General features: G+C 71.8%; 50 protein-coding genes and 1 tRNA gene (2 of these 51 cut by a window edge). 27 read left to right on the forward strand and 24 right to left on the reverse strand.

The features are described from left to right. Nucleotides 1-8,420: the 3' portion of a type I polyketide synthase gene (locus AQI95_RS04940; RefSeq protein WP_067117897.1), read on the forward strand. 2,086 nt of this gene lie to the left of the window's left edge; 8,420 of the gene's 10,506 nt are visible here — the last part of the coding sequence; its start codon lies off the left edge, out of view; the stop codon is at nucleotides 8,418-8,420. A 184-nt stretch (nucleotides 8,421-8,604) separates the two neighbouring features. Here AQI95_RS04940 and AQI95_RS04945 read toward each other — a convergent pair whose 3' ends face one another. Both AQI95_RS04945 and AQI95_RS04950 read right to left on the reverse strand, forming a co-directional pair. Then, nucleotides 8,605-11,391, reverse strand: coding sequence for an AAA family ATPase (locus AQI95_RS04945; RefSeq protein WP_079071053.1), 2,787 nt, complete (start codon nucleotides 11,389-11,391; stop codon nucleotides 8,605-8,607). 674 nt (nucleotides 11,392-12,065) lie between these two features. Then, nucleotides 12,066-12,503: a hydrolase CocE/NonD family protein gene (locus AQI95_RS04950; protein ID WP_067117900.1), complete on the reverse strand. Its 438-nt coding sequence runs from the start codon at nucleotides 12,501-12,503 to the stop codon at nucleotides 12,066-12,068. Between the two features lie 297 nt (nucleotides 12,504-12,800). Between AQI95_RS04950 and AQI95_RS04955 the strand changes: the two genes are divergently transcribed. Next, nucleotides 12,801-13,103: a hypothetical protein gene (locus tag AQI95_RS04955; protein ID WP_067117903.1), complete on the forward strand. Its 303-nt coding sequence runs from the start codon at nucleotides 12,801-12,803 to the stop codon at nucleotides 13,101-13,103. A 107-nt stretch (nucleotides 13,104-13,210) separates the two neighbouring features. Here AQI95_RS04955 and AQI95_RS04960 read toward each other — a convergent pair whose 3' ends face one another. Together AQI95_RS04960 and AQI95_RS04965 are read right to left on the reverse strand one after the other, a co-directional pair. Next, nucleotides 13,211-13,462 (reverse strand): hypothetical protein, encoded by a 252-nt coding sequence (locus tag AQI95_RS04960; protein ID WP_067117906.1) that lies wholly within the window; start codon nucleotides 13,460-13,462, stop codon nucleotides 13,211-13,213. Between the two features lie 361 nt (nucleotides 13,463-13,823). Then, nucleotides 13,824-14,285, reverse strand: a complete 462-nt coding sequence (locus AQI95_RS04965) for a pyridoxamine 5'-phosphate oxidase family protein (protein WP_067117909.1) — start codon at nucleotides 14,283-14,285, stop codon at nucleotides 13,824-13,826. A 222-nt stretch (nucleotides 14,286-14,507) separates the two neighbouring features. Between AQI95_RS04965 and AQI95_RS47885 the strand changes: the two genes are divergently transcribed. From AQI95_RS47885 to AQI95_RS47150, 3 genes are all read left to right on the forward strand, one after another. After that, nucleotides 14,508-14,651: a hypothetical protein gene (locus AQI95_RS47885; protein ID WP_167361924.1), complete on the forward strand. Its 144-nt coding sequence runs from the start codon at nucleotides 14,508-14,510 to the stop codon at nucleotides 14,649-14,651. Nucleotides 14,652-14,843: 192 nt separating this feature from the next. Continuing rightward, the gene (locus tag AQI95_RS04970; protein ID WP_067117912.1) at nucleotides 14,844-15,263 is read left to right on the forward strand and encodes a hypothetical protein; all 420 of its coding nucleotides are present in this window, start codon (nucleotides 14,844-14,846) and stop codon (nucleotides 15,261-15,263) included. Between the two features lie 139 nt (nucleotides 15,264-15,402). Further along, nucleotides 15,403-15,493 (forward strand) — tRNA-Tyr (locus tag AQI95_RS47150). 181 nt (nucleotides 15,494-15,674) lie between these two features. On the opposite strand, the gene AQI95_RS04975 is transcribed toward AQI95_RS47150, so the two are convergent. Further along, the gene (locus AQI95_RS04975; RefSeq protein ID WP_067117915.1) at nucleotides 15,675-17,372 is read right to left on the reverse strand and encodes a DUF885 domain-containing protein; all 1,698 of its coding nucleotides are present in this window, start codon (nucleotides 17,370-17,372) and stop codon (nucleotides 15,675-15,677) included. A 114-nt stretch (nucleotides 17,373-17,486) separates the two neighbouring features. Then, nucleotides 17,487-18,275 (reverse strand): SAM-dependent methyltransferase, encoded by a 789-nt coding sequence (locus AQI95_RS04980; RefSeq protein WP_067117918.1) that lies wholly within the window; start codon nucleotides 18,273-18,275, stop codon nucleotides 17,487-17,489. Between the two features lie 312 nt (nucleotides 18,276-18,587). Here AQI95_RS04980 and AQI95_RS04985 point away from each other — a divergent pair, with 312 nt between their 5' ends. Continuing rightward, the gene (locus tag AQI95_RS04985) at nucleotides 18,588-19,592 is read left to right on the forward strand and encodes a chitinase (RefSeq protein ID WP_067117921.1); all 1,005 of its coding nucleotides are present in this window, start codon (nucleotides 18,588-18,590) and stop codon (nucleotides 19,590-19,592) included. 209 nt (nucleotides 19,593-19,801) lie between these two features. Here AQI95_RS04985 and AQI95_RS47155 read toward each other — a convergent pair whose 3' ends face one another. Continuing rightward, nucleotides 19,802-20,245: a MarR family winged helix-turn-helix transcriptional regulator gene (locus AQI95_RS47155; protein WP_067117924.1), complete on the reverse strand. Its 444-nt coding sequence runs from the start codon at nucleotides 20,243-20,245 to the stop codon at nucleotides 19,802-19,804. Nucleotides 20,246-20,465: 220 nt separating this feature from the next. On the opposite strand from AQI95_RS47155, the gene AQI95_RS04995 reads away from it, so the two are divergent. Continuing rightward, a complete protein-coding gene (locus tag AQI95_RS04995) occupies nucleotides 20,466-21,995 on the forward strand; it encodes a CoA transferase (protein WP_067117927.1) in 1,530 nt (509 codons plus the stop codon). 102 nt (nucleotides 21,996-22,097) lie between these two features. Here AQI95_RS04995 and AQI95_RS05000 read toward each other — a convergent pair whose 3' ends face one another. Then, nucleotides 22,098-26,015, reverse strand: a complete 3,918-nt coding sequence (locus tag AQI95_RS05000; protein WP_244188626.1) for a Pls/PosA family non-ribosomal peptide synthetase — start codon at nucleotides 26,013-26,015, stop codon at nucleotides 22,098-22,100. Nucleotides 26,016-26,510: 495 nt separating this feature from the next. Here AQI95_RS05000 and AQI95_RS05005 point away from each other — a divergent pair, with 495 nt between their 5' ends. The 5 genes from AQI95_RS05005 (at nucleotide 26,511) to AQI95_RS05025 (ending at nucleotide 31,070) form a co-directional block, all read left to right on the forward strand. Continuing rightward, on the forward strand, nucleotides 26,511-27,842 hold the full coding sequence (locus tag AQI95_RS05005) for a cytochrome P450 (protein WP_067117930.1): 1,332 nt from the start codon (nucleotides 26,511-26,513) through the stop codon (nucleotides 27,840-27,842). 141 nt (nucleotides 27,843-27,983) lie between these two features. Next, nucleotides 27,984-28,427: a hypothetical protein gene (locus AQI95_RS05010; protein ID WP_067117931.1), complete on the forward strand. Its 444-nt coding sequence runs from the start codon at nucleotides 27,984-27,986 to the stop codon at nucleotides 28,425-28,427. 102 nt (nucleotides 28,428-28,529) lie between these two features. Continuing rightward, on the forward strand, nucleotides 28,530-29,456 hold the full coding sequence (locus tag AQI95_RS05015) for a hypothetical protein (RefSeq protein ID WP_067117934.1): 927 nt from the start codon (nucleotides 28,530-28,532) through the stop codon (nucleotides 29,454-29,456). A 101-nt stretch (nucleotides 29,457-29,557) separates the two neighbouring features. Next, on the forward strand, nucleotides 29,558-30,733 hold the full coding sequence (locus AQI95_RS05020) for a permease (RefSeq protein ID WP_067117937.1): 1,176 nt from the start codon (nucleotides 29,558-29,560) through the stop codon (nucleotides 30,731-30,733). 61 nt (nucleotides 30,734-30,794) lie between these two features. Further along, on the forward strand, nucleotides 30,795-31,070 hold the full coding sequence (locus AQI95_RS05025; protein WP_067117939.1) for a hypothetical protein: 276 nt from the start codon (nucleotides 30,795-30,797) through the stop codon (nucleotides 31,068-31,070). Between the two features lie 51 nt (nucleotides 31,071-31,121). On the opposite strand, the gene AQI95_RS05030 is transcribed toward AQI95_RS05025, so the two are convergent. Both AQI95_RS05030 and AQI95_RS05035 read right to left on the reverse strand, forming a co-directional pair. Beyond that, nucleotides 31,122-31,547, reverse strand: coding sequence for an SRPBCC family protein (locus AQI95_RS05030; protein ID WP_067117943.1), 426 nt, complete (start codon nucleotides 31,545-31,547; stop codon nucleotides 31,122-31,124). Between the two features lie 27 nt (nucleotides 31,548-31,574). After that, nucleotides 31,575-32,738 (reverse strand): MFS transporter, encoded by a 1,164-nt coding sequence (locus AQI95_RS05035; RefSeq protein WP_067118743.1) that lies wholly within the window; start codon nucleotides 32,736-32,738, stop codon nucleotides 31,575-31,577. Between the two features lie 187 nt (nucleotides 32,739-32,925). On the opposite strand from AQI95_RS05035, the gene AQI95_RS05040 reads away from it, so the two are divergent. Further along, complete coding sequence (locus AQI95_RS05040) at nucleotides 32,926-33,150, forward strand: hypothetical protein (RefSeq protein WP_067117946.1); 225 nt, start codon at nucleotides 32,926-32,928, stop codon at nucleotides 33,148-33,150. Between the two features lie 271 nt (nucleotides 33,151-33,421). Then, a complete protein-coding gene (locus tag AQI95_RS05045) occupies nucleotides 33,422-33,934 on the forward strand; it encodes a GNAT family N-acetyltransferase (RefSeq protein ID WP_067117949.1) in 513 nt (170 codons plus the stop codon). A gap of 93 nt (nucleotides 33,935-34,027) precedes the next feature. On the opposite strand, the gene AQI95_RS05050 is transcribed toward AQI95_RS05045, so the two are convergent. The 4 genes from AQI95_RS05050 to AQI95_RS05065 are packed head-to-tail and all read right to left on the reverse strand — an operon-like array spanning nucleotide 34,028 to nucleotide 37,388. Further along, nucleotides 34,028-34,900 (reverse strand): SAM-dependent methyltransferase, encoded by an 873-nt coding sequence (locus AQI95_RS05050; RefSeq protein WP_067117952.1) that lies wholly within the window; start codon nucleotides 34,898-34,900, stop codon nucleotides 34,028-34,030. Between the two features lie 48 nt (nucleotides 34,901-34,948). Then, entirely contained in the window at nucleotides 34,949-36,172 is a 1,224-nt protein-coding gene (locus AQI95_RS05055; protein ID WP_159056455.1) for an NAD(P)/FAD-dependent oxidoreductase, read from the reverse strand. Nucleotides 36,173-36,192: 20 nt separating this feature from the next. After that, on the reverse strand, nucleotides 36,193-36,390 hold the full coding sequence (locus AQI95_RS05060) for a hypothetical protein (protein ID WP_067117958.1): 198 nt from the start codon (nucleotides 36,388-36,390) through the stop codon (nucleotides 36,193-36,195). Further along, the gene (locus AQI95_RS05065; RefSeq protein ID WP_067117961.1) at nucleotides 36,387-37,388 is read right to left on the reverse strand and encodes a terpene synthase family protein; all 1,002 of its coding nucleotides are present in this window, start codon (nucleotides 37,386-37,388) and stop codon (nucleotides 36,387-36,389) included. Before AQI95_RS05065 ends, AQI95_RS05060 begins: the two co-directional genes overlap by 4 nt. 798 nt (nucleotides 37,389-38,186) lie before the next feature. Here AQI95_RS05065 and AQI95_RS05070 point away from each other — a divergent pair. The 7 genes from AQI95_RS05070 (at nucleotide 38,187) to AQI95_RS05100 (ending at nucleotide 43,359) form a co-directional block, all read left to right on the forward strand. After that, nucleotides 38,187-38,429, forward strand: coding sequence for a hypothetical protein (locus AQI95_RS05070; protein WP_067117964.1), 243 nt, complete (start codon nucleotides 38,187-38,189; stop codon nucleotides 38,427-38,429). Further along, the gene (locus AQI95_RS05075; protein ID WP_067117968.1) at nucleotides 38,422-39,516 is read left to right on the forward strand and encodes a response regulator; all 1,095 of its coding nucleotides are present in this window, start codon (nucleotides 38,422-38,424) and stop codon (nucleotides 39,514-39,516) included. The genes AQI95_RS05070 and AQI95_RS05075 overlap by 8 nt, the downstream gene beginning before the upstream one ends. A 44-nt stretch (nucleotides 39,517-39,560) precedes the next feature. Next, nucleotides 39,561-40,025, forward strand: coding sequence for a MarR family winged helix-turn-helix transcriptional regulator (locus AQI95_RS05080; RefSeq protein ID WP_159056456.1), 465 nt, complete (start codon nucleotides 39,561-39,563; stop codon nucleotides 40,023-40,025). Continuing rightward, entirely contained in the window at nucleotides 40,022-40,432 is a 411-nt protein-coding gene (locus AQI95_RS05085) for an SRPBCC family protein (RefSeq protein ID WP_067117974.1), read from the forward strand. Before AQI95_RS05080 ends, AQI95_RS05085 begins: the two co-directional genes overlap by 4 nt. Before the next feature lie 118 nt (nucleotides 40,433-40,550). Then, on the forward strand, nucleotides 40,551-41,666 hold the full coding sequence (locus AQI95_RS05090; protein WP_067117977.1) for a Gfo/Idh/MocA family protein: 1,116 nt from the start codon (nucleotides 40,551-40,553) through the stop codon (nucleotides 41,664-41,666). After that, entirely contained in the window at nucleotides 41,663-42,595 is a 933-nt protein-coding gene (locus AQI95_RS05095; RefSeq protein ID WP_067117980.1) for a DUF6807 domain-containing protein, read from the forward strand. Before AQI95_RS05090 ends, AQI95_RS05095 begins: the two co-directional genes overlap by 4 nt. Then, nucleotides 42,589-43,359, forward strand: a complete 771-nt coding sequence (locus AQI95_RS05100; RefSeq protein WP_067117983.1) for a cupin domain-containing protein — start codon at nucleotides 42,589-42,591, stop codon at nucleotides 43,357-43,359. The genes AQI95_RS05095 and AQI95_RS05100 overlap by 7 nt, the downstream gene beginning before the upstream one ends. Before the next feature lie 16 nt (nucleotides 43,360-43,375). On the opposite strand, the gene AQI95_RS05105 is transcribed toward AQI95_RS05100, so the two are convergent. From AQI95_RS05105 to AQI95_RS05115, 3 genes are read right to left on the reverse strand one after another with little or no spacing between them, the layout of a single operon-like run. Next, nucleotides 43,376-44,392, reverse strand: coding sequence for an MFS transporter (locus tag AQI95_RS05105; RefSeq protein ID WP_208614072.1), 1,017 nt, complete (start codon nucleotides 44,390-44,392; stop codon nucleotides 43,376-43,378). A 36-nt stretch (nucleotides 44,393-44,428) separates the two neighbouring features. Further along, nucleotides 44,429-44,650, reverse strand: a complete 222-nt coding sequence (locus AQI95_RS05110; protein ID WP_067117986.1) for a ferredoxin — start codon at nucleotides 44,648-44,650, stop codon at nucleotides 44,429-44,431. Between the two features lie 7 nt (nucleotides 44,651-44,657). Next, nucleotides 44,658-45,848, reverse strand: a complete 1,191-nt coding sequence (locus tag AQI95_RS05115; RefSeq protein WP_067117989.1) for a cytochrome P450 — start codon at nucleotides 45,846-45,848, stop codon at nucleotides 44,658-44,660. 135 nt (nucleotides 45,849-45,983) lie between these two features. Between AQI95_RS05115 and AQI95_RS05120 the strand changes: the two genes are divergently transcribed. Beyond that, a complete protein-coding gene (locus tag AQI95_RS05120) occupies nucleotides 45,984-46,613 on the forward strand; it encodes a TetR/AcrR family transcriptional regulator (protein ID WP_341849452.1) in 630 nt (209 codons plus the stop codon). A gap of 36 nt (nucleotides 46,614-46,649) precedes the next feature. Here AQI95_RS05120 and AQI95_RS05125 read toward each other — a convergent pair whose 3' ends face one another. Beyond that, nucleotides 46,650-46,925, reverse strand: a complete 276-nt coding sequence (locus tag AQI95_RS05125) for a Rossmann-fold NAD(P)-binding domain-containing protein (RefSeq protein ID WP_067117993.1) — start codon at nucleotides 46,923-46,925, stop codon at nucleotides 46,650-46,652. Nucleotides 46,926-46,975: 50 nt separating this feature from the next. Further along, nucleotides 46,976-48,109 carry an FAD-dependent oxidoreductase gene (locus AQI95_RS05130; protein WP_067117996.1) on the reverse strand — a complete coding sequence of 378 codons (1,134 nt, stop codon included), beginning with the start codon at nucleotides 48,107-48,109 and terminating at the stop codon, nucleotides 46,976-46,978. A gap of 143 nt (nucleotides 48,110-48,252) precedes the next feature. Between AQI95_RS05130 and AQI95_RS05135 the strand changes: the two genes are divergently transcribed. Continuing rightward, complete coding sequence (locus tag AQI95_RS05135; protein WP_067117999.1) at nucleotides 48,253-48,924, forward strand: TetR/AcrR family transcriptional regulator; 672 nt, start codon at nucleotides 48,253-48,255, stop codon at nucleotides 48,922-48,924. Nucleotides 48,925-48,989: 65 nt separating this feature from the next. On the opposite strand, the gene AQI95_RS05140 is transcribed toward AQI95_RS05135, so the two are convergent. The 3 genes from AQI95_RS05140 to AQI95_RS05150 all read right to left on the reverse strand — a co-directional run bounded on the left by AQI95_RS05140 (nucleotide 48,990) and on the right by AQI95_RS05150 (nucleotide 52,371). Then, on the reverse strand, nucleotides 48,990-50,228 hold the full coding sequence (locus AQI95_RS05140; protein ID WP_067118002.1) for an MFS transporter: 1,239 nt from the start codon (nucleotides 50,226-50,228) through the stop codon (nucleotides 48,990-48,992). A gap of 109 nt (nucleotides 50,229-50,337) precedes the next feature. Next, nucleotides 50,338-51,492 carry a hypothetical protein gene (locus AQI95_RS05145; RefSeq protein WP_067118005.1) on the reverse strand — a complete coding sequence of 385 codons (1,155 nt, stop codon included), beginning with the start codon at nucleotides 51,490-51,492 and terminating at the stop codon, nucleotides 50,338-50,340. A 288-nt stretch (nucleotides 51,493-51,780) separates the two neighbouring features. Next, nucleotides 51,781-52,371, reverse strand: coding sequence for a cysteine hydrolase family protein (locus AQI95_RS05150; RefSeq protein WP_067118008.1), 591 nt, complete (start codon nucleotides 52,369-52,371; stop codon nucleotides 51,781-51,783). 142 nt (nucleotides 52,372-52,513) lie between these two features. Between AQI95_RS05150 and AQI95_RS05155 the strand changes: the two genes are divergently transcribed. Beyond that, nucleotides 52,514-53,509 (forward strand): GlxA family transcriptional regulator, encoded by a 996-nt coding sequence (locus tag AQI95_RS05155; protein WP_067118011.1) that lies wholly within the window; start codon nucleotides 52,514-52,516, stop codon nucleotides 53,507-53,509. 198 nt (nucleotides 53,510-53,707) lie between these two features. Next, nucleotides 53,708-54,670, forward strand: a complete 963-nt coding sequence (locus AQI95_RS05160; RefSeq protein WP_067118014.1) for an SDR family NAD(P)-dependent oxidoreductase — start codon at nucleotides 53,708-53,710, stop codon at nucleotides 54,668-54,670. Between the two features lie 89 nt (nucleotides 54,671-54,759). Here the strand turns inward: AQI95_RS05160 and AQI95_RS05165 are convergent, their stop codons facing one another. Next, a complete protein-coding gene (locus AQI95_RS05165) occupies nucleotides 54,760-54,954 on the reverse strand; it encodes a hypothetical protein (RefSeq protein WP_067118019.1) in 195 nt (64 codons plus the stop codon). A gap of 256 nt (nucleotides 54,955-55,210) precedes the next feature. Here AQI95_RS05165 and AQI95_RS05170 point away from each other — a divergent pair, with 256 nt between their 5' ends. Then, complete coding sequence (locus AQI95_RS05170; RefSeq protein ID WP_067118022.1) at nucleotides 55,211-55,945, forward strand: hypothetical protein; 735 nt, start codon at nucleotides 55,211-55,213, stop codon at nucleotides 55,943-55,945. A 126-nt stretch (nucleotides 55,946-56,071) separates the two neighbouring features. Here AQI95_RS05170 and AQI95_RS05175 read toward each other — a convergent pair whose 3' ends face one another. Then, nucleotides 56,072-56,581, reverse strand: a complete 510-nt coding sequence (locus AQI95_RS05175; protein ID WP_279616993.1) for a MarR family winged helix-turn-helix transcriptional regulator — start codon at nucleotides 56,579-56,581, stop codon at nucleotides 56,072-56,074. A 177-nt stretch (nucleotides 56,582-56,758) separates the two neighbouring features. Here AQI95_RS05175 and AQI95_RS05180 point away from each other — a divergent pair, with 177 nt between their 5' ends. Then, nucleotides 56,759-56,959, forward strand: partial view of an isochorismatase family protein gene (locus AQI95_RS05180; RefSeq protein ID WP_067118751.1) — the start only. Its footprint extends 426 nt past the window's final position; only the first 201 of its 627 coding nucleotides appear in the window; the start codon lies at nucleotides 56,759-56,761; its stop codon lies off the right edge, out of view.

Genomic DNA, 56,959 nt, shown 5'->3' on the forward strand with positions numbered 1-56,959 from the left:
AGGCCCGGGTGCGTGAACTCGTCGCCCGCCACGACGGCCGCGTCTCGGTGGCCGCCGTGAACGGCGCCGCCTCCGTGGTGCTGTCCGGCGACGCCGACGCCCTGGACGAACTGCGCGAGACGATCGTGGCCGGCGGCGACCGCGCCAAGCGGCTCCCCGTGGACTACGCCTCGCACTCCGCGCACGTCGAGTCGATCCGGGAACAGCTGCTCGCCGATCTGGCGGGCGTTCAGGCCCGGCCCGCCGAGGTGCCGTTCTACTCCACCGTCACCGGCGCCCGGATCGACACCACCGGCCTGGACGCCGACTACTGGTACACCAACCTGCGGCAGAGCGTGCTGTTCGAGCCGACCACACGCACACTGCTCGACGCCGGGTACGGCGTGTTCGTCGAGTGCAGCCCGCACCCGGTGCTGCTGCACAGCATCGCGGAGACCGCCGACTCCACCGGCGCCGACATCACCGGCCTCGGCTCCCTGCAGCGCGACAACGGCGGCCCCGAGCGCGTCCTGGCCGCCCTCGGCGAAGCCTTCGTCGCCGGCGTGCCCGTCGACTGGTCTGCCGTGTTCGACGGCCTCCCGGTGCGCTCCGCCGACCTGCCCACGTACGCCTTCCAACGCGAGCGGTACTGGCTCGGCCGCTCCGCCGGCACCGGCGACGTCACCGCCGCCGGACTCCAGAGGACCGGCCACCCGCTGCTGGGCGCGGCCGTCCCGGTCGCCGAGGGCGGCACCCTGTTCACCGGCCGCCTCTCCACCGCCACCACCCCCTGGCTGGCCGACCACGCCGTGTCCGGCACCACCCTGCTGCCCGGCACCGCCCTCGTCGAGCTGGCGCTCGGCGCCGGTCACGACCTCGGCTGCGGACACCTCGCCGAACTCACCCTCCAGGCACCGCTGGTGCTGCCCGAGCGAGGCGCCCTCCAGCTGCAGCTGCACGTGACCGCCGCCGACGACACCGGGTACCGGACGCTGACCGTCCACTCCCGCCCCGAGGGCGCCGACGGCACCGCCTGGATCCAGCACGCCGGCGGCCTGCTCGCCCCGCAGACCGCCGCGCCCGCCTTCGACCTCACCGCCTGGCCGCCCCAGGGCGCCGAGCCGGTACCGGTCGACGACGCCTACGCCCGGCTCGCCGGCCTCGGCTACGACTACGGGCCGGCCTTCCAGGGACTGCGCGCGGCCTGGCGGCGCGGCGACGAGACCTTCGCCGAGGTCGAACTGCCCGGCGAGGCCGACGCCTTCGCCCTGCACCCGGCCCTGTTCGACGCCGCCCTGCACGCCGACGGCCTCGGCTCCGACGGCTCCGCCGGCCAGGACGGCGCCCGGCTGCCCTTCGCCTGGACCGGGGTCTCGCTGTACGCGGCCGGGGCCACCGCCCTGCGGGTCCGGCTGCACGGCACGGACACGCTCACCGTCCAGCTCGCCGACCCCACCGGCGCCCCGGTCGCCGAGGTCGAAGCCCTGGTCTCCCGACCGGTCGACCCGGCCGCGCTCACGTCGGCCGCCCCCGCGGACGACCTGTACCGCCTCGACTGGCCGGCGCTGCCCGTGCCCGAGGCCGCCGCGCCCGAGTACGGCGTCCTGGACGGGCAGCGCCCGACCGCGCTGGACACCGTGCCCGCGTGGACGGTGCTGACGGCCGGTGGCGACGACCCGGTCACCGGCGCCCGCCGCGCGACCGAGCACGTGCTCGCCGCCGTACAGGACTGGCTGGCCGACGAACGCACCCGAACGGCACGGCTGCTGGTGCTCACCCAGGGTGCCGTGGCCGTGGGGGAGGAGGACGTCACCGATCTGGCGGGCGCCGCCGTGTGGGGCCTGGTCCGGGCCGCACAGGGCGAGCACCCCGGGCGGTTCGTGCTCGTGGACTCCCGCGACGGCGACGTGCCCGGAGCCGTGGCCGCCGCCGCGGCGAGCGGCGAGCCCCAACTCGCCCTGCGCGACGGCACCGCGCATGTGCCCCGGCTGGCCCGCTCCGGCCCGCAGGGGCAGACGCCGACCCTCGACCCGGACGGCACCGTGCTGATCACCGGCGGCACCGGCGTCCTCGGCGCCCTGGTCGCCCGGCACCTCGTCGCCGAGCACGGAGTGCGCCGACTGGTGCTGGCCGGGCGCAGCGGCACCGCCGCCGACGACTTCGCCGACGTCGACGCGGAGATCGTCGTGGCCCGCTGCGACGCCGCCGACCGCGAGCAACTCGTCCGTCTCCTGGGCGAGATGCCGGCAGCGCACCCGCTGACGGCCGTCGTCCACCTCGCCGGCGTCCTCGACGACGGACTGGTGACCGACCAGACGCCCGAGCGCCTCGACGCCGTCCTGCGCCCGAAGGCCGACGCGGCCTGGCATCTGCACGAGCTGACGCGCGACCTCGGCCTCGCCGCGTTCGTCCTGTTCTCCTCCGCCGCCGGCACGGTCGACGGCGCCGGGCAGTCCGGCTACGCCGCCGCCAACGCCTTCCTCGACGCCCTCGCCGCCCACCGCAGGCACCACGGTCTGCCCGCGCACTCGCTGGCCTGGGGCTTCTGGGAGCAGCGCACGGGCCTGACCGCCCACCTCACCGACGCCGACGTGGAACGCATGGCGCGCGCCGGAGTGCGCCCCATACCCACCGAGGAGGGCCTGCGCCTGCTCGACGCCGCCCTGGCCACCGACGAGCCGCTGCTGCTCCCGGTCGGCCTGGACCTGGCCGTCCTGCGCCGCGCCGACGACGTCCCGGCCGTCCTGCGCGGCCTGGTGCCCGCGCGTGTCCGCCGCACGGCCGCATCCCGCGACGACTCGGCCTCCCTCGCCGACCGGCTGGCCGCGCTCGGCCCCGCCGAACGCGACGCCGCCCTCATGGAGTTGGTCCGCACGCACGTGGCCGCCGTGCTCGGGCACGGCAGCGACATGACCCTCGATCCGCGCCGCTCCTTCCGCGAGTCCGGCTTCGACTCGCTGACTGCCGTGGAACTGCGCAACCGCCTCGGCAACGCCGTCGGCCTGCGCCTGCCCGCCACCCTCGTCTTCGACTACCCCGACGCGGATGCGCTGGTGGGCCACCTGAGGAAGGAACTCGTCGGCGAACAAGCCGAGCCCACGGTCGAGGCCCCCGCACCGGGACCCGGCGAGGACGAGCCGGTCGCCATCGTCGCCATGGCCTGCCGCTACCCCGGCGGCGTCAGCACCCCCGAGGACCTGTGGCGGCTCCTCGCCGACGGCGGCGACGGCATGGGCGCCTTCCCCGCCGACCGCGGCTGGGACCTGGAGGGCCTGTACGACCCCGAGCCGGGCAAGGCCGGTCACTGCAGCACCCGGGAGGGCGGATTCCTTTACGACGCCGCCGACTTCGACCCCGACTTCTTCGGCATCGGCCCGCGCGAGGCCCTCGCCATGGACCCGCAGCAGCGGCTGCTGCTGGAGACGTCCTGGGAGGCGCTGGAGCGGGCCGGCATCGACCCGCACGCCGTGCGCGGCAGCCGTACCGGTGTCTTCGCGGGCATCATGTACCACGACTACGGCAGCCGGTTGCAGCACGTGCCCGAGTCCGTGCGCGACTACCTCGGCAACGGCAGCCTCGGCAGCGTGGCCTCCGGCCGGGTCGCCTACGCCCTCGGTCTGGAAGGCCCGACCCTCACCGTCGACACCGCCTGCTCGTCCTCCCTGGTGGCCCTGCACCTCGCCGCGCAGGCGCTGCGCCAGGGCGAGTGCGGACTGGCGCTCGCCGGCGGTGTGTCGGTGATGTCGACCGTCGACACGTTCGTGGACTTCAGCAGGCAGCGCAACCTCGCCGCCGACGGCCACGCCAAGTCGTTCGCCGACGGCGCGGACGGCACCGCCCTGTCCGAGGGCGCCGGCATGCTCGTCCTGGAGCGGCTGTCGGACGCGCGGGCCAACGGTCATCCGGTACTGGCGATCGTCCGCGGCTCCGCCGTCAACCAGGACGGTGCCTCCAACGGGCTGACGGCGCCGAACGGGCCCTCGCAGCAGCGGGTGATCCGGCAGGCGCTGGCGGCCGCACGCCTGGAGGCCGCCGACGTGGACGCGGTCGAGGCGCACGGCACGGGTACCACGCTGGGCGACCCGATCGAGGCGCAGGCGCTGCTGGCCACCTACGGCCAGGACCGCGCCGAGCCGCTGTGGCTGGGCTCGATCAAGTCCAACATCGGCCACACGCAGGCCGCCGCCGGTGTCGCGGGCGTCATCAAGATGGTGATGGCCATGCACCACGACGTGCTGCCGAGGACCCTCCACGTGGACGCGCCGTCCACGAAGGTCGACTGGGACGCCGGAAGCGTGCGCCTGCTGACCGAGGAGCGGACCTGGCCGGCGACGCACCGCCCGCGCCGCGCCGGTGTGTCGTCCTTCGGCATCAGCGGCACCAACGTGCACACGATCATCGAGGAGGCACCGGCGCAGGAGCCCGTGGCCGACGCGGAAGCGGCACCGGCCCCGCTGCTGCCGCTCGTGCTCTCCGGCGCCACCCCCGAGGCCCTGGCCGCCCAGGCCACCCGGTTGCGCGAGGTGGCCGACCAGCCGCTGCCCGACCTCGCCCGCGCCCTGGCCACGAGCCGCGCCGCCCTCACCCACCGGGGCGCAGTCGTCGCCCGCGACCGGGACGAACTCCTCACCGGACTCACGGCGCTGGCCGACGGCACCGCCACCGACACCGTCGTACGGGGCCGGCCCGCGGCGGGCAGGACCGCCTTCCTCTTCACCGGCCAGGGCGCCCAGCGCCTCGGCATGGGACGCGACCTGTACGCCGCCCACCTGGCCTTCCGGCAGGCGCTGGACGAGGTCTGCCAGGCGCTCGACGCCCACCTCGACCGCCCGCTGCGGCACGTGATGTGGGCCGAGCCCGGCACGGAGGAAGCCGAGCTGCTCGACCACACCCAGTACACGCAGAGCGCGCTGTTCGCCGTGGAAGTGGCCCTCCACCGGCTGCTGGAGTCCCACGGCGTCCGCCCGGACTGGCTGGCCGGCCACTCCATCGGCGAACTGACCGCCGCGCACGTCGCCGGGGTCTGGGACCTCGCGGACGCCGCCCGGCTGGTCGCCGCGCGTGGCCGGCTGATGCAGGGGCTGCCCGCCGGGGGCGCGATGCTCGCCGTCGACGCCACCGAGGACGAGGTGCTCCCGCACCTCACGCCCGAGGTGTCCCTCGCCGCCGTCAACGGCCCCCGCGCCGTCGTCGTCTCCGGCACCGAGGCCGCCGTGCGGGCGGTGGCCGAGGCCTTCTCCGGCCGCCGCACCAAGCGGCTCCGGGTCAGCCACGCCTTCCACTCCCCGCTGATGGACCCGATGCTGGCGGAGTTCGAGAAGACCGCCCGCGAACTGCGGTACGCACCGCCCCGCCTGCCGGTCGTCTCCAACGTGACCGGAGCGCGCGCCGGCGAGGACGAGCTGTGCGACCCCGCGTACTGGGTACGGCACGTGCGCGAGGCGGTCCGCTTCGGCGACGGCGTCCGCACGCTGGAGGCCGACGGAGTACGCACCTTCCTCGAACTCGGCCCCGACGCCGTCCTGTCCGCCATGGGCGCACACGCCGTCGTGGACGCCGAGCAGTCCGCGTTCGTCCCCGCCCTGCGCCGCGACCGCGACGAGCAGCAGACGTTCGCGACCCTGCTCGGCACCGCCCATGTGCGCGGTCCGGGCGTCGACTGGGAGCGGCTCTTCGCCGGCACCGATGCCCGCCGCGCCGACCTGCCGACCTACGCCTTCCAACGGCAGCGGCTGTGGCTGGACGACGAACCCGGCACGGCCACCGACGCCGTCGGGCTGGGCCAGGAACCGGCCGGACATCCGATGCTGGGCGCCGCCCTGGAGCTGGCCGGCGACGACCGGGTGGCCCTGACCGGGCGGCTGTCCCTGGCCACCCATCCGTGGCTCGCCGACCACGCCGTGGCGGGCGTGGTCCTCGTCCCCGGCAGCGCCTTCGTCGAACTGGCCGTCCAGGCCGGTGACCGCACCCACTGCCCGCAGGTGGAGGAACTCACCCTGGAACGGCCCCTGGTCCTGCCCGAGCACGGCGCCGTCCACCTCCAGGTGGCCGCCGCGGCCCCCGACGCCGACGGCCGCCGGCAGCTGACCGTGCACGCCCGCCCGGAGGGCACGGACGGCGAGTGGACCCGGCACGCCACCGGCGTCCTCGCCCCGCGCAGCACACCCGAACCGGCCGCCGAGACCGCCTGGCCACCCGCCGGAGCCGTACCCGTCGACGTCACCGGCACCTACGACCACCTGGCCGAACAGGGCTACCACTACGGCCCGTTGTTCCGCTGCCTGCGCGGCGCGTGGCGGCTCGGCGAGGAGGTCTGCGCCGAACTGGCCCTGCCCGACGCCGACGCGGCCGCCGGCTTCGGACTGCACCCGGCACTGCTCGACTCCACGCTGCACGCCATCGACCTGCTCGACGGCCAGGACCCGACCGTGATGACCCTGCCGTTCTCCTGGGAGGGCGTCACCCTGTATGCCGCCGGCGCCACGGCGGTCCGGCTGCGCCTGACCCCGCACGGCACCGACCACATGACCCTGCGCCTGTACGACGGCGCCGGGGCACCCGTGGCCGAGGTCACCTCGCTGCGCATCCGCCAGGTGACCGCCGAGCAGCTGAACGCCGGCACCCCCGCACCCGGTGACCTGTACCGGCTGCGGTGGACCGAGCTGGCGGTCACCGCCGACGGCGCCGCGCCCGAACCCCGCACCTTCGCCGTGGACCGGGCTTGCGGTGCCGAGCTGCCGGTGCTGGCCCGTGAGACCGCCGTACAGGCCCTCGCCGCACTGCGCGAGCACGTCGCCGACGCCTCGGACGGCCGGCCGCTGGTGGTCCTGACCCGGTCCGCCGTCACCGTCGACGCCGAGGGTGCCCCCGACCCGGCGCAGGCCGTGATCTGGGGCATGGTGCGGGCGGCCGCCGTCGAGCACCCCGGCCGGTTCGTGCTGGTCGACACCGACGACGACCCCGCCTCGGTGGCCGCCCTGCCGGCCGCCGTCGCCGGTGGCGCACCCGAACTCGCCCTGCGGGCGGGCACGGTGCACGTACCGGAACTGGCCAGGACCGGCGAACAGGAGGTGGGCGCGGCGCCCGCCCTGGACCCGGAGGGCACCGTCCTCGTCACCGGCGGCACCGGCAGCCTCGGCCGGCTGCTCGCCCGGCACCTGGTCACCCGGCACGGCGTACGCCGGCTGCTGCTGGCCGGCCGCGGTGGACGTCTGCCCGAGCCCGGCGCCCTGGACGACCTGACCGCCCTGGGCGCGACCGTGACCGTGGCCGCCTGCGACGTCACCGACCGGGCCGCGCTCGGCGCACTGCTCGCGTCCGTGCCGGCCGAGCACCCGCTGACCGCCGTGGTGCACGCCGCGGGTGTCCTGGACGACGGGCTGCTCACCGACCTCACCCCGGAGCGGCTGGAGGCGGTCATGCGGCCCAAGGCCGACGCGGCCTGGCATCTGCACGAGCTGACGCGCGATCTCGACCTCGCCGCGTTCGTCCTGTTCTCCTCCGCCGCCGGCACCCTGGGCGCGGCGGGCCAGGCCAACTACGCCGCCGGGAACGCCTTCCTGGACGCCCTGGCCGCGCTGCGCCGCACCGAGGGACTGCCGGCCCTGTCGCTCGGCTGGGGACTGTGGGACACCGGGGAGGGCATGGCGGCCGGCCTCGGCGAGACCGAGCTGCGCCGACTGGCCCGCGACGGAATCCTGCCGCTGCCCGCCGACCGGGCACTGGCCCTGTTCGACCGGGCACTGACCGCCGCCGGCACCCCGGCCGCCGACCGGGCCCTGCTGCTGCCGGTCCGCGTCCAGGTCACCGACGACGCCCCCGCCCTGGTCCGCGGCCTCGCCCCGACGGCCGTACGACGCACCGCCCGCGCCGCCGTCGAGGCACCGGCGTCCGCCGAGGCGCTGCCGCAGCGACTGGCCCGGCTGAGCGGCGCCGACGCCCTGCGGCTGCTCGTGGAGACGGTGTGCGGGCATGTCGCCGACGTCCTCGGCCACGGCTCCGGCAGCGCCGTCGACCCCGAGCGCTCCCTGGGCGACCTGGGCGTGGACTCGCTGGCGGCGCTGGAACTGCGCAACCGGCTCAGCGCCGACACCGGGCTGCGGCTGTCCACCACGCTCACCTTCGACTACCCGACCTCCGACGCCCTCGCCCGGCATCTCTTCGAGGAACTGGGCGGGGACACCTCCGCGGACCTCGTCGACGTCGAGGCCGAGGTGGTCCGCCTGGAGGCGATGCTCGGCGCCGCGCTGGACTCGTCCGCGTGCGACGAGGAGCAGCGGGCCCGGGTGGCCGCCCGGCTGCGTGCCCTGAGCGCACGCTGGGACGGAACCGGGCAGGCGCAGGACGACGAGGTCGAGCGCGCCGGGGACGGCGGCTTGGAGAAGGCCACGGCCGACGAACTCTTCGACATCCTCGACGGCGAGCTGGGCAGCCTCAGCTGAGGCGTCCGGCGACGGCCGGCAGGGCCCGGGGCACCCGCCAGTGCCCCGGGCCCTCCCGGTTCCAGGAACCCCGAGGCGCCTGCCCCCCCGCGTGCGCCGACCGAGCCACACGGCGAGGGCCCCACCGGTGGCGTGTCACCGGTGGGGCCCATGCCCTGCTGTGGGCGCGCGGCGCCCGGTCGGCTCAGCCCGCGGACGAGTGGGTGCTGGCCCAGCGGTCCGAGAGCTTCGGTATGCGGTGCTCCAGCATCTTCGACGGCAGCTCCGAACGACTGGCCACCTGCAGCTTGCGGTAGACCCGGGTGAGGTGCTGCTCCACCGTGCTGATGGTGACGTGGAGGCGGCCGCTGATCTCGCGGTTGGTGTATCCGAGCGCGGCCAGCCCCGCGACCCGGCACTCCGCGTCGCTCAGGATGGCGGGACCGTCCTCGGACTCGGCGCCCTCGGGCCGCGCCGGGTCCTCCAGCAGGTGCGCGTCGACCGGCGACTCGATACGGCAGGCCTCGGCCTCCTGCGCCGCCTGCCGCGCCACCAGCCTGGCCCGCGCGTACTCGCCCAGTTCGTAGTGCGCGGCGGACAGGTCGGCGTACGCCTGGGCCAGCGCGTACCGGTCCCCGCACGTCTTGAGCAGGTCGATCGACTCGCGCAGCAGCGAGGCCCGCCGGTGCGGCTTGCAGGTCGCGGCCAGCAGGCGCAGCGCCATCGCGCGGGCGCGGGAGCTGTGGCCACCGGGCAGCCGCAGCTGCTCCTCGGCCCACTCCCGGGCCGAACGGGCCTTGCCGATCCGCAGGTTGGCCAGGGCCAGGTCGGACCGCCAGGGGATGCCCTTCTGCAGACTGGGGTTGCCTTCCCGCAGCAGCCGCCCGCAGGTCTCGAAGTCGTTGAGCGCGGCGAAGGGCCGGTCGGTGGCGAGGTAGTGATGCCCGCGGGCACGCAGGTACTGGATGCCGAAGACGGTGCGGAACATCGGCTCGGGCACGTCGTGGCCCAGCAGTTCCTCGGCCTCGGCGTAGGAGCCCATGGCGGTGTGCGCGGCGATCGCCGTCGACAGCGGCAGGCCGATGAGCACCCCCCAGCTCTGGGCACGCAGTATGCCGAGTGCGGCGAGCGCGCCCTGCGACGCGGTGGTCACGTCCCCCTGCAGCAGGGCGATCTCCGCCCGGATGCTGCCGAGCACGGCCTGCCAGGTCGTCGCCCGGTGCTCCACGGCGAACTCCAGCAGGGTGTCGCAGGCCTCGGCGGCGAGGGCCGGCCGGTCCGCGTGGGCGATCGCCAGCAGGGACATCGCGACCAACTCCAGATTGAGATGATCGAGTTGGTGGCCCTGGAGAGCCTGGGCCACGGCCGCCACGGACTCGTCGGTCGCGGCGCCGCCGACCAGCGCCGCCACCCGGGCGGCCAGTCCGTTGGTGGCCGCGTGCACATGGCGGCGGCGCGTGTCCAAGCCGGCGACCGGGGCGCCCTTGCCGGGGAGGGCCACGCCGTAGAACCACTGCCGTACGAATTCCACCTCGCCGACGATCTGGGCGTCGGTGGACGAGTGCGCGTGGACGAGGCTCGCGACGGCCTGGGCGGCCAGTTCGGTGTCGCCCCGCCACAGCATGTAGCGCAGGACGGTGGCGGTGTCCCGCATGCTCAGAGCGCCGTCCAGCGCGGGCTTGCGCAGCGGTTCCAGATGGGGCCCGGCGGCCGCCGGGTTGGTGCGCCACTCCGCGCGTGCCAGAGCGGCGGACAGGGCATGGCGCTCGCGATCGTCGGAGCAGTCGCGCAGGACGAGGCCGAGGTAGGCGGTGCAGCGCTCCACGTCGTCCGCCGCCAGCGCCTGTTCCGCGGCGGCGCGCAGGATTCCCGCACCCCAGCCCTCCGGCACGAGGTCCGCGACGTGGAGGTGACGAGCCACCTCCACGGCGGGTACGCCGGTGCGGTACAGCATGTGGGCGATCCGGCCGTGCAGCGCGGTGCGCGCGACGGGATCCATGTCCTCCAGGACGGCCGCCGCGGCGGTCGGGTGCCGGAAGGCGTAACCGTCCAGCAGCCCGGAGGAGTTGAGGGCGTCCACGGCTTCCTGGGTGCCGGCCGCGGTGGTGCCGGTCAGCTCGCCGACGGTGACGCTCCCCGCCAGGGTGCCGAGCGCGGCCAGCACGCGGGCCACCCGGACATGGCCCGCCTCGCTGCGGCGCAGCAGGGACAGCGCCGCCTGGCGGTAGGCGGCACCGGCGACGGGCCGGCCGATCTCGGGGCCGAAGCGTGTGCTGTCGTCCAACAGGGCGTGCACCAGGAGGGGGTTGCCCGCGGTGGCCCGGTGGTAGGCACTGCGGATGTTGCCCGGCAGGGCGCGTCCGGCCTGGGCGGTGAGCAGTTCGCCGACGCTCACCTCGGACAGCGGCGCCAGCCGTACCCGTCGGTGCGGCTGGCGCAGCAGCTGTGTATGCGCGGGCGAGTGTATGTCGCTGAAGTGCCCTGCGGTGGCGCACACCACGAGCACCCGCCGGGAGCGACTGCGGCGCAGCAGGCGGACGATGGTGTGGAAGGAGGCCCGATCCATCGCGTGGGCGTCGTCCACGGCGATGACGAGCGGACGTTCGTCACCGGCCAGACGCAGGAGGGCCTCGGCCGTCTCGTCTCCGGCGGGCCCGTGACCGCCGCGGGCCTCCGAGCCCCGAGAACGGTGGTTTTCCGCCTGCGAGTTCAATGCGGGCGGGGCGTGGTGTGACACCGGGCACTCCGCCTCGACGGTGCTCAGTAATTGTCCGACGAGGCTCATCGGACGATCCTGCTCCGTCGAACATGTCGTACCGGTCAGTATGCGCGCATCGGTGCTGCTCAGAGTGGCGAGAAATTCATGCACCAGCTGAGTCTTGCCCGATCCGGGACCGCCCGTGATGATCACGAGACGCCCGTGCCCCCGCGCGCTGTCGGTGAACGATTCGGTCAGGACCTGCAGTTCCCTCGAACGGCCGAAAAGTTGCATCGCGAGTCCCCCCTAGATTGTTTTTCCGAGTGAAGTCATGCCCTGCTTCCCGCGGCACGAGGCGGTGGCGCGCGACGGTCCGTGGAAAGTTTGTAAGGGCGACGGCACGGCCGCAAAGGCGGCGCGCCCGACTTTTCCCGGGCCTGGCGAACGGCTCCTGACGGGATGTGAAACAGAGATGGAACCGGCTGGTCAGGCCTGCTGTCCGAGCGTGGCCCGGGCGAGGGTGTGTCACCGCACCGCCATGCCGGCGTCCCGAACGCCTTCCGCCTGTCTGCCGGTGTATCCAACTGCACCGCGAAAGACGCGTCGCATCCTGTCGCCCCTGTTTTGTCGCGTACCTGCCGAGGGAGTTCCGCTGCTCGTCGCAATGCCCTGCCGATGCTCGCTGTCGATGCAACCGCAGGTGGTCCGAATTCCCCGGACCGAATGTTTTCGGTCAATTTCTGGCTGACTTTGTTTTGGCTGTCCGGCGCTTTGTTGGTCGAGTGCCAAATCAAGTTAGGGGCCCATAGCAGAAAGAAACGCTATCTGTCTAGGCCAACGTTGTCAACTGCCATCTTCTGCTACCACTTGCCTACTCTTCGCATGGTCCGGCGGGACGTCCTTTTACGGTCCTTTGATTTACCGGACGGTTAAGGAAAGGAACCGGGCACGGAGAATCGTGACTTCGGTCACGGGCAAGCGCTTCCGCTGCCCGTTCGGGCAACGTGGCTGTCCGGCTCGTCCCGCCACCGGTCGATCTCCATGACGAACAAGCGGACCAGCCTACGGCCGTCCAGGGCGTCCTGACGGCCCTTCAGCCAGCGGTCGAAGAAGGCGAGATGCGGTTCGGTCGGCGACGCGGCGTCCAAGCCGGCCAGGGCGCCGAAGTCCCGGTCGGGGAAGTGGCCGAGGAACCCGCTGGGATCGTGGCTCCACGGCCAGATGATCAGATGCCGGCCCGCGCGTGCCTCCGCCGAGCCGGCCCGTGCCTTCATCTCGCCGTAGGCGCACAGCGTCTGACCGATGAACAGGTCGTACCAGCCGCCGATGCGCAGCGCCGACGCCACCGCGGGCGCGATCGCCTTCAGTTCGGGAACCTCCGATGCCGCGGTCAGCCACCGCACCATGCGAGCGCAGGGGCACACGGACAGTGTCGCGTCGGCTCTGTGTTCGGGACCCGTCCCGCGGTGTGGCCGTAGAAACGCCGTGGAACGCAAAGACCGTGAGCGGTCCGCGCGGTGCGTGCGGGCGCGGGATGCGTGGTGAGGGGCGGAGCGATGAGGATCGATGCGTCTCGGAGCGTCGTGGCCGTAGTGGCATCGGGCATGACGGTGGCTCTCGCGGCCTGTGGGGCCGGGGCAGGGGGCGCTGTCTCGGCGGACGGGGCCAAGTCACCGCCGTCGTCCGCTGCTTCGTCGCCCGCCGTGGCATCCGATGCCGGGCGAGCCGCCGACGGCACCGAGGTCCGTGCCTGTCTCGACGGGCGCTGCCAGATCCTCGTGACGAAGGAACCGACGCGCATCCCGGTCGAGGGCCGGTTCGGCGTGGGTTCGCTGGAGGTCACGAGTGTCACGGCCCACTCGGTCGTCGTGCAGGCCTCGGGCAGCGGCGTGTTCCTGTCGACGTCGGTGAGCGAGGGTGGCACCGGCAGCCTGAACGGGCTGAGCTTCCGGGCGACAGAAGTCCGCGACGGGCACGCCGTACTCGACTTCTTCCCGAAGAAGTAGCCGGTTCGAGGGAGCGCGGCCGGTACCGGGGAGAGCGGGCGGCTCAGGAAGGGCGAGCCGGTCTGCGGCCCGCCCCTCGCCCGCATCTGGCGTTCATCGCCCGGCGTTCATTCGTGCAGGCCCTTGCGACGCCTCTGCGCGGGGGCGGGCCGATCGTCCCGTCCCGCCAGCCGACGGCCGACTACGGCGCCCACGACCGCGCCCACGACCACGAACCCCATGGCTGCCAGCGGCAGTGCGTCCGCCCCGGTGTCGTCGACAACCCCCGTGAGCACCAGGAGGAGGAACAACACGAGTCCGACCACCATCACACAGGCCCCGACCGCCACCCCGGCCACGATCCCGCGCTGCCGGTTCATGCGGCGCCGCGTCCTGGCGACCTTCTCGGCGACCTCCGGCCGCGCCACCCACGGCCAGCCCGCCCATGCAACCCGCTGGAGCCCGGTACTCCGGGAAGTGCACGCCCTCGTCCATGGCCATCGTTCCTCGCCCGCCCCGCATCGCCTGTTCAGGCGCCGGTCCGGACCGGCCGGAGCAGGCGTCACGGTAGGACCGGCCGCACGGGACCGGTCCCGATGTGCCGCCGCGCGCACCGGGGCACACGTCGCGGCGTCCTGCAAGCGGGGAAGCAGCGGCGGAATCACCGGCAGAGGCAGAGGCAGAGGCAGAGGCAGCGGAGTCGGCTAGGGCGGTGTCGGAGGAGAGTGCGGGGTCAGGCCGCTACTCCCGCCATGCTCCGTCGCGCATGACGACCCTGCCCCGCAGTTCCGGCTCTCCGCGCCAGGCGCGCACCGTCCGCGGCACCACACGGATGTACAGGAAGGCACCCTCCTCCGCGCGCGGGTCCCACCCGAACTTGCCGCAGAAGGCTTCCGCCGCTTCGCCGGGCACCTCGTCGTCCGGGAAGCACTCCGCCTCACCGTGGAGCAGCACCACATCGGCGGTGTCCGGCAGCCCCAGGTGCACGCGCGGCTCCGCGCGGACGTTCCGTGCGGTCGCGGAGCCGGCACCGGTGCACATCCACACCGCTCGCCCGTCCCACAAGAACCACAGGGGCACCTGATGCGGCCCATGATCAGGGTGAGCTGTCGCCACCCATATGTCCCTCTCGGCAACAAGCCGCTCCAGCGTGTCGCGCCTGCGTTCCCCCGCCGTACGACGGTCCATCCCGGTGTTCTCCATGAGCGCCGACGCTAGCCAGCATGATCGAAGTGCGCATGAGGCGTGAGACCTACGTCCACGGACCCATGCACCCCTCGGCCCGTGGCACCGGGGGCGGCGGAGTCACCCGAGCGGCCTACACCCTCGTCGGCTCGACGTGCCGTTTACCCCCATTCGGCTCAAGCTGGTAGCGGACCGATTGCCGTTGCCGTTCCCGTGGTCACTGTTGTGCCGGGAGGCATCATGGTTGTGCTAGCCCTGCTCGTGCCGGTGATGCTGTTGCTCCTCTTGTTCGCCCTGGACTTGTACGAGGATCTCCTGTTCCCCCCGTCCCCGGCACCCCGGACGGAGCCGGACGCCCCCGACGCGAACGACCCAGGCACTTGATCGTCCGATACGTCGCCTCACCCTCCATGGGCTGACGACTGCGCAGGAGCGCTCGGCTGTTACAAGACGGCGACACAACGCCGATGAACGGCCGGCTACGTCGTGACGTCACTTCTAGTGACTACGCCAATCATCACGTAGTGCGCTTTCAGCGTAAGACTCTGATCTCCCATGGAAAGGGACAAACCTGTGATGGTCTCGAAGCGACGCTCCCTGCGCATCGCCGTCGTCGGCGCTCTCGGCACTGCCTCCATCGCCCTCGCCGGCACCGCGATGGCCGCCACGCCCGCCGCGCACACCGGGTCTCCCGTCGCCGTCGTCCAGAAGGCTCCGGCCGCCAAGGCCACCATCACCGCCGTACCGTCGGTGTCCTCCGTCCGCGCCTGGGAGCAGTTCCGGGTCACGGGCAAGACGACCGGCATCAAGGCGGGGACCAAGGTGACACTGCAGCAGAAGCAGCACGGCACGTGGGTCAGCCTGCCCGCGTCCACGCCCGTCCAGCACAACGGCTCCTACTCGCTGCGCGTGAAGCTCGGCCTGAAGGGCAAGAACGACCTGCGCATCGTCAACGGCAAGACGGCCTCACCGGTCTTCAACGTGACGGTCCGCTGAACCTCGCCGACGCAACGGTCCGGTCCCCCGGTACGGAGGGGGACCGGCACCTGGAAGGACGGGCGCAACGGCGACGCGTGGGGCGTCCCGTGCGCGCAGGTCGCCCCCGTCGGTGAAACTCGCGTGCACCACCAGTCCGGCCGGCGGTACTGTCGCAGCGTGCAGGTGCGCAGGCTGCGGCTACTTCTCCTGTAAAGAGCGTGACACGGGTTCGAATCCCGTCGCCGGTGCGATGCCGGTGTCGTCCAGCGGCCCAGGACACGTACGTCGCCGTCGCCGACCTCGATCTCTGCACACGTACGACACGGACCGCCCGCCACGTGGGAGTTGAGGCGGGCGGTTTCGTCGTTCCGGCGGCCCGTCGTCCGGGGCGCGAAGATTCCCGCCGTGCTGCGGGGGGAGAACCGCCGTCTACAGCGAGGCGAGGTTGTCGGCCAGGTCGGTCAGGCCGAGGGAGCCCTGGGTGAGTGCGTTCATGTGCCAGGCGCGCAGATCGAAGCCCGTGCCGAGGCGGCGCCGGGCGGCCTCTCGGCCCTGCAGCCAGGCGCGCTCGCCGAGCTTGTAGCCGATGGCCTGGCCGGGCCAGCCCAGGTAGCGGTCGATCTCACTGGTGCGGCGGGCGGTGTCGCTGCCGTGGTGGGCGGCCATGAACGCGGTGGCGAGGTCCGGGGTCCAGCGTTCGCCGGGGTGGAAGCCGGAGTCGGCGGGAACGGCGAGTTCCAGGTGCATGCCGATGTCGATGATCACGCGGATGATCCGAAGCATCTGTTTGTCCAGATAGCCCAGGCGGCGGGCCGGATCGGTGAGGAAGCCCAGCTCGTCCATCAGGCGCTCGGCGTACAGGGCCCAGCCCTCCTTGTCGGCGACGACCGCGCCGAGCGTGATCTGGTAGCGGCTGAGTCGGTCTGCGGCGGCGGTCCACAGAGCGGTCTGCAGATGGTGGCCGGGGACTCCCTCGTGGTACCAGGTGCTGACCATCTCCCAGGTGGGGAAGGCCTGTTGACCCAGTGTGGGCAGATAGGTGCGCCCGGGGCGGCTGAAGTCGAGGCTGGGGCCGTTGTAGTAGGGAGCGCCTGAGCTGCCCGGGGGTGCGATCCGCGTCTCGACCCGGCGCACCGGTCCGGAGATGTCGAAGTGCGTACCGTCGAGGGCGTCGATCGCCTCGTCCATGATCTGCTGGAGCCAGGCTCGGATGTTCTCCTCACCCGTGATGGCGTGCCCGTGCCGGTTCAGATGGTCCATGGTCTCCCGGACGGTCGCGCCCGGAAGGATCCGGTCGGCCTCCGCCCGCATCTCGGCGGCCGTCCGATGGAACTCCTCCCAGGCCCAGCCGCAGGCCTCGGCCGGATCCAGAGGCGCGCCGATCGCCGAGCGTGCCGAGCGCAGATAGCGTTCGCGGCCGACGGCGTCCGGCGTGCCCTGCGCGGCGGGCAGGTAGGTACCGCGCAGCCAATCGGTGAAGTCGGCCACCGCGGCCGTCGCCCGGTCCGCGGCGGTGTCCAGCTCGGGCCGGAGCCGATCCGGGCCGTCCGCGACGAATGTCGCGAACCAGCCGGCGCCGCCCATGTCCTGGCCGGTCCAGGCGGAGAGCTGGCCGATGACGGCCCGAGCCTGGCGGGGTGCGCACAGCAGTCCGCGGGCGATGCCCTCGCTCAGGGTGGCGCGGTAGCGGTCGAGCGCACCGGGCACGTTGCGCAGCCGCCCGGCGACGGCCGCCCAGTGTTCGTCGGTGTCGGTGGGCATCAGCGTGAAGATGCCGCGCACCGTGTGCAGGGGCGAGTTGACATTGCGCAGCTCACGGAAGTGGTCACCCGCCTCGTACAGGCCGAGCTGCGCGGTCAGCCTCTCCCGCAGCAGCCGGGCGCAGTTGCGCTCGGCGCCTTCCCACACCTCACCGTCCTTCTCGGCGTCGCGCTCGACGCGTTCGAGCCTGGACAGCGTGCGGCGGGCCACTTCGGCGAGCGCTTCGAAGCCCTGCGGAGACAGGTCGGGCTGCCGGTCGTCCTCAGGGTGCAGGCCGAGTCGGGTGGACGTCATGGGGTCGAGGGCGGCGACCTGCGCGACGTGGTCGTCGGCGATCCGGCGGGGCGTGCTCGGCGTCTCGGGCATGTTCCTCATGCTGGCGGACGGTCGTCGACGGTGTCAGCAGCGCCTTTGACGAGGTCTCCCGAATTCGGCCGGAGGAGCCTCTCTCGCGTTGTGCGGGTCCGGGCGCGGGCGCGGTCAGGGGACGCGGGCCACTCCCGCGTATATACCGCTTCCTTCCGGTGCGGCGGCCGGTGAGGAGGCGACCCACTCCGTCGCCGTCACCAGGCCGGGCGGGACCAGGTCCAGGCCGCCGAAGAACCGGGCCACCTCCGACCGGGTCCGGAAACCGAGCTGGATACCGCCCTTGGCGTATTCGGCGGTGACCTGTGCGGCGAGTTCCGGATACAGATCCGACGCGGCGTGCGACAGGACCAGATAGCTGCCCGGCGGTAGCGTGGCGACCAGATCGCGGACGATGCCGTGCGCGTCCTGCTCGTCGGCGATGAAATGCATCAGCGCTATCAGAGACAGGGCGATCGGGCGGGTGAAGTCCAGGACCTCCCTGGCATGTCGGACGATGGCGTCCGGCTGCCGTACATCGGCCTGGATGTAGTCGGTCACTCCCTCGGGCACGCTGACCAGCAGCGCCTCGGCGTGCCGCAGGACGATCGGGTCGTTGTCGGCGTACACGATCTTCGCCGTCGGCAGGATGCCCTGCACGATCTGATGGAGATTGGGCTCGGTCGGAATTCCCGTACCGACGTCCAGGAACTGGTCGATGCCCTGCTGGGCGAGCCAGGCGGCGGCCCGGTGCATGAACTGGCGGTTCTGGTGGGCTGCTTGCTTCGCCTCGGGCGGCAGCTGCTCTCCCACCGCCTCATCGACCGGGTAGTTGTCCTTGCCGCCGAGGAGCCAGTCGTAGACCCGTGCGGGATGTGCCCTGCTGGTGTCTATCGGCAGGGGCGACTGCGAGGCGGTCGTCATGGCAACTCCGTGGCGCCGGCGAATGGATCAGACCAGTACGCGATCACCCTACTCTGCCCGTCGTACGGACGGACTCGCGGGCGGGTGCGTCTCTCCGTATCCGGCAAGGGAGTTCGGCCCCCGACCGGGGTCGCGTGTTCGCGGCGCGAAGGTCTGCGCATTCCTGCGAGGGGGCTTGACGACGGTATTGGTCTAGGCCTTAATGACACCAGCCTGTTCATGTGAGCAGAGGGTGTTCAAGTTGATGAACACCTGGTCGTGTCATGCCTCTACCCCCACCGGCGCGCATCGCGCGCTGCACCTGGAGGACACATGCGTCGAATCAGCCGGTACATGCTGGGCGTTGCCGTCACGGTCGGCACTGCGATCACCCCCGTACTCGCTCCAGCGGCATCCGCCGCCCCGACGGCGGCCAACCCCGGCCCCGGCTTTCCCGCCCGCTACTCCGCGCCCTACGCGGAGACCTGGAACTCCCCCTCGGTCCTCGCCGATGCGCGCGGCAAGGGAGGGCAGAAGTACTTCACGCTCGCCTTCGTCATCGCCGGGAACGGCTGCAACGCGACCTTCAACGGGGACACCTCGATCACCGACGCCTCGTGGATCTCCGCGATCAACTCGCTCCGTGCGGCGGGCGGTGACGTCATCGCCTCCTTCGGCGGCGCCTCCGGAACGGAGCTGGGCGCGGCCTGCACCTCGGTGTCCTCGCTCAAGGCCCAGTACAAGCGGGTGATCGACGGTCTCAACCTCACCCGCGTCGACCTCGACATCGAGGGCTCGACGCTCGACAACACCGCCGCCAACGACCGCCGTAACAAAGCCCTGGCGCAGTTGCAGAGTGAGTACGCGTCAGCCGGACGCCGTCTGGACGTCCAGTACACCCTGCCGGTCAACCCCACCGGCCTGGAGCAGAACTCGATCAGTCTGCTCGGCAATGCCAAGAGCAACGGGCTGAACGTGAACCTCGTCAACATCATGACGATGGACTACGGGCCGGCGACGGACATGGGCAAGGCCGCCACCGATGCGGCGACGGCCCTGCACACGCAGCTCGGTCGGATCTGGACGACCAGGAGTTCGGCGCAGCTGTGGGCCATGGAAGGGAACACCCCGATGATCGGGGTGAACGACACCAAGGCCGAGGTGTTCACCACCGCCAACGCGACCACACTGGCCAACTTCGCGGCGTCCAAGGGCATTCAGGAGCTGTCCTTCTGGTCCCTGGGCCGGGACAAGGCCTGTAAGACGAACGGCCAGCTCTCCGACACCTGCAGCGGAACCCCGCAGAGCGCCTACCAGTTCACCCGGACGCTGCGGTGACCCACCGCGGTCGGTGAGGGATCGAGAGTGGTCCCGACTCAGGGGATCCGGAGCGGTCCCGGAGAGGGGATCGACGAGAGATCCGGTGCCGGCGCCCGGTCCCTCGATGCCCGGCCGGCATCGCGGACCGGGCGTCCGCCGTGCCGGCCGAACGATGCCTGACCGCATCCCGGACCGGGCACTCGCCGTGCCGGGCGATCGATCTCCCGTCACACGTCCTCGACGGCGGCGGACGCGGCGCCGTTGTAACGGGCGAGCAGCGTGCGCAGAGCCCTGACCTCGTCCGGGGACCAGCCTTCGGTGCGCATGTCGACCTCGCGCCGCATCCGGGCGTCGGCGAGAGCGAGGAGTTCACGGCCGCGGTCGCTGGGGTGCAGCAGCTGGGCGCGGGGATTGCCCGGGTCGGGCTCGCGCACCACCAGACCGGCCTGTCGCAGGGCGGTGACCTGTCGGCTGATCGTGGACTTGTTGAGGTTGTAGAGGCCCACCAGGTCGCCCGCGCGGGCCCCGTTCCGTTCGGCCATCTCGGTCAGCAGCGAGTAGTCGACGAAGCTCAGGTCGGGGTGGAGCCGATCGGCGTTGGACCTGAAGCGCCTCGAGAGGGTCACCAGCTCGCGTACGAGCCCCGGGAGCTGTCTGTCGTCGTCGGTCACGTAGGTGTCCGTTCCCTTCCTCGAAGTCCGCGCCCTTGCATGATCACATGCCTGCCATGAGGCTGTGAGTTGCATTTTGCAACATCTGTCGCCCGGATCTACAGTGGGTGTGTTGCCTTTTACAACTGAATGACCTCGCGCTGGGCCGCGCCCTGATCCAGCCCTCCGCACCCCGCACTTCGCACCCCGCGCCCCGCACTCCGCAAAGGCCCCCCGTCTCATGAGCGCTGACGAACTCACCGACCGCATCCGGAAGGCCGTCGCCCATCCGGTCACCCACGACGACGGCTTCGACATCCACGAAGCCCTGCGTGAAGTCCTCGCCTCGGCCGGACTGCGTCCCGCGGACAGCGGCGGAAAGATCACCTTCATCGGCAGTGACCCCATCGTCCCGAGCATCATGCGCCTCGGCGCCGTCCCCGCCCTCGGCATGACCGCCAAGTCCGTCGCCCTGGCCGCGCTCTGGCGGCACCGCGGCGGCGAGGGCCAGGAAATCACGATGGACCTGCGCAAGGCCCCGCACCGGCTGTGCCCCTTCTACGACAAGAAGTGGGAACTGCTGGGCGGCTACCCGGGCGGTACGCCCGCGGACCCGGCCAACCCCCTCGGCTTCGACTTCTACCAGGCACGCGACGGCCGCTGGGTCATGCCGCTCAACCCCTACCCGAAGATCAAGAACGGTGTCTACAAGCTGCTGCGGACCTGGCCCGAGAAGCAGGCCGTCGCGGACGCCGTCGCGCGGTGGAACGCCGCCGACCTGGAGCAGGCCGGCGACGAGGTCGGCGTGGTCATGCCGATGCTGCGCACCACCGAGGAGTTCCTGCGGGAACCGGCCTACACGTACATCGCCCGGGAACCGCTCATCAGGATCGAGAAGATCGGCGACAGCGCGCCCGAACCCCTCTCCAGCGCCGTCGCCCAGCCACTGTCGGGCGTACGCGCCCTGGGCATGGGCCACATCATCGCCGGTGCCGGAGTCGGCCGCGACCTCGCCCAGCACGGCGCCGACGTGCTGAACATCTGGCGGCCGGGCGAGCTGGAGCACGACTCCACGTACAACACGGCCAACGTCGGTGTCCGCTCCACCACCATCGACCCCTACGGCTCCGAGGGCCGCGCGAGGATCCGCGCACTGCTGCGCGACGCCGACATCTTCTACGCCAACCGCCGCCCCGGCTACCTGGAGAAGATCGGCCTGAGCGCCGAGGAGGCCGCGGTCGTCCGCCCCGGCATCATCCACCTCAGCATCTCGCTGGCCGGCGACAGCGGCCCCTGGACCCACCGCGTCGGCTTCGACCAGACCGCCGGCGCGCTCAGCGGCATCATGCTGATGGAGGGCGCGGACGGCGTCTCGGCCCGGCCGACCAGCACGCCCGCCCTGCCGTACATCAGCGTCGTCAACGACTACGTCCTGTCCTGGCTGGCCACCACCGGCGTGCTCGCGGCACTGATGCGCCGCGCCACCGACGGCGGCAGCTACCGGGTCACCCTCAACCTGACCCGCATCGCCACCTGGATCCTCAGCCTCGGCGTCTTCGACCGCGACTACGCCCACGAGGTCGCCCTCGACCCCGACCCCGACTCCCCGCACGCCTACCTCGACCCCGACACCTTCACCGCCGAGACCCCCTGCGGTCACTACCAGGGCGTCACCGACCAGGTCATCATGTCCAGGACCCCCGGCCGCTTCCGTGACGTCCTCCTCCCGCGCGGCGCCGGCGCCCCCGTCTGGCTGCCCCGGTACGGCTGACGCCCCTGACCCCCGCACGCCGACGGTGCGGAGCGTGGCGGCGGGCGCCGGCCGACCCGGCGATGCGGGCGGCCGACGCCGTGGGGGTGAGGCGAGGGGCGTTCAGTCGGCTCGGGTGATCGGGGTGCCCTCCCAGCGCCCGGCGGCGGGCACCCGTTCCGCCGCCATCACCAGCGAGCCCGCGCCCACCCGCGCCGCCTCCTGCAGTGCGCTGCCCGGGAGGAGGATGCTGTGCGGGCCGAGCACCGACCGGCTCCGTACGTCGACCGGTTCGAGCCGCATGACCCGGTCGTGGAACAGGTGGGTCTGCAGAACACAGCCGCGGTTCACGGCCGCGCCGTCTCCGACGCTGATGAGGTCCGGCTCGGGGAACCAGTGCGTCTCGCACCAGACGCCCCGGCCGATCCTCGCGCCCATGCTGCGCAGCCACCAGTTCAGCACGGGGGTGCCCGTCGCCGGGGTGACCAGCCACGGCACCGCCAGCATCTCCACGAAGACGTCCCACAGTTCGTTGCGCCACACGAACGCGCTCCACAGCGGGTGCCGTTCGGCGGTGAAGCGTCCCATCAGCGCCCACTTCGCGGCCGTCGTGAGCAGTCCGGCGACCGCGGCGGCGCCGCACATCAGCAGACCCGCCGCGGCCACCGCGCACCCGGCGCCGTAGAAGTGCCACAAGTACAGCAGTGCGTAGGTCAGGGCGAGTTGGAGGCCGGAGCTGATCAACAGCGGTACCACACGGCACAGTTCGACCGCGCCGCGGGCGGCGCGCAGGACGGGCGGCGGGGCGAACGTGCGGGCGGGGTCGTGCCGTTCCGCCACCCGGCGCAGCCGCATCGCCGGGCGCCCCAGCCAGGACGAGCCCTCCGGCACGGTGACGGGCGTGTCGGACAGGACGCCGATGAGCGCGCCGTCCGCGACCGACCGGTCGGGGCCGACGACCGCGGAGTTGCCGACGAAGGCGCCCTCGCCGATCCGGGAGTTCCCCAGCCGCACCCATCCGCCGCGTGTCTCGTACGGCGCGGCGAGCACGTCGTCCGCGAGGAAGGCCCGGTCGTCGATGCGCAGGAGACGGGGCAGGGCGACGACGGTCGACGACTCGACGTCCTTCCCCACCCGGGCGCCGAGCAGGCGCAGCCAGACAGGGGTGAACAGGCCGGCGTACAGCGGGAACAGCGCGGTGCGGGCCATGGCCATCAGGTCGCGGGTCAGCCACGCGGACCAGCCCGCCCTGCTGTGCAGAGGGTGCGTACCGGGCTTCAGCGCGCGGCCGGCGCAGCGGATCACGGCGAGGATGAGCAGGGCCTCGCAGCAGGTGCCGAGGAGCACCAGCGGCAGCAGCCACAGCAGCCGGTCGGACCAGGACGGACCGGCCGCGCCGGACACCGCGACGAGTGTCAGCAGCGCGGGGGCCGTGGCGACGGCCGTCAACAGGCCGCGCACGGCGGGCGTCAGGGTGTACGCGAGCGTCCAGGCCCGGCTCCGGGCCGCGCGCTCTGGCGGCCAGTGGGCCTCGGAGGCCTGCGGCCGAGCGGGGGATCCGCCCCAGCACGCGCCGGTGGGAATCCTCGTGCCCTCGGACACCGTGCTGCCGGTGCGGACTTCCGCTCCGTCACCGATCTCCGCGCCGGGCTGCAGGGTGACACGTCCGCCGACGCTCGCTCCGGCTCCGATCCGTACGGCGCCGACCCGGAGCCGGTCGCCGTCGATCCACCATCCGGCGATGTCCGCCTCGGGCTCGACGGACGCGCCGTCGCCGATGTGCGCGAGGCCCGTGGTCGGCGGCAGGGCGTGCAGGTCGACGCCCTTGCCGACCGTGCAGCCCAGCAGCCGTGCGTACCAGGCGGCCAGCGGGGTGCCGGAGACACCGGCGAGACCGACGGCGGCCACCCAGCGCTCCGCCGTCCACAGCCGCAGATGGGCCAGGCCGCCGCGCCGGTGCTCGCCCGGCCCGATCCGGCCGCGCAGCAGCCGTGCGCCCCCTGCCGCCAGCAGGACGCGGCCGGGCGAGGTGAGCAGCACCAGCCAGGCAGGGGCGAGCAGCCACCAGGAAACGGTCGGCAGCCACGAGGTGCGGCCGACGGCGGCGAGCACATTGCCGGTGAGCCCGAGGCAGAGCACCCAGCGCAGGCCTGTGACGCAGAGCAGTAGCGGCTGCAGCGCCGTCTGGGCCCAGCCGGTCCACCGGGGTGTGCCCCGCGCGGCCTCTCCGCCCTGCGCGTCCCGGCCGTCGCGGGCCCCTTGGAGGCGTGGTGGTGTGCCGGAGGCGGGCGCCCCGGCGCTGGAGACCATGTGGGCGTACAGCGCGGCGGGAGTGGGATGGTGGTAGAGGTCGGAGACGGAGACCTCCGGGAAGCGCTCGCGCAGCGCGGACACGAGCCGGGCCGCGGCGAGACTGGTGCCGCCGAGGTCGAAGAAGTCGTCCTCGCGCGTCACGGCGGCGCCGAGCATGTCGCTCCAGACACCGAGCAGCCACGTGATCACCGGGTCGATTCGGTCCGCACCCCCGGCGAGGCCGCCCGCAGCCCGGCCGCCGGCGTGCGCGTCGTACGCGGAGGCGGTCGCGGCCCGGTGCGGCGTGGGCTCGGCCGGCAGCGGCCACGGCAGCGCGTCGCGGTCGGCCTTGCCCGAACCACGGGTCGGGAACTCGGCCAGCACGGCGAGCCTGGGCACCAGGGGCGCGGGCAGCCGTTCGCGCAGCCGCCGGGTGGCGTCGGCCCGGTCGAACGCGGCGGGATCGCCGTCGGAGGGGACGACGTAGCCGACGAGCACGTCGAGTCCGCCGGCCGTGCGCCGGACCGTGGCCGCGGCCGCGGCGACGGAGGGCAGGTCGAGCAACGCGGCCTCGACCTCGCCGAGTTCGATGCGCCGTCCGCCGATCTTGACCTGGTCGTCGGCGCGGCCGACGAACGCGAGGCCCTGGGGATCGGCTCGTACGAGGTCGCCGCTGCGGTAGGCGCGGTCCCAGTGCAGGGACGGTAAAGCCGTGAACCGCTCCGCGTCCTTGACGGGGTCCAGATAGCGGCCGAGGCCGACACCGGCGATGACCAGTTCACCGGTCTCTCCCCAGGCGACGGGCTCGCCGCCCGGGTCGACGACGGCGAGTTCCCAGCCGTCCAGCGGCAGGCCGATGCGCACGGGCTCGCCGTCGGCGAGCCGTGTGGCGCAGGAGACCACCGTCGCCTCGGTGGGGCCGTAGGTGTTCCACACCTCGCGGCCGTGACAGGCGAAGCGCCTGACCACCTCGGGCGGGCAGGCCTCACCGCCGACGATCAGCAGCCGTACGGCGGCGAGCATCTCCCGCGACCACAGTGCGGCCAGGGTCGGCACGGTCGAGACGATGCTGATCTTGCGCTCCTGCAGCCACGGGCCGAGGTCGGCGCCGGTGCGCACCAGGGCGCGCGGCGCGGGCACCAGACAGGCGCCACGGCTCCAGGCCAGCCACATTTCCTCGCAGGAGGCGTCGAACGCGACGGACAGCCCCGCCAGTACGCGATCGCCGGGGCCGATCGGCGCCCGGCGCAGGAACAGCCGGGCCTCCGCCTCCACGAAGGCGGCGGCCGAACGATGGCTGATCGCGACACCCTTGGGCTTTCCGGTCGAACCGGAGGTGAAGATGATCCAGGCGTCGTCGTCCGGCCCCGGGCCGCCGTCCCGGCCGCGCGGCACGATCGCGGGGCGCGGCCGCAGCACGTACCCGTCACTCAGTACGGCGCAGACCCCCGACTCACGCCAGACCAGTTCGGCCCGCTCGTCCGGGTCGTCAGCGTCGACCGGCACGTACGCGGCGCCGGCGGCGAGGACGCCGAGGATCGCCAGGTACACGGGCACGCTGCCGGAGGCCATGCGGACACCGACCCGGTCGCCCCGTCCGATGCCCTCGGCCCGCAGAACGCGCCGGATGCGCTCGACCTCTTCGGCGAGCCGTCGGTACGACAGCGTGACGGTGCCGTCGTCCAGAGCGAGGTCGTCCGGCGTTTCGGCGACGGAGCGCTCAAGGAGGTCGAGCAGGGTGTGCGGCACCGCTGCAGGGGCGGACCGGTAGATCGCCTGCCCGCCGGTGCGGTGAGGCGAAAACCGGCCACTTTCGAGTTCTTTGTATTTCCTTGCCGCCACCTTGGATGTCAATTTCGCCATCCCCCTCGTGTCGGAGTCCTGTGATCGGTGAATTAACCGTAGGGGGAGCGACCTGTGGTTTCTCGATCAAGAATCTGTGAAAAGCGTTTGATGGGTGGAATTTTAAAATTGGACCGCGCTGACCTGCGGACTTACCATTTTTGAATTTGTCACGAGATTGTCATGACGGTTGTGGCAAATAAGCTGGGGATAAAAATCTCACGCCCGTGAATCCCATCGGAAAGATGTTCGGGGAACGTTCGATGGATAGATTTCGGTCGACCTTGCCCGCCGGTGCCTGCGCAATTCGGATGTGAGTCCCGAGCCCGCGCGCGCTCCCGTACAGTCCGTGCCGTCGGTGCTCCGTCAGGCCGAACCGAGCGGTTGACCAGGAGAAGAAGCATGGACATCGAAGCCGGTCCCGGCTCCCTTCCGTACGTCTCCGAGACGGCGCGGCCGGTGCCCGAGGCCGAACCCGCACTCGTGGAACGGTGGCGTGAGGAGGGAGGTGAGCTGATCGAGCTGCTGTCCCGGGTGCGTGAGCGGTGCGGTGGCATCGCCGCGTTCCGCCTCGGCCCTGCTCCCACCGTTCTCGTCACCGACCCGCAGGCGGTCCAGCACGTACTCGCTCGGTCCCCGGAGCTGTACGTCAAGCGCTCCCATCGCGCCCGGCTGCTGGTCGGCGACGGTGTGCTCTCCGCCGCCGGCGCGGCCTGGAAGCGGCAACGCCGTCTGCTGCAGTCCCAGTTCACCGGTACCGGGATGCGCCGCTACGAACACCGGATCACCGAGGCCGCCCGCACCGCCGCCGGGCGCTGGGACGGATACGCCCGCACCGGGCAGACCTTCGACGTCGGGGTGGAGATGCGCCGCTTCGCCCTGGACGCCATCTGGCGCTCTCTGACCGGGCACCCCCTCGACGACGAGACCGAGCGCGAGCTGGGCGCGGTGGCGGCCGTGACGGCCGCCCTCCCGACGCTGCCCGCCGGTGCCGCCCACGCGCAGGAGGCCGTCGCCGCCGATCTCGCCCGGATCGACGCGGCCGCCGGGCATGCCATCGAGGCGGCACGCAGCAGACCGGCCGGCCCCGACGGGCCGGGCCTTCTGCACGTGCTGATCGATGCCGCCACCGAGCGCCCCGAATACACCGACCGACTGATCCGCGACGAGCTGGTCACGCTGCTCATGGCCGGGCACGAGACCACCGCCACCACCCTGACCTGGCTCTACCTGCTCCTCGACCGATACCCCGCCGCCCGCGAGGAAGCGCTCGCCGGGGGCGACGAGGGCTCAGCGCGACGCCGCCAGGCCGTCCAGGCACTGGTCCACGAGACGCTCCGGCTCTACCCGTCCGCCTGGCTCCTGCCCCGCCACGCCGCGAAGGACGACACCCTCGCCGGCCATGCCGTCGAGGCCGGCAGCGACATCCTGGTCTGTCCGTACCTCACGCACCGCGACCCCGAACTGTGGCCGGATCCGGAGCGCTTCGATCCCCGGCGCTTCCTCACCCCGGACGGCCGCCCCACCCACCCGGGCGCCTACTTCCCCTTCGGCATGGGTCCCCGCGCCTGCCTCGGTCTGCAATTCGCGCTCCGCGAATCGACCGCCCTGCTCGAACGCCTGCTGCCGGCCCACACCCCTGCCTTCCGGTCCGTCCCCACCAGGACGGCGTACGGCATCACCGTCCGCCCCGACGGCCCCGCCCCCGCAACCCTGAAACCACCACTCGTCTGAACCGGGCCGTACACGAACGACGGGAGCCGGTCGGCCGCCCGCAGGCCGACTCGCGGGGAGGATCTCGAACCGAGAACGAGCGTCCGATACCCTCCCAGGGTATAGTCGCGCTGCAGGTAGTGGACGAGAGAGGACATCACCGTGGACCGCACCCGGGCAGGCAGGCGAGACATCGCCCGACTGCTGGCGGTGTGCGCGGTGCTGATCGGCGTCTTCCTCATGCACGGCGCCCCGGCCACGGCCGCGGAGGGCTGCCACGACGCCACGCCCGCGATGGCGGCGGCGCCGGCGGCCCACGGCCACCACGCCGCCCCGATCCCCGCAGCCGCCTCGCCCGTGCACGCTTCCGGCCCCGCCGTCGGAGCCGCCGCCGCAACCGGGACGGCCGGGACGCTGTGCGTCTCGACCCCGGCCCACGAGCGGTTCCCCCTGCCCGCACCCGGCCTGCTCGCCGTGGCAGGCGCCGGGGCCCTCGCCCTGTGGGTATCGGCGCGACTGCGCGCGGCCGCCGACGGGACGGGACGACGCGGGCCACCGGCCCGCGGACGAGACCTGCTGCTTCAGGTGTGCGTCGCTCGGACGTGACAGGCACCCGCCGGATCCAGGCCCACGCCGGACCCGGCACCGTGCCCTGCTCACTTCCGCGCACCGCCGGTGTGGTGCGCCCACCCGGAAAGACCCCCATCGATGATCTCTTCCACTCGTTCCACCGCGCGCCGTCGCAGCCTCGCCGCGACGGGCGCCGCAGCCGCCCTCGCGCTGACGCTGGCCGCTTGCGGCTCCTCCCGCGACACCTCGTCCATGCCCGGCATGCACCACGGGGCCGAGTCCACCGTGTCCCCCTCACCCAGCACGTCGCAGGCGATGGGCGACATGCCCGGCATGGACCACATGGCCACCGGCAACGGCCTGTCCGACACCCAGGGCGGCTACCGCTTCACCGCCACGGACGCGAACCTGCCGTCGGGCAGGCAGGTGGCCCTCCGGTTCACGATCACGGGCCCGGACGGCAAGCCGGTCACCGACTTCACCCCCGAACAGACCAAGCGGATGCACTTCTACGCCATCCGCTCCGACCTGACCGGCTTCCAGCACATCCACCCCACCATGGCCGCCGACGGCACCTGGCGTGCCGACCTCGCCTCCCTCCGGCCGGGCACCTGGCGCATGTTCTCCTCCTTCACCCCCGGGTCCGGGACCGGCAAGGGCAAGGGCTTCGTGCTGTCGCGCACCTTCACCGTGCCCGGCCAGGCCACGAAGAGCCCGCTGCCCGCCCCCGCCCGCAGCACGCAGGTCGACGGGTACACCGTCACCGTCGAGGGAACGCCCATGGCGGGAATGGAGCACCCGCTGACCGTCTCCCTCGCCAAGGACGGCAAGCCCGTCACCGACCTGCAGCCCTACCTGAACAGCTACGCCCACCTGACCGCCTTCCACGAAGGCGACACGGCGTTCGCCCACCTCCACCCGACCACCAAGGTCACCGGCGACCACGGGGGCCCGGACCTGGCCTTCCACGCCGAACTGCCCACGAGCGGCAACTGGCGGTTGTTCCTGCAGTTCCGGACCGGCGGCACACTCCACACCGCCGCCCTGACCCTGCGGGTCGGCTGACCCCGGCGGGGCGCCGCACCTGCGGCGGCGCCCCGCACCCGGACCGGCAGGAGGGCGCCCCGGCGAGGGGCACGCCGCACCTCGGAGGGAAGGCTTCACAGATGCACCCCGTACTGCACGCACTGTCGATCACCGGGTCCATGACCTGGGAGATCACCTGGGCGCTGATCCTGGGCTTCGCACTGTCCGCCGTCGTCCAGGCCGTCGTCCGCAAGTCCACCGTCGTCTCCCTGCTCGGCGACGACCGGCCGCGCACCCTCGCCGTCGCCGCGGGCCTGGGCATTGCGTCCTCGTCCTGCTCCTACGCCGCGGTGGCGCTGGCCCGCTCGCTGTTCCGCAAGGGCGCGGACTTCACCGCCGCGATGGCGTTCGAGATCGCCTCAACCAACCTCGTGGTCGAACTCGGCGTCATCCTCGCGCTGTTGATGGGCTGGCAGTTCACGGCCGCCGAGTTCGTCGGCGGCCCCGTCATGATCGTCGTGCTGGCTGTGCTGTTCCGGCTGTTCCTGCGCACGGGACTGCTGCGCCAGGCGCGCGAACAGGCGGAACGGGGCCTTGCCGGGTCGATGGAGGGGCATGCCGCGATGGACATGTCCGTGCGGCGCGAGGGCTCCTTCACCAGCCGACTGTTCTCCCGGGAGGGCTTCACCGCCACCAGCCATGTGTTCGTCATGGAGTGGGCGGCGATCCTGCGCGACCTGGTCGCCGGCCTGCTGATCGCCGGTGCCATCGCCGCCTGGGTCCCGGACTCGTTCTGGCGCACCTTCTTCTTCGAGGGCCATCCGCTCGCCGCCAAGCTCTGGGGCCCCCTCGTCGGCCCGTTGGTGGCGATCGCCTCGTTCGTGTGCTCCATCGGCAACGTGCCGCTCGCCGTGGTGCTGTGGAAGGGAGGAATCAGCTTCGGCGGTGTGGTGGCGTTCATCTTCGCCGATCTGCTGATCCTGCCGATCCTCAACATCTACCGGAAGTACTACGGCGCGAGGATGGCCGCCTTCCTCCTCGGCACCTTCTACCTCGCCATGGTCGTCGCGGGATACGCCGTCGAGTTCGCCTTCGGCGGGCTCGGCCTGATCCCCGACCAGGCCGACGCCAAGCTCCCCATGGAAGGCGTCAGCTGGAACTACACCACCTGGCTCAACATCGCCTTCCTCGCCCTCGCCACCGTGCTCCTGGTGCGGTTCCTGCGCACCGGAGGAGCCGCCATGCTGCGCATGATGGGCGGCTCACCCGAGACCGGTCATGACCACACTCACGGCATGCGGCACGGCCACCACTGAGAACCGGCACTTCACCCCGGGGCGGAGAGCCGGGCCCCGCTGAACCGCCTACGGTGGAGGCATGAGCGAGATCGTCGTCTACGAGGTCGACAAACCGTCGGCCACGCGCTCCGCGGGCCCGTCGGCCGGGGCGGAACGGCGCGTCCGCAGGGTGCACGCGTCACCCGCGGTCCCGGGATCGCGCGCCGCCGCGGGACCACGGACCTTGTGCGGCAAGGACACCTTCGCCATGGAGACGGCCCACTGGACACCCCCGGACCGCCCCGGCACACCCTGGTATCCCGAGGAATACGCAACCCTGGTCTGCCCGGACTGCGCTGCCGTGATGGAGATCTGAGCGGCCTGCCCGGCGTCCCCGGCGATACCGTGCCCACCGTGTTCCTGCCGCTCAGCCTCGTTCCACGTACTCCTTGAAGTGCTCCAGATCGCCGCGGACGAGCCGTTCGATCGCATTCGTCTGGGCGAAGCCCTTCGGCCCGCCGAAGGTGTTCCGGACGGCCTCGGGGTCGTACTGCAGCCGCGCCTGGATCCGGGTGTGATTCTCATCGACCGGCTGAACGGAGAAGGAGCCCGTCATCCCGGGGCTGCCCGTGGTGAGCCACTCCATCACGTGCTCGCCGCTGTCGGTGACCTCGGCCTCGACCTCCCGGGCCCGGCCACCTGCCTCGACCTCCAGATGGGCTCGGCCCCCGGCTTCCGTACGCGCGCCCCGCACTCCTTCCACGAAACTCGGATAGTTCTCCACCTGGTGAAGGCTCTCCCAGGCCCTGTCGACCGGAACCCCGACGTCGACGTGTAGCTCGAGGGTGCTCATGGCTCACCTCCACGTGCGGCTGATGGCCTACGGCCTTCTGCTTACAGTGTGCGCCCGACAGGAACCGTCGACCGACGGCGCATCTGCGACAGGCCGCCCCCTCGCCCCCAGCAGCACCGCGCACGCCCCGGCGGTCAGCAGCCCCCCGGCGAGGAAGGCGCACCGTACGTCGGCCAGCGGCAGGATCAGTCCTCCGAGCGCGGCGCCCGCCGCGATGCCGGCGTTGTAGCAACCGGAGTTCGCCGCGAGCGCGATGTCCGTGCGGCCCGGCGCGCACCGCAGCATCTCGGTCTGGGTGGTCATGAACACCGGGCCGAGCGCACCGCCCATGAGCGCCAGGAAGACCACGGCCGCGGCCGGGTGGGTGCCCGCCGCGTACAGGCCGAGCATGCCCACGGCCTGCGTGGCCACGGCCGTGCCCAGTGCCGAGCGGGGGAAGCGGTCCAGTACCGCCCCCGTGACGCTCACCCCGGCCAGACACGCGACGCCGAAGGCCACCAACAGGGCGTCGACGGTGCCCGGCGAGAACCCGCTCACCTCACCCAGGAACGTCACGATGTAGGTGTATCCGGTGAACGCCCCGGTGGCGGACAGGGTCCCGGCCGCCAGTACGGTCCCGAAGCGGCGGGTGTCGGGGTCGGTTCCGCGGGCGGCGGGCTCCTCCTCCGGCGGCGAGGTCGGCAGCAGAGCGGCGATCGTCACCAGAGACAGCAGGCCCAGCGCTGCAGGTACGGCGATGGGCACCTGCCAGCCGCTCAGCCGGCCCAGCCAGGTGCCGGCGGGAACACCGAGCACGAGGGCGAGCGAACCGGCGACGGACAGCGCCCCGACCACACGCCCGCGGACCTCGGGCGCGAACAGGCCCACCGCGACCGGCCCCGTCACGGCCCAGAAGAGCGCCTGGGCGAGCGCGGTCAGCAGTCGCGCCGCGAGGAGCTGCCCGTAGGAGGTCGCGAGCGCCGCGACCAGACTGGACACGACGAGCGCGGCCAGCAGTCCCGTGAGCACATGACGTCGGGGCGCCGCCCGTGTGACGAGGGCGAGCGGCACCGAAGCGAGCGCGACCGTCACCCCGTAACCGGTGGCCAGCAGGCCGACCGCCGACAGTGACACCTGAAGGTTCGCGGAGATCAGCTCCAGGAGGCCGACGGGCAGGTTCTCCGCCGTGTTGAAGGTGAAGGCGGCGAGCATCAGGGCCACGAGCACCGCGGGACCGTGCCAAGAAGCCGTCCGTCCCGTGACCGTGCCTTCCATAGGAGTACCTCACCGGGCTCTCCCGTCCGGCCGCAACCCATTTCAGCTGCCGCGGGGCTCGCTGAACCCACACTCGGAGCGTTGATGCTTGCCCAGCAAATCGAACATGTGGCCTAATTCAAGAGTGCACGACAGGGATCCGCTGCGAACGAGCAGCGCCGACCGCTATCACCTGCTGCTCGCCACCGGCGGCCGGCCGCGGCAGCATGGCTGGTGGGCCCGCGAGGAGACCGCGCGCGACAAGTTCCGCCGCTGGGTCGGCGAGTACGGCGGTCTGCCCGGAACGCGCGTCGTCCTCACCGACGAACACACCGCCGGCGTGCTGGCCGCCTGGCCGGATCAGCCGTAGGCCCCGCAACGGCCGATCGGGCGCGCTCACGAGGCCGTCATGCAGGTGGACGAGTGCTCGGACCGGTGTAGGGTTGTCGCGTTCGTTCGTGATCAAGAGCTGAGGACGAGGGAGGTGAGGTTGATGACCGCGCTCAAGGCCACCGTGTGCAGCGCCCGCGTCTCCCTCACGTCCCGGGCCGTGGCCTGACCCTCCTCCTGTCCGCCTTCGCCGAGAACGTGAGCCGGCGGGGCAACCCCACGAACATCTCTGGAACGGATCTTCCCTCGACATGTCCACCACCTGGATCACGCGCGCCGAGACCAGCGCCGACATCGCCGCCGTTCGCGACATCAACCTCGCCGCTTTCCCCACCTCCGCCGAGGCCGACCTCGTCGATGCCCTGCGCGCCGACCCGACCGCCTGGATCGAGGGCCTCTCCCTCGTCGCGGCGGACGAGGCCGGCCGCCTTGCGGGCCACGCCCTGCTGACCCGCTGCCGCATCGACAGCACGCCGGCCCTGTGCCTGGCCCCGTGCGCCGTCCGCCCGGAGCGGCAGCGCACCGGTGCGGGCGCCGCGGCCATCCGTGCCGCCCTGGCCGCGGCGAGGTCGCTCGGGGAACGCCATGTGGTCGTCCTCGGGCATCCGGCCTACTATCCGCGGTTCGGGTTCACCCGCGCCTCGGACCACGGCATCGGCCTGACCATCGACGTCCCTGACGACGCCCTGATGGCGCTCAGCCTCGACGGCGACCATCCGCTCCCCGGCGGAACCGTCCACTACGCCGCCGCGTTCGGCATCTGAGCCGACCCGTGCCGCGCACGGCAGAAGCCAACCTCTCCGTGCGCGGCACACCCCACCCGAGGTACGGGTGGGCCGGGGCCTGTCAGATGGACCTCACGAGGCAGTCGCGCCGGCGCCGCGACGGGCGTGGAAGAGACCCCAGCGCAGCAGTCGGCGGCGTGTGATGTCCGTCCACAGCGGCAGGTTGGCCAGCAGGTCGTCGAGGTAGGCCGCGCTGATGACGCTTCGCAGCTCGGCCGCGCGACGGTGCACCTCCTCGTCGAGGCGTGCGTAGTGGATGGCAAGGTCCGCGGTGTGATCCTCGAAGTCGGCCTTCAGCCCCAGTCCGGACAGGTGCTCCAGGTAGAACGACGGCGTCGCGAGGCTCTCGGCGCCGAGCCGGGACAGCGCGGGCCGCAGGGCCTGTGCCGGGGTCTCCTCGGCCGCCATGATGTCCGAGAAGACCAGCGCTCCGCCCGGTTTGAGCACGCGCACCGCCTCGGCCAGCGCGCGCTCCCGGTCCGTCACATGGCACAGGACCTCCAGGGACCAGACCACATCGAAGCGCTCCGCCTCGTAGGGGAGGTGGCCGAGGGAGCCGGTGACGACCTCGATCAGACCGTCCAGCCCCCGCCCGGCGTTGACCGCGCGGTGGCGCCGGTTGTGCCCTTCGCTGAGGTCGAGGGCCACCACGCGGCAGCCGAAGCGCTCGGCGAGCGCGCGGGCCGAACCGCCGTACCCCGAGCCGAGATCGAGCACCGTGGCATCCGGGCCGAGCAGGTCCTCGACCCGGTCCGCCGCGTGCTGCACGGTGCGCCGCGAGGCGTCCGCGATCGCCTCCTGCGCATGGGCGTAGAGGCCGACGTGGATGTCCTCACCGCCCCAGACGGCGTCGTAGAAGGCGTCGACGTCGTTGCTCTCGTAGTAGCGGCGGGTCGCCTCCTCATGGTCCGGTGTATTGCTGTCATCCTTGGCGTTCTCGGTCATGACGGGTGAATTCCCCACATCGAGAATGTCGATTCACTTCCCTTGCGATCACTTGTGTGGACGGGTGTGGGGTGTGTGGCCCCACCACAGGCGGGTGTCGTCGTGCGCCCTGGCGTCGGGGCGCAGTGCGGTCGTGGCGAGGGCGAGGACCGTGCGTGGATGCAGCAGTACGGCGGAACTCCGGGTCATGTGCATCGCGGCAAGGAATCGCCGGAACACGTCCGGGTCGGCGGACATGGTCCGGTGCGCGCACGTCAGCAGAGTGTCCGTGATGCGGGTGGAGCGGGCGGCGGGGCCGCGCTGCCAGCCGCGGTCCTGCGCCGTCGACATGATCCAGGGCCGGCGGGTCAGAGCAGCCACCCGCTGCTGGAAGGTCTGAGTGAAACCCTGACCGGTCAGGGACCGCGCACGCATGAGCATGGTGTGCAGCAGGTCGGCCTCCATGGCGGCGACACCCATCCCCTGACCGTAGAGCGGGTTGAAGGCGCAGACCGAGTCGCCGAGTGCGATCAGCCCGTCGGGCCACGCCGGCAGCCGGTGGTAGTCGGTGCGCCGGTTGGCGCAGTGGGCGTAGGGGCGTACGGCGGACAGCGGAGCGAGGTGGGTGAGAAGGTCGGCCAGGGGGGTGCGCAGGCTCTCCGCGAAAGCGGTGAAGCCGTCCGGGTCATGGGGCGGGTGATCGCCGCCGGAGCCCTGCAGGGTGACCAGAAGGCGGTCGCCCTCGACTCGCGTGGCCATGAACCCTCGGCCGACTCGGGGTGCCTGGACGATCTCCATGGCCGCGGCCCATGGCGGCGTGTGCGGCTCGGGGGCGGCGTACAGCCGGGAGGCGTAGCCCACATGCGCGTCGATGACCGTCGACGTGACGGCGGGCAGGCCCAGTTCGGTCAGCCAGTCCGGCAGGCGGGAGTTGCGCCCGCTCGCGTCCACCACCAGGTCGGCGGCGAGGACGTCCGGGATGCGGTGTCGCTCGTGCGCGTCGGCGCCGACACGCCGCTCGCCGCGTGTACGTACTCCGGTCACCAGGCCGGGATCGCCGATCAGGCCGGTGATCCGTACGCCCGCACGGACGCGGACGTTGCGCAGGCTCCGTACGCGGTCGCGCAGGCGGGTCTCGAGCAAGGGGCGGCTGAAGGTCTGCAGGGGGATCCCGGTCCTGGCACGCGGCGACCAGCAGGTCGGGAACCGGAACGCCACGATCTCCCCGAAGTCCCCGCCCGGGGCGCCGGCATCGGTCAGCTCGTCGCGCAGTCCGGGAAACAGACGCTCCATCACCTCCGCGCCCCGTGCGGTCAGACCGTGCACATGGTGTCCCTGAGGCACGCCGGGGCGCTGCCGGGGCTCCGTCGGCAGCGGGTCCTGTTCGAGGATCTCGACCCGCGGAAACGGTCGGCCAGCACCCGGGCCGCCAGCAGACCGGCGATTCCCGCGCCGACGACCAGGGCCCGGCCCGACCGGACGGGACGGGCCGCCAGCAGACGCGCGCTCATGGTCGACCACCCGTCAGGAGATCCGTGACGAGGGCGGGTTCACCCGGAGGCACGAGCCGCGCATAGCGCAGACAGGTCCGGCTCCAGAGCAGGTAGCCGCTCATCGCGCTGCGCATGCACTCCGCGAGCGGCGCGAGGACCGCGGTGTCCTGCCGAGGCCGGCCGTCCCGAAGCGTCCCCTCCAGCGCGACGAACTCCTCGCACCAGCTGTGTATCAGCCGCTGGATCTCGGTGATCGAGGTGCTGCGGTCGCAGCCGACTTCGTGCTCGATGACCAGGACCAGATTGTGAAGGTCGCCGCGGGACTCCTCCTTCTCGACGGAATGGACGTCGTTGAGGGTGTCCACGACGTCGGCGGTGATGTCGAGCATGCGGCGGACCGTTGCGTCCGCGTCGAGGTGGGGCGGGACTTCGAAGCCGTACGCCTTCTGGCTGAGGTCCAGCATCGCGTAGACGAAGCCCGTCTTTCGCCGCAGGGAGAAGTACTCGGCCCGGGTGGGGGTGCGGCGGTGTGCCCGGTTGCGTGCTTCTTCGGCGTAGGCGGTCAGGTACCACCGCCAGTGCCGCCCGGTGCGCTCCAGCCAGGCGGGCGACGCCTGGTGGGCCAGGCGGCGCCACACCTGCGCGAACGCCCCGACCAGCGGCCCCGCACCGGTCGGCGCGACTCCGCCCGAGCTGATGACGTCAATGAAGGTGGCGCAGGCCGCGGCGACGCGGCGTGGCCGGGTGGCCAGGGGACCGTCGAACTGGTCGTCGAGGAACGTGGCCACGACGACCGCGTCCACCGCCAGATCCAGCTGGTCGCCCGAGGCTCGCGGGACCCATGCCGCCATCAGCCCGGCGATGTCCCAGCGCAGAAAGCGCTCCTGGTCGACGGGGTGTGTCACCAGGCCCTGGCGCCGGCACCGGTCGAGGCTGCGCTGCCGGGCGCCGTCCGTGTCCGGACTGACGTCCGGAGCGAAGGGAAGGTGGAACACGATGTCCTGCGGCATGACCATGAGCCCCTCCTGCGACCGCCCGCCGGCGTGACCTGCGTTCACGCCTCCGCATGGCCAACATCCCCGATGCGAAGTGCGAGCAGGCGACCAGGAGGCGTTTTGGCGACAAGTAGTCATGGCTGGCCGAGGAATTGCTGGTTCGCGGGTGGAGAGTCCGGCGGTCCTGGCCCGATCTCGCGCGCCGCCGCGGAAACGGCGGGCCGACGTGGAAGCCGCGGTCGTATGTCTGGGACATCAGGATGTCCCGCGAGGCGGGCCCGCGGAAGTACCACGCTTCCGGAAGGAGAGGTACGTGTGTCCGACCGCGCGAGGTGAAGCGCTGTTCTCCTCCTACGACGCGCTGTTGTGCACGGACGGGTCGGCGCGGGCGCTGGTCGACCTGGCCTGCGCGCCGGGCTGCGCCGGGGGAGAGGGGCTCCTCGAAGTCGGTTCGCCGAGGCGCCGTTCGCGCGGGGCCCGGACGAAGAGGGCGGCGGCAGACCGTACGGCACTCGGGCGGGCTACGGAACGGACCGTACGCCGTGCGGTGCGAAAGGGCGAGGCCGAAGTGGCGGCACCAGGTCCGGCGTTGCTGCGGGTGTTGCCGCAACATCTGCCGGTCCGTCGGCCCTGACCTGCGGCTCGTCGGTGTTGCGCGCCGGTGGGGTGGGGTGGCAACGGGCCCTGGACGTTGCCGGTTCGGCGATTGCCCGGCGCAACGGTCCCAACGGTCGCCATTGTGTGGCTCGTTCGCACGGCGGCCCATCCGGGGCGCGCCGACCCGGCCGGTGCCCGCCGGGATGAGGAAGGGAAGGTCCGATGGATCGTTCGCTCGTGTCGGTGAGGTCGGCACTCGTGCTGTTACTCGCCGCACTGGCCGGTGTGGCCGCCGGCCTGCTGTCGGTGCTGGCCGGCAACGGGATGGTGGGCGGCGTGCTCACCGGGCTCGGCGCCGCGGGCGGAGCCGTGACGGTGTTCAACCAGGTGATCGCCCCGGACACCGTCCACCGCGAACCCGCTGTACGCCGGGCGGGAGCCAAGGGCGGTGGCGTCCATGGGTGAACTGCGCCCACTGGCCCCGGACCTGACACCGGAGTGCCGGGCATTGGCCATGGCGCTGCGGGAGCTGTTCGAAGGCCTGGAGGTCTCGGTCCGCCGCTACGCGGCCCGCCGCGTGCGCGACGCAGGCACCTTCTCACGCTATCTCAGCGGGACCCGGGTCCCGCCCTGGGAAGCGGTGATGGACCTGTTCACCGATGTCGCCGAACACCGCGGCATGGCCGCCACCCCGGACGCCATCGAACTGGTCCGCCGCCTGCACCGGGCGGCCGTCGAGACCAGCACCTCACCCCGCCACGCGGTCGAGGTGCTCGAGCAGCAACTCGCCGAAGCCGACCGTGTCTCACGCCGCTCCACCGCCCGCGGCGACGCGCTGAGCGACGCGCTGCTGGACCGCAAGCATCGCATCGCCGATCTGGAGGTGCGCCTGAACCAGTTGGAGGCCGAATGGAGCGCGGAGCGGGAACGAGCCCAACGCCTCGCCGCGGCCCACAGCGACGCCACCGAGTTGCTCCAGGAACGCGACCAGCTCCAGGACGAGGTCACCCGCCTGTCGTCCCAGCTCCACGAAGCGCAGAAGCAGCGCGACGAAGCCGAGGAGCGTTGCACCCTGCTGGAACGGCAGCTGGAAGCGGTCGAGCAGGTCCAGCCCGTCGTCGCCGTGCCACCGGCGGCCCCGCGGGCCATGCCCAAGGTGCTCATCGTCGACGATCAGCCGGACAACCTGTTGGCCATGACCGCCGTCCTGTCCACCCTCGACCAGGAGCTGGTCGCCGTCTCCTCCGGCCGCGAGGCACTCAAGGCCCTGCTGGACCACGAGGACTTCGCCGTGATCATCATGGACGTCCAGATGCCCGACATGGACGGCTACGAGACCGCCGCCCACATCAAACGGCGCCCCCGCACCCACGACGTCCCCATCATCTTCCTCACCGCCATGGGCACCGACGCCGAACACTCCGCCCGCGGCTACGCGGCCGGCGCGGTCGACTACATCGGCAAACCCTTCGATCCCTGGGTCCTGCGCGCGAAGGTCGCGGTGTTCACCGGCATCTATCTCGAACAACGCCGCCTCGCCCGAGAGCAATGACTAATTGCCTTGACAAGTGTTGTCGCAACAACAATGATGGATGTGTGAACACGACCAGCGGACTCCACGACCACCTCGGCTACTGGCTCCGGCGCCTGTCCGACGAGGTCCACGGCCGGTTCGAGGCCGAACTCGACCGGCATGGCGTCACCGTCTCCCAGTGGGGGGTGATGATCAGTGTGTTCCACGGCCATGACACCACCAAGGCCGTGGCCGCACACATGGACATCGACCCGGGAGCCGTCTCCCGTCTGGTCGACCGTCTTGCCGTCAAGGGCCTGATCCGTCGTGAGCCGGACCCGGTCTCCCGGCGCACGGTCCGGCTCGTACTGACCGAACAGGGTCAGTCCCTCGTGCCGGAACTGGCCGAGATCGCCGACCGGAACGACACGCACTACTTCGGCTCTCTGGACGCCGACCGGCGCCGGCAGCTGGAGGAGTGGATCAGGCACCTGGTGGGTGAAGCCCACCCCGCACCGCACACCCCCCCTGAAAGAAGCGAACGATGAGCACCTCGCTCTCCCTCACCAAGTCCGTCAGCATCGACTGCCCGTACGACCAGGTCTACGCCTTCCTCGCCGACCCGGCCAACTGGCCGAAGTGGGCGGTGGTCAACGTCCGGTCCATCGAGCCCACCGACGACCCGGACTGGTGGCAGATGTCCACCCCGCTCGGTCCTGCCAAGCTGCGTCTGCGCGGCAACTCCGAGTTCGGCATCCTCGACCACGACTTCGTCGACGACACCGCCTCCTGGCGGGTGCCGGCCCGCGTGGTCCCCAACGGCGACGGCGCCGATTTCATGATCACCTTCCATCGGCCGCCGACCCTGACCGAAGCCGCCTTCCGGGAGCAGGCCGACCTGGTCGACACCGAACTGGCCACCCTCAAGGAGATCCTCGAAGCCGACCGGACGTGATGGCGTCGACCCGCTGCTGCCGCTGGCAAGCTGTGGTGGTCATGTGGTGCCGATGCCTCCGAACGGCCCCGCTTTCCAGGGGCGCTCGCACTCCGTCCGGCCGACCCTCAGGAGTCGCATGTCCCTGCCCGTACCCCGCCGCCGAGTCGCCGTCATCGGCACCGGCGCCATTGTCACCGGCAGCCATCTCCCCGCGCTCAGAGCCCATGCCGAGCGCGTCGAACTCGTCGCCGCCGTCGATGTGGACGAGCGCAAGCTGGACGCGTTCCGGGCCGCAGCGGGTGCGCGGGTCGCCGGGTTCGCCTCGACCGAGGCCATGCTGGACACCGTACGTCCTGACCTGGTCCTCGTCGGGACCCCGCCCGCGCTGCACCGGGAGCAGACCGTGGCCGCGCTCAGAGCCGGCGCCTGGGTGCTGTGCGAGAAGCCGCTGTGTCTGTCCCTCGCCGAGTACGACGACATCGCCGCCGCCGAGGAAGCCTCCGGCGGCTACGCCTCGGTGGTCTTCCAGCACCGGTACGGCTCCGGCGCCGTACACGCCCGGGACCTGATCGCGCGCGGTGAGCTGGGTGCCCCGCTGGTGGCGCACTGCCAGACCACCTGGCACCGGGACGCCGGCTACTACGCCGTGCCGTGGCGCGGCCGCTGGGCCGGCGAGGGCGGCGGCCCGACCATGGGCCACGGCATCCACCAGTACGACCTGCTGCTGCACCTGCTGGGGGAGTGGGAGGAGGTACGGGCGATGGCGGCCCGGCTGGTCCACGACGTCGAGAGCGAGGACGTCTCCACCGCCCTGGTCCGCTTCCGCGGCGGCGCCCTCGCCACCGTCGTCAACAGCGTCCTGTCCCCGGACGAGGTCAGCCGCATCCGCGTCGACTGCACCGACGCCACGCTGGAGCTCACCCACCTGTACGGGCACGCCAACGACGACTGGGCCTACACCCCCGCCCCGCACGTCGACCCCGAGCGCGCCCGGGCCTGGCGCACCCCCGCCGCCGACGTACCCAGCTCGCACACCGCCCAACTCGGCGCCCTCCTCGACGCGTTCGACACGGGCGAGCGGCCCCCGGGCAGCGGCTCCGAGGCGCGCGCCACCCTGGAGTTCGCCGCCGCCCTGTACAAGGCGGCGTTCACCGGGCAGCCGGTGCGGGCGGGCGAGATCGGACCCGGCGACCCCTACTACGCGGCCATGCACGGCGACCACCCCGACTGGGCCCCGAAGGAGCGCGCATGACCATCAGAGTCAGCCACGTCCACGGCGAGCACCTCGCGGTCGAGGCGCCGAACGGCACCGAGATCCTCCGCTACGTCTACCGCCCCGATCCGGACGCCTTCGAGGCTCGCAAACCGTACGCCCACCCGGTGCGGACCCTCGCCGGGAGCACGGTGACCGGATACCGGCCGAGCGACCACCGCTGGCACAAGGGCCTGCAGATGACGGCCAGTCACCTGTCCGGGCAGAACTTCTGGGGCGGCAACTGCTACGTCCACGGCGAGGGTTACCTCCGGCTGCCCGACCGGGTCGGCTCGATGCGGCACGACGGCTTCACCGACCTGACCGTCACCGACGAACGCCTCGACCTCACCGAGGAGTTGACCTGGGTCGAGAACGGCGGCCGGGCATGGGCCCGCGAGGTGCGCGGCCTCGCCGTGCACACGGTGGACGAGGAGACCGGCGCCTGGACCCTGGACTGGTCCATCCGCCTCACCAACGTCCATGACCAGACCCTGCTGTTCGGCTCGCCCACCACCGAGGGCCGCGAGAGGGCCGGCTACACCGGGCTGCAGTGGCGCGGTCCGCGCGACTTCACCGGCGGCGGCGTGTTCACGCCGGACTCCGAACCGGGCGTCGGCGCCGAGAGGGCGATGGGCACTCAGGGTCCGTGGCTGGCCTTCACCGCCGAGCACGACGGGACCGACACCCACTCCACGCTCGTCTTCGCGCACGCCCCGGAGAACCTGGACGAGTCGTCCGCGATCCATGCCTCGCACTGGTTCGTGCGCTCCGAGCCGATCCCGACGGTCGCGTTCTCCTGGGCCTTCTTCGAGGAGTTCGCCCTGCCGCCGGGGGAGAGCTTCGGCTACCGCTACCGGGTCGTGATCGCCGACGGCGCCTGGGACCGCGACCGGGTCGGCCGCCATCTGGAGGGCCTGCCGTGGTGAGCGAAGCCGATCCCGCGCCGTCCCATCCGCTGCCCGGAGCCATCGGCCTGTCGCACCTGAGCGCCTACGACTGGGAAGCCGCCGACGGCGTCTGCGGCGGCAGCCCCCACCTGCACCTGGTCTGCACCGAGGCGTACGTCGTCACCGGCGGCCGGGGTGCGGTGCAGACCCTGAGCCCCGACGGCTACCGGGACATCCCGCTGCGGCCCGGCTCCGTCGCCTGGTTCACACCGGGCACCGTGCACCGCATGGTGCAGGGCGGCGATCTGCGGATCACGGTGCTGATGCAGAACGGCGGACTGCCCGAGGCCGGGGACGCCGTGTTCACGTTCCCGCCCGAGGTGCTCGCCGACCCCGACCGCTACGCCGCCGCGGCCACCCTGCCGCCGGGCACCGGAGCGGACACCGAGGCCGCCGCCCGGCGCCGCCGGGACCTCGCCGTCGAGGGCTATCTCGCCCTGTGCGCGGCCATGACCGCCGGGGACCGCGGCCCCTACTGCGCCTTCCAGCAGGCCGCCGCCCGCATGGTCCGCGCCCGGGTGCCCGCCTGGCGCGAGCTGTGGAGGGCCGGCGCCCTCGCCGCAGCCGAACGCACCGGCGCCCAACTCGACGCCCTCGACTCCGGCGACCCCGCCCACCTCGCCGACGCGACCGCGTACCGGAGCGAGCCGAGCCGCCTCGGCGGCTTCGGGATGTGCGGACGCCGGGACGAGTACGCCCTGCCGGGCACCACACCGCCGTACGACGGTGAGCCCGCGAGCTAGTGGGTGAGGGCGGGAGCTAGGAAACGGTCCTTCGCGGCAGCGTGCCGTCGAGGACGGAGATCAGGATCAGGGCGAGGCTGACGCCGATCATGATCCAGGCGATGAGGTGGACGCCGCTGTCGCTGACGCTGGAGTGGAAGACGATCCCGGTGATGGCTGACGACGCGATCGAGCCGATGTAGCCGAAGGCGCGCAACAGCCCGGACGCGGTGCCGAGTTGTTCGGGGGGTGCCTGGGAGTACAGGGCGGTCTGGTTGCCCGCGGCGGAGAATCCCATGACCAGGCCGAAGAGGAGAGTGATGACCACGACCCAGCCGATCCAGGCGGAGGCGCCGAGGACGAGCACCCCGGCCGAGCCGAGGAGGCAGGCGATCGCCGCGGCGACGACCGGGCTGCGGACCAGATTCCGTCGGGAGACCGGCGAGATGACCAGGCCCGAGACCACCGTCATCGGGAGCAGGAGCAGACCGGCTTCCGTCTCGCCGACTCCCCGTGCGCCCTCGACCCACTGGGTGATCCCGTACAGGACGACGTACAGGCAGAGCGTGGCCAGGCCGAACCGCAGATAGGTGCCGGCGAGCGCCCTGTTGGACACGAGCATCCGCACGTCGAGGAAGGGCGTCTGGGCGCGAAGTTCCCAGAGTACGAGCGCCACCCACAGCACGACAGAGATGCCCAGCAGGTACCAGTTCGCGGTCGGCAGCCCGAACAGGAACAGCAGCAGCGCGATCATCGCGAGGGCGAACCCGGCGATGCCGCCGAGGTCGAGGCGTGAGGCCGTCTCCCGCAAGCGCAGCGGGCGGCCGAGCGGGCCGTCGGGCGAGACCCAGGTGAGTGTCGCGACGAGTGCGATCAGCGCGACCGGTACGTTGGCGAAGAAGACCGACCGCCAGCCGAGCACGCCGACCAGGGCCCCGTCGATGGGCAGTCCGAGGGAAGCGGTGGCGATTCCGGCGATCTGCAGCCCGCCGAGCACGCCGCCCGGCGGCTTGTCCAGCCCGGCGCCCTGCGCACGGCGGTGGATGAGCAGCATCGCGGTCGGATAGGCACAGGAGGTGTCGAGGCGGGTTCAGTCGCGGGGAGCGATCTCCTTCCCGTCCGCGTCGCGGACGGTGATGGCCAGCATCGGGCAGATGTCGGCGGCTTCCAGGGCGCGTTCGTCTCCCTCCGGGATGTGCTCGCTCACCGGGCGTGAACGGTCCTCGTCGAGGACGAACAGGTCCGGTGCCGTTCCGGCGCACATACCGGAGCCGATGCAGCGGTCGGAGTCGATGTGCAGGTGCCAGGTCATGGCCGCCTCACCACCCCACCGGCATCACGCGAGGGCCGCGCACCAGCATCTCGGTCTTCCATGTGATGTCACCGGCGACGTGCAGCCGTGGGAAACGGGCCACCAGAGCGCCGATGGCCTCCTGGAGTTCGAGGCGGGCCAGGGGGGCGCCCAGGCAGTGGTGGACACCGTGGCCGAAGCCCAGATGGGCGTTGCCGCTGCGGGAGATGTCGAGCGTGCCGCCCTCGGTGAAGCGCAGCGCGTCGCGGTTGGCGGCGCCGATGGCGACCAGTACCGGCTCCCCGGCCCGCACCAGCGTGCCACCGACCTCGATGTCCTCCTTGGCGTAGCGCGGCTGGCCGGCTCCACTGCCCAGCGGTACGAAGCGCAGCAGCTCCTCGACCGCGCTCGTGATCAGCGTGGGCTCGTCGCGCAGGCGGGACAGCGTCTGCGGATGGTCGAGAAGGGTGAGCACGAAGTTGGGGATCTGGGTCGCGGTGGTCTCGTGGCCGGCGACGAGAACGCCGACGCACAGATCGACGAGCTCCAGCTCGGACAGCCGGTCGCCGTGATCGCGCGCCTCGATCAGCGCCGTCATCAGGTCGTCCTGCGGCTGCCGGCGGTGGATGGTGATCAGCTGGGCCATGTACGCGCGCAGCTCTTCGCGATTGCGGTCGAACTCCTCGGCGGTCAGTGAGCTGGTGGACAGTGCCGCGTCGCTCCACGCGCGAAACCGCGGACGGTCCTCCTCCGGCACCCCGAGAAGCCGGCAGATCACCGCGACCGGGATGGGCAGGGCGTAGCTGTCGACCAGGTCGACCGGAGGCCCTGCCGCCTCCATTCGATCGAGCAGTGTGGACGTCAACTCCCTGATCCGCGGGCGCAGTTTCTCGACCTGCCGGACGGTGAAGGCCTTGGCGACCAGCGAGCGCAGCCGGGTGTGGTCGGGTGGATCCATGCTGAGGATCCCGCTGTCCCGCCGGCCCTCGGAGGAGCGCGGTTCGTCGTGTTCGAGGCCCAGGGCCCGGCTGAAGCGCTGATCGCCGAGGACCAGCCGCGCGTCCGCGTAGCGGGTGGCGAGCCAGGCCGGCTCTCCGTACGGCAGCTGGACGCGCAGCAGTCCCGGAGCCTCCCGGGCCTGCTCGTACGCGTCGGACAGGGCCAGGTCCCGGCTGGAGTTGAAGGGATAGGCGAGGGGTGTGTGATCCGTTGCCGTCACTGCTGCCTCCCTTATGTAAGCATGCGCTTACAATGCTAATACGTACATACCGGGCGGTCAACGACGGTAATCAGCCGTTACTCTTACGGCTCCTCGTCAGGCGCGGGCAGGCTCACGGCGGCAAGGGAGCAGACGGTGGACACCAGCGAGCACACGCGGCATCAGGACCGGCCGGGCGACGGCCCCGTGACCGAGAACGCCCCGCCCCGGCCGCGTGACGCCCAGGGGACCCGTGCACGCATCCTCCACGCGGCCGGCGCGGTCTTCGCGGAGCGCGGATACGAGGCGGCGACCGTCCGTGAGATCGCCGGCCGCGCCGAAGTGAACCAGGCGCTCATATTCCGCTACTTCGGCTCCAAGCAAGCCCTGCTCACCGAAGTCATGGCCCAGGGGGGCAAGGAGCAGCTGATCAACACGCCGGCGGAGCGTCTGTTCGAGACCGCGCTGCGCGGTGTCCTCACGAAGGGCGGCAAACCCGGCACGGACCGGTTGCTGGCCGTCTACCTGCGTTCCATCGGCAGCGCCGACGCCGCCCCGGAGACCGTCCGTGCGCTGGGGGAGGAGTACGCCGCCGCGCTCGCCGCCCTCTCCTCGGCCGACGACAGCACGTTGCGTGCCCAGCTGGCCATGGCCTGGCTGCTGGGCATCGGCCTGATGCGGGTCGTGGTCGGCCAGGAGCCGCTGGCGAGCGCCGAACCGGACGAGATCTGCGGCCACGTCCTCACGGCGCTCGAAGGGCTCCTGAGCGAGGATGGGCGCGAGTAGGCGAAGGGCGGCGCACCCCGGCGAGACCGAGGACGGTCAGTGCCGCACAGGCGACGGCGGCGACGTCCCGCTCATGGATCGGCGCGGTCGGTGCAACGGGCCGGTACAGGACAACAGCACGATGCGGTCCACCCCGGCGGCGCGGGCGGTCTCGATGACGCCGTCGACTCCGTCGTGGTTGGCGTAGAGGAACACCTGCCCGACGCCTTCGAAGCCCGGGCCGAGGCCGGCCGGGACGGTGGGATCCGCGGCGAACACGCCGCCGCCGTCGGGGAACCGGCCCGGCTCGGGACGCCGCGCCGAGACGCACACGGGAAACGGGCCGCCAAGAGCTGTTCCTGGGGAGCGTCACCGTGGCGTGGTCATGGGGTCTGGTCGTGTCCGGTGAGCATGTCGATCAAGCTGTGGGGCGCGTTGTCGCCGAAGCAGAACTCGTTGACGCGGACGGCATGGGTGAAGGCCTCGGCGCTGCGGGGGAAGAGGGCCTGCTCGTACGCGGTGAGCGCGGCCTCGATGTCGTCGGGATGCGCGGCGACGGCCTTGCCGAGTTCGGCGCCGTCGTACATCGCCAGGTTGGCGCCTTCGCCGGACGGCGGCATGAGGTGGGCGGCGTCGCCGAGCAGGGTCACCCCCGGCACTCGATTCCACCGGTGGCCGCTGGGCAGGGCGTGGATCGGGCGCAGGACCGGTGCGGTGTCGCCGTCGGTGATCAGTGCGGTCAGCTCCGGCGCCCAGCCGTCGAACTCCCGCGCGATCCGGGCTGTGGCCACGGCGGGATCGGTGAAGTCGACACCGGCGAACCAGTCCTGCGACTTCCGGAGGGCCACATAGGTGTGGAGGGTCTCGCCGCTCTCCCGGTGAGCCTGGATCCCCTTGCCCGGCGCGAGCGCGAACAGCGCCCCGCCGCCGACCGCTTTCGCGGCGGCCGGGTGCCGGCTGTCGGCGTCGTACAGGTAGGTCTCGATGAACGAGAGGCCGACGTACTCGGGTGACGCGTCGCAGACCAGCGGCCGGACCCGTGACCACGCGCCGTCCGCGCCGACCAGCAGACCGGTGGCGACGCTCGTGCCGTCGGCGAACGTCACCTGGTGGCGGCCGTCGCCGAGGGCGCGGACGCCGCTGGCCTTGTGGCCCCACCGGACGGTCCCGGCCGGGAGCGAGTCGAGCAGGATCTGTCGCAGCGCACCGCGCTGCACCTCGGGGCGTCCACGGGTGCCGTCGTCGGGTTCGTCGAACAGGACGGTTCCGTCCGGGGCGAGGACCCGCGTCGCCTCGCGCCCCTCCAGGACGAGGCCGCGGAACTCCTCGATCAGGCCGGCTGCCCGCAGGGCCGGTTGGCCGTTGTGGTCGTGGATGTCGAGCATCCCGCCCTGCGGGCGTGCCGTCGGGGAGGGCTCGGCCTCGTAGACCGTGGCCGGGATTCCGTGGACGTGCAGGACGCGGGCGAGCGTCAGCCCTCCGAGCCCCGCGCCGATGATCGTGACCGCAGTGGTCATGGTGCTTCCTCCCTGATCGCGGACCGCTGGGCGGACGCCCGGCAGACACCTCTGGAACGCTGTTCCAGCGAGTCCAGAGTGGAACGGTGTTCCAGGCGTTGTCAAGCTGGAACGGTGTTCCAGGTAGGTCTAGGATGGGGTGCATGGCAGCCAGGACGCGTCGTCCGGAACGACGGCAGGAACCACTCTCCCGGGAGCGCATCGTCAGCGCTGCCGTCGAACTCCTCGACACGGTGGGCGAGGGCGGTCTCACGTTCCGCGCGCTGGCCGAGCGCCTCGCGACGGGCCCCGGGGCGATCTACTGGCACGTCACGGGCAAGACCGAACTCCTCGCCGCCGCCGCCGAAGCCGTCGTCGGCCCCGCCATCGCCGGCGCCGACACCGACGCGACGCCGCAGGAAGCGATCCGCGCCCTCGCGCTCGGCGTGTTCGACGCGATCGACGCCCACCCGTGGGTCGGCGCACAGCTCGCCCGTACATCGTGGCAGTCGCCGATGCTGCGGGTCTTCGAACGCGTCGGGCGCCAGGTCCAGGCGCTGCGCGTGCCCGAAGCCGCCCAGTTCACCGCGGCGTCCGCGCTGATGAACTACATCCTCGGCGTGGCGGGCCAGAACGCCGTCAACACCCGCACGGTCCAACCGGGCACGGACCGGACCGAGTTCCTGGACACCGTGGCGACCGCGTGGGCAGAACTCGACCCCGGCCAGTACGCGTTCACCCGGGACGTCGCCGGCCAACTGCGCGAGCACGACGACCGCACGGAGTTCCTCGCCGGGATCGACCTCATCCTCACCGGGATCGCCGCTCGCCGGTAGCCGCCGACCGGCCCACCCTCGCCGAGGCGTCGAGCCCCGAGTGCCGGTATTCGGGCAGTGGTGGGTCAGCGGGCCGTCTGGAGTCGGGGGAGCTCGCTGCGGGTGTCCGCGCTGTCGCCGGGTTGGACGGACGCGGGGCGGCTGGCCAGCAGTCCGGAGACCGTCTCGGGGACGAGGAAGGCGAGCAGCAGCAGGAGCGGCACACTCCACGTGCCGGTGGCGGCATGGAGGAGGCCCATGACCAGGGGGCCGGCTCCGGCGATGAGATAGCCGCCGGTCTGCGCCATGCCGGACAGCCGGGCCGCGACCTGCGGGGTGGGAGAGTGCAGGCCGAGCAGGGTGAAGGCGAGCGGGAACGCGCTGCCCGTGGCGACGCCGAGTGCGCAGATCCACACCCATCCGGCGTGCGGTGCGAGGAGCAACCCGAGGAGCCCGGCGGCCTTCGTCGCCGCGATGCCTGCGATCAGCGGGCGCCGGGTGGCCGGCCGGGCGGCGAGCACGGGGACGGCGAAGCCGAGGGGGATGCTGATGATCTGGATGACCGACACCATCATTCCGGCCTCCGCGCGGTTGTAGCCGTCGGCATGCATGATCTCGGGAAGCCACGCCATGAGCGCGTAGAACAGCAGCGAGACCAGGCCGAGGAAGGCGGAGACGGCCCAGGCGAGGGGGGAGCGCAGGAGGCTCGGTGACCTGTCGGAGCGGTGCGACCGCTCGTGCGCGGGCCGCCGGTGACCGCGTACGGCGAGCGGCCCCCAGGCGAGAGCCGCGAGCAGGGAGGGCAGCGCCCAGGCGGCGAGCGCGATACGCCATCCGGCGGCGTCGGCCAAGGGGACGGCGAGAGCGGCGGCGACGGCCCCGCTCGCTGCCATGAGCATCATCGCCACACCGGTGAGGGAGCCGATGCGGTCGGCGAAGTGGCGCTTGATGACGGCGGGCAGCAGGACGTTGCCGAGGGCGATCCCGGCACCAGTCAGGACCGTACCGGCGAACAGGAGCAAGGGCGAGGGCAGGGCTCGCATCAGCACGCCGGCGGTGAGGAGGGTGAGGGCCGCGGCCACGGTGGTCTCGGTGCCGATACGGCGCGCGATCGGCGCGGCGACGGAGGCGAAGACGCCGAGGCACAGCACGGGCAGAGTGGCCAGGACGCTGAGCTGTGCACCGGTGAGGTGGCAGGCGTGCTGGAGCTGGCTGAGCAGGGGCGACACGCCGGTGATGCCGGCACGCAGGTTCAGTGCGAGGAGTACCAGACCGACAAGGGCCCAGAGTCTGGCCGCGCGATGAAGTACGGGTGAGGTTTTCACTGTTTCCCTTGGAAATGCCCGAAGGCTTCCGCCGGCCGCGAGACGGTGTCCGCGGATGGGGAAGCCTTCGGGGAGTACGGGGAGTACGGGGTGTTCGGCCGGTGAGCGCTCAGACGAGGGCCGGCGTGGCTGCCGACCGGTTGTGGAAGGGGCACACCAGCTGGTTGGCCTGGCCCTTGGTGATCGCGGAGGCCGCGTTGGCGCCGGTGCCGCCGCCGAGGAGCTGGAGGATCTCGGTGGAGAGAAGGTCCTGCCTGCCCTTGAGGGCGTCGGCGGTGGTCTGGTCGGTGGCGAAGACCATCTCGGCCGCGATGTTGTCCTGCACGATGCGCGCCAGGTTGTCCAGGGCCACGGCGACCGGGTCGGCGGGCGTCTGAGCGGTCATCAGGTCGATCAGGTGCGAATCCACCTCGGACTCGTTCATGAAGTTCTTGATGATGATGCTGTTCTGGTTCAGCTCGTAGGTGGTCCACAACGACAGCACCACCGCGTACAGGCCGGACCAGGCGTCGTCACCGACCTGCTTGCGCCAGCGCGTCATCAGGTCGGAGACGCCCTGGATCTGCACCTTGGACGACCAGTACATGTTCGTCCGGATGCTCGGGTACACGGCGCCGGAGAAGTCCTCGAAGGACTTCATGTCGAACTCGCGCTTGCGGATGGTGTCGCTGATGTAGTCGTGCGCGTGGTCCAGGATGAACGCGCACGAGTCGTGGAGATCGGCCGGGAGGACGGCGTCCTCCAGTGTCCGGCGGGCGGTGTCGAGGGTGTTGGCGAACGTCTGGAGCGGCGTGATCCAGCTGGTGTCCTTGGGGCCCGTGAAGGCGACCATCGCGAGGTCGTGCGGGTCGACGTACTGCGCCTGTGCCGCCAGGATGTTCTTGGGGTCCAGGTACGGGGCGCAGACGGAGTAGATGCCGAGCGGGGTGTGGGCTATGGACTTGGCCAGCTCGAACACCTCGTCGACGGGCCTGATCGTCTCGATGACCTTGCCGTTGTTCACGAGGTAGTACGTGCCGCCGACCATGTCGTTGCTGACGATGATGACGGGGCCGAGGTGCTGGGTCAGGTTGGCGCGCAGGGTGTCGTAGTTGGTGCGCATGCCGGTGTCGACGGCGCGGATGTTGTCGCGGGCCGTCTTCTTGCGGGCGGCGTCGGTGGTGGCGGTGTCGGCGTGGGCCGCACCGGTCGCCGCGACGTTGGTGAGAGCGGCGGCCGCCGCGGTGGCGGCGGTGGCGGCGAGAACGGTTCTACGGGTGGGCACTTTCTGTCATCCCCCTCGAAATGGCGCGCGATATCCCCATATACGCGCGTAGTGCAGGACGCTTGCCCCCGGCGGCCGTCGGATGTGCGGCCGCTTTCCGTGGCATCGGACGTCGGCGTCGCAGATCGGCGTCACAGATCGGCGGCGCGGCTCGGCGTCGGACATCACGGTCTTCTCGATCAGACGGCGTCGCCGCCCAGCGGCGGCGGGACGCCGTGCCGCCGCGGAGAACGGATCGTACGGGGGCAACTACCGTTCTCCGCGGCGGAGTTCCGGTCCGATCCGGCGTCAGCGCAGGGACGCGGCGGACGGAACGACCACGCCGTACAGGTCGGCGACGGTGGCGAGAGCGCTGTGGTGGAGCTGCGCGGCGGAGACCTCGGCCACGTCCGTCCGCAGCGACCGTGTGGCGGTGGCGTCCGCCACCACGGTGGGCCGGTTCCCGCGCAGGAACGCGCCCTGGGCGGTGAAGGCGATGCACATGTGCGTCATGAAGCCGGCCAGCACCACATCGGTGTTCCCGGCCGCGTCCACCAGCTCGCCGAGGTCGGTGCCGTGGAACGCGTTCGGGGCCTGCTTGGTGACGACCGACTCGCCATCGAGGGGCGCGACCCTCTTGTGGATCTGCCCGATCTCGGCGTTCAGGTCGTACGGGCTGCCCTCGCCGCCGTCGTGCCGGACGTGGATGACCTTGGCACCGGCCGCTCGGGCAGCCTCCAGCAGCTCCACCGCACGGTCGAGCGCCGCCTCCCAGCCCTCCAGCTCCATGACGCCCTGGGTGTATGTGTTCTGGATGTCGATCAGGATCAGTGTCGACTGCCCGAGCGCGGCCGGGGTCTGGTCGAGGGCACTGAGATCACGCAGGGTTTTCGAAGGCACAACTGCCCTTTCTCGCACAGTACATCGGAAGTTTTCGGCCATCCGCAGCGGCCGAGAAGACGGTACGATCCGGCCCAGTTGGCGGCAATGTCGTAAAACTTGCAGATAGTGACATGCCGCCCGGACATCCGGGGGGAACCGAATGAGCCACATCCGAAGACTTGTCGTCATCGTGCTGTTCGAAGGCGTCGATCTCCTCGACATCACCGGACCGCCCGAGGTATTTGCGCTGCTGCGCCGTGAGATGGAGGGCGACCCCGGCTATCACGTCAGCTTGGCCGCCGAAAGCCTGCAACCCGTGACCACCTGCGCCGGAGTGCGTGTCGTCCCCGACATCACCTTCGAGGACGCGGCCCGGCGCCGCATCGACACCCTGCTCGTCCCGGGCTCCGTCGACGTCGACCACCGTCGCCAGATCCATGCCCTCGTCGACCCCGACGTGGTCGCCCGTGTCAAGGAACTCGCCGGGCGGTCGCGCCGTATCGCCTCGGTGTGCGTCGGCGCACATCTGCTCGCCGCGGCCGGACTGCTGGACGGCAAGCGGGCGACCACCCACTGGTCGACCGCCCGGCAGCTGGCCGCCGACCACCCGGCCGTCGACGTCGACCCGGACCCCATCTTCATCCGCCAGGGCAACATATGGACCGGCGCAGGCCTCACCGCCTGTCTCGATCTGTCGCTCGCCCTGGTCGCCGAGGACTTCGGCGAACCCGCCGCCCTGCGCGTCGCCCGACAGCTTGTCATGTACCTCAAACGCCCCAGCGGCCAGAGCCAGTTCAGCGTGCCCCTCGAAACCGGGCCCACCTCCCGCCGCATGGATCAGCTGCGCCTCCACATCAGCCAGCACCTCACCAGGCCGCTGACCGTCGCCGACCTGGCCACCCACGCCAGCATCGGCGAGCGCCACCTCAACCGGCTCTTCCGCGACGAGATGGGTACCACACCCGGCGCCTACGTCGAATCCGTACGTCTCGAAGCGGCCCGCAGCCGACTGGAGACCACGGACGACACCCTTGATCGCATCGCGGTGCTCTGCGGGTTCAAAACCATCGACACCCTGATCCGGGTCTTCCGTCGGCGCCTCGACATCACCCCTACCGAGTACCGCAACCGGTTCCGGCACGCCGTCACCCACTGAGCACACCGGAGGTTCGCCGCGACAAGGGGCCCTCGGGGGGGGGAGCGCCCCGTCAAGCGGCGGCGGGCCTCGTCAGGGGGCGGCGGGCGTCGTCAAGGGGCGGCCGGCCTCGACGCGCGCCGCGCCACGGCGTGGGAATCGGTCGGTGACGTGGTTCGGCTTGACTTCAAGTGCACTCGAATTCGTAACGTTCCGGACATGAGCACTGCACAGCACAAGATCGGATCTGGTTTCGGCGCCACCAGCACGGCCGACGACGTCCTGCACGGCATCGATCTCACCGGAAAGCTCGCCCTGGTCACGGGGGGCTACTCGGGCATCGGCGTCGAGACCACGCGCTCGCTCGTCGAGGCGGGCGCCCACGTGGTCGTGCCCGCCCGCCGCCCCGCCGTCGCCCGGCAGGCGCTGGCCGACATCCCCGGCGTCGAGCTGGACGAGCTGGACCTCGGTGACCTGGACAGCGTGCGCGGCTTCTCCGAGCGGTTCCTCGCCTCCGGACGCACCATCGACATCGTGATCGACAGTGCCGCGATCATGGCCTGCCCGGAGACCCGGGTGGGGCCCGGCTGGGAGGCCCAGTTCGCCACCAACCACCTCGGCCACTTCGCCCTCGTCAACCGGCTGTGGCCCGCGATCGCACCGGGTGGTGCCCGGGTCGTCTCCGTCTCCTCGCGCGGCCACCACTTCTCCGGGATCCGCTGGGACGACGTCCACTGGCGGCGGGGCTACGACAAGTGGGAGGCGTACGGCCAGGCCAAGACCGCCAACGTCCTGTTCGCCGTCCAGCTCGACAAGCTCGGCCGCGACGCCGGCGTCCGCGCCTTCGCCCTGCACCCCGGCGGCATCATCACCCCGCTCCAGCGGCATCTGCCCAAGGAGGAGATGATCGAGCGCGGCTGGATCGACGAGGACGGCAACGTCCTGCATCCCGAGGCCTTCAAGACCACGCAGCAGGGCGCGGCCACCCAGGTCTGGGCGGCGACCTCGCCGCAGCTCGACGGGCTCGGCGGTGTCTACCTGGAGGACTGCGATGTCGCCGAACCCGCGCGGGAAGGCGACGAGAGCGCCGGCGTCAAGGACTGGGCGATCGACCCGGACCAGGCGGCTCGGCTGTGGGAACTGTCGGCGGAACTGACGGGCGTCGACGCGTTCGCCGCCTAGGCACGGCGATCACCTGACCGAGTGCCGGACGCCTGGGCCCGGCGCTGGGTGGGTGTGGGGTGGAGACGAGGGTGGGAGGCGCCTCGTACTCAGGTGTCGTAGATGGGGACGCGGGCCGCGAGTTCGGCCGCGAGGTGTCGGGCTTGCGCTCCCCAGTCGTGGTCGGTCATGCCGAAGTGGTGCAGGACGTCGAGGAGTTCGTGCGCTTCGGTGAGGGTGAGCAGGGGCAGGCGCGGTTCGGGTGTGTCCGGTGCGTCGGGTGCGGGGTGGAGGAGTTCGTTCACGCCGAGGGCAACGGACGTTGCCTGTGCGGGTTACGGGGACGTGCCAGGCCCGGGCGGTGTCTTTGCCGAAGTCATGCCTGCGGCCCGAAGGCGACCGCGTCGGCCGGTGCCGATGTCCCTGCTGCCTTGCGCCGGATGACGACGCGTGCGCCATGCGGTTGGGCCGGATGCCGCGTCCGGATGCGGGGGGCGTCGGTCCGGCCGCAGGATCGTGATCATGTGGAGTGTCATCGAGGCTTCGCCCCGTCGTCGGCGAGTGCGACGGGGCGGACTACGTCGTGCGATATGTGCGAGTGTCACCGCCGGTGTGCTGCTGAGCGCTGCCACGGCATGTGATCACAAGGCCGAGCGAAGCCTGCCCGGCGGTGCGCCGGGTGTGGCGTCGGCGTCTCCCCGCCGGGCCGCGCCGACCCGTCCGGCGGGTGTCGGGGAGCGGATCTGGAAGCGGGTGCCGGCTCGTGCCCGGCAGGTGGTGGTGGTCTACGGCGAGCGCTGGGACTCGCCCTACAGCGTCGTAGTCCTCTACCAGAAGAGGGGTTCGGCCTGGGAGCGAACGGCCGGCTGGCCGGCGCACAACGGCAGGCTGGGCTGGACGACGGACCATCACATGGACGACGAGCACAGTCCCGTCGGCGTGTTCTCGCTCACCGACGCGGGCGGCACCCTGGAGGATCCGGGGAGCCGACTGACGTACTGGCACGACTACAGCACCTTCGAGTCCATGCTTCTTCCGGGCGAGGCCCACGATCACGACTTCGACTACGTCATCGCCATCGACTACAACCGGTTCAAGGGCGTTCCACCCTTCGACTGGAACCGGCCCGACGGAGTGGAGAAGGGGGGCGGGATCTGGCTGCACATGGACCACGGTGACGGCACGTCGGCTTGCGTCACCGTGCCGGAGTCGGGCATGAGGACCCTCCTGCGCGTCCTGGATCCGCTGCGGCATCCCGTCGTGGTGATGGGGGACCGGGAACGACTGCGGGCCTGAAGCCCGGTCAGCCGTGGGCGGCCGCCGCCCTGATGCGGCGGGCGAGGATCGGCCAGGTCGCACGCCCTGTCGAGGGACGCCAGGGACGACTCCGGTGCCGTCAGCCCGTCAGCTGCCGCGGCTGCCTCAGACCGTCCGGCTGTCGTGGCCGGCCTGTTGCTGGAGTTCGGCCACTCGGTTGAGGGCTGTCTTGAAGGCGGCGTACTCGGCGGTGCCGAGTACCGCGGCGTGGCGTTCCTCGATGGCACGCATGATGGACGCGGCGGCCTGCATCTGGAGCAGGCCGCGCTCGGTCGGGCAGATCAGTTTGGCCCGGCGGTCCGCGGGGTCGGGTCTGCGCTCGACGTACCCGAGGTGTTCGAGGTCGTCGACGAGGGAGCCGATGACCTGTTTGTGCTGTCCGGACAGGCGGGCGACTTCGCTGGCCCGGATGCCCTCGGTGCGCAGGTGGGCGAGGACGGCTCCGGCGCGCGGGGCGATGTCGTCGAAGCCCTGTTCCGCGAGGGCGGTGAACAGCTCGCGCTGAACCGACAGGAGGACCCGGGCGGCGAGCACACCGAGGTCCGGTTGTGTGGTCTGGTGCCCGGTCAACGCCTCTCCCGTCTCGGCGATCGTCTGCCGCGCCACTGCGGTCACCGGCGAGTTTATGCGCGGGCGAAGTCGGCTCGGGCGGCCCCAGGCGGATCCGAGCCGAGCTGCCCGGGGCGATGCTTGTGGAGCGGACGGGGCGGGTATACGGTCAAATTAGTCACCAATCTTGACTGTCACGTTTGGTGACTGGTGTGACCGGCTCGATCCTCGAAGGAGCGGATGATGAGCGAGCGCAGCAGGTTCCTCGAAACGGTCACGCGGCAGAACGCCGCTGTGGTGCTGGTCGACCACCAGGTGGGCCTCCTGTCCGGCGTCCGGGACATCTCGGTCGGCGAGCTGAAGCACAATGTGGTGGCGCTGGCGCGAGCGGCGACCGTACTGGGCATCCCGCTGGTCGTCACCACCACCGCGGCCGACAGCATG

The organism is Streptomyces yokosukanensis (assembly GCF_001514035.1).
Lineage (GTDB): Bacteria > Actinomycetota > Actinomycetes > Streptomycetales > Streptomycetaceae > Streptomyces > Streptomyces yokosukanensis.

Bases quoted from the DNA above. Each gene is read 5' to 3' on its own strand.
- AQI95_RS04945 (WP_079071053.1), bottom strand. From the start codon at position 11,391: ATGCAACTTTTCGGCCGTTCGAGGGAACTGCAGGTCCTGACCGAATCG.
- AQI95_RS04950 (WP_067117900.1), bottom strand. From the start codon at position 12,503: ATGGTGCGGTGGCTGACCGCGGCATCGGAGGTTCCCGAACTGAAGGCG.
- AQI95_RS04960 (WP_067117906.1), bottom strand. From the start codon at position 13,462: ATGAACCGGCAGCGCGGGATCGTGGCCGGGGTGGCGGTCGGGGCCTGT.
- AQI95_RS04965 (WP_067117909.1), bottom strand. From the start codon at position 14,285: ATGGAGAACACCGGGATGGACCGTCGTACGGCGGGGGAACGCAGGCGC.
- AQI95_RS47885 (WP_167361924.1), top strand. From the start codon at position 14,508: ATGGTTGTGCTAGCCCTGCTCGTGCCGGTGATGCTGTTGCTCCTCTTG.
- AQI95_RS04970 (WP_067117912.1), top strand. From the start codon at position 14,844: ATGGTCTCGAAGCGACGCTCCCTGCGCATCGCCGTCGTCGGCGCTCTC.
- AQI95_RS04975 (WP_067117915.1), bottom strand. From the start codon at position 17,372: ATGCCCGAGACGCCGAGCACGCCCCGCCGGATCGCCGACGACCACGTC.
- AQI95_RS04980 (WP_067117918.1), bottom strand. From the start codon at position 18,275: ATGACGACCGCCTCGCAGTCGCCCCTGCCGATAGACACCAGCAGGGCA.
- AQI95_RS04985 (WP_067117921.1), top strand. From the start codon at position 18,588: ATGCGTCGAATCAGCCGGTACATGCTGGGCGTTGCCGTCACGGTCGGC.
- AQI95_RS04995 (WP_067117927.1), top strand. From the start codon at position 20,466: ATGAGCGCTGACGAACTCACCGACCGCATCCGGAAGGCCGTCGCCCAT.
- AQI95_RS05005 (WP_067117930.1), top strand. From the start codon at position 26,511: ATGGACATCGAAGCCGGTCCCGGCTCCCTTCCGTACGTCTCCGAGACG.
- AQI95_RS05015 (WP_067117934.1), top strand. From the start codon at position 28,530: ATGATCTCTTCCACTCGTTCCACCGCGCGCCGTCGCAGCCTCGCCGCG.
- AQI95_RS05020 (WP_067117937.1), top strand. From the start codon at position 29,558: ATGCACCCCGTACTGCACGCACTGTCGATCACCGGGTCCATGACCTGG.
- AQI95_RS05025 (WP_067117939.1), top strand. From the start codon at position 30,795: ATGAGCGAGATCGTCGTCTACGAGGTCGACAAACCGTCGGCCACGCGC.
- AQI95_RS05030 (WP_067117943.1), bottom strand. From the start codon at position 31,547: ATGAGCACCCTCGAGCTACACGTCGACGTCGGGGTTCCGGTCGACAGG.
- AQI95_RS05035 (WP_067118743.1), bottom strand. From the start codon at position 32,738: ATGCTCGCCGCCTTCACCTTCAACACGGCGGAGAACCTGCCCGTCGGC.
- AQI95_RS05045 (WP_067117949.1), top strand. From the start codon at position 33,422: ATGTCCACCACCTGGATCACGCGCGCCGAGACCAGCGCCGACATCGCC.
- AQI95_RS05050 (WP_067117952.1), bottom strand. From the start codon at position 34,900: ATGACCGAGAACGCCAAGGATGACAGCAATACACCGGACCATGAGGAG.
- AQI95_RS05055 (WP_159056455.1), bottom strand. From the start codon at position 36,172: ATGGAGCGTCTGTTTCCCGGACTGCGCGACGAGCTGACCGATGCCGGC.
- AQI95_RS05060 (WP_067117958.1), bottom strand. From the start codon at position 36,390: ATGAGCGCGCGTCTGCTGGCGGCCCGTCCCGTCCGGTCGGGCCGGGCC.
- AQI95_RS05065 (WP_067117961.1), bottom strand. From the start codon at position 37,388: ATGGTCATGCCGCAGGACATCGTGTTCCACCTTCCCTTCGCTCCGGAC.
- AQI95_RS05070 (WP_067117964.1), top strand. From the start codon at position 38,187: ATGGATCGTTCGCTCGTGTCGGTGAGGTCGGCACTCGTGCTGTTACTC.
- AQI95_RS05075 (WP_067117968.1), top strand. From the start codon at position 38,422: ATGGGTGAACTGCGCCCACTGGCCCCGGACCTGACACCGGAGTGCCGG.
- AQI95_RS05085 (WP_067117974.1), top strand. From the start codon at position 40,022: ATGAGCACCTCGCTCTCCCTCACCAAGTCCGTCAGCATCGACTGCCCG.
- AQI95_RS05090 (WP_067117977.1), top strand. From the start codon at position 40,551: ATGTCCCTGCCCGTACCCCGCCGCCGAGTCGCCGTCATCGGCACCGGC.
- AQI95_RS05095 (WP_067117980.1), top strand. From the start codon at position 41,663: ATGACCATCAGAGTCAGCCACGTCCACGGCGAGCACCTCGCGGTCGAG.
- AQI95_RS05105 (WP_208614072.1), bottom strand. From the start codon at position 44,392: ATGCTGCTCATCCACCGCCGTGCGCAGGGCGCCGGGCTGGACAAGCCG.
- AQI95_RS05110 (WP_067117986.1), bottom strand. From the start codon at position 44,650: ATGACCTGGCACCTGCACATCGACTCCGACCGCTGCATCGGCTCCGGT.
- AQI95_RS05130 (WP_067117996.1), bottom strand. From the start codon at position 48,109: ATGACCACTGCGGTCACGATCATCGGCGCGGGGCTCGGAGGGCTGACG.
- AQI95_RS05135 (WP_067117999.1), top strand. From the start codon at position 48,253: ATGGCAGCCAGGACGCGTCGTCCGGAACGACGGCAGGAACCACTCTCC.
- AQI95_RS05155 (WP_067118011.1), top strand. From the start codon at position 52,514: ATGAGCCACATCCGAAGACTTGTCGTCATCGTGCTGTTCGAAGGCGTC.
- AQI95_RS05160 (WP_067118014.1), top strand. From the start codon at position 53,708: ATGAGCACTGCACAGCACAAGATCGGATCTGGTTTCGGCGCCACCAGC.